Source organism: Anaerophaga thermohalophila DSM 12881, from assembly GCF_000191885.1.
Taxonomy (GTDB): domain Bacteria; phylum Bacteroidota; class Bacteroidia; order Bacteroidales; family Marinilabiliaceae; genus Anaerophaga; species Anaerophaga thermohalophila.
In genome coordinates this window covers 1-52,550 of sequence record NZ_AEWI01000144.1, presented here as the reverse complement: position 1 = coordinate 52,550, position 52,550 = coordinate 1, and the positions used below count along the sequence as shown (strand labels likewise).

The 52,550-nt window shown below is 42.2% G+C and carries 39 protein-coding genes and 1 tRNA gene; 21 read left to right on the top strand and 19 right to left on the bottom strand.

All coding sequences use genetic code 11. The features are described from left to right. The first annotated feature begins 210 nt into the window (after positions 1 to 210). From era to ATH1_RS0117065, 5 genes are all read left to right on the top strand, one after another. Entirely contained in the window at positions 211 to 1,092 is an 882-nt protein-coding gene (gene era / locus ATH1_RS0117085) for a GTPase Era (protein ID WP_010424633.1), read from the top strand. A 165-nt stretch (positions 1,093 to 1,257) separates the two neighbouring features. Further along, positions 1,258 to 2,562, top strand: coding sequence for a ribosome biogenesis GTPase Der (gene der / locus ATH1_RS0117080; RefSeq protein ID WP_010424632.1), 1,305 nt, complete (start codon positions 1,258 to 1,260; stop codon positions 2,560 to 2,562). A gap of 229 nt (positions 2,563 to 2,791) precedes the next feature. Further along, the gene (locus tag ATH1_RS0117075; protein ID WP_010424631.1) at positions 2,792 to 3,529 is read left to right on the top strand and encodes a hemerythrin domain-containing protein; all 738 of its coding nucleotides are present in this window, start codon (positions 2,792 to 2,794) and stop codon (positions 3,527 to 3,529) included. 7 nt (positions 3,530 to 3,536) lie between these two features. After that, entirely contained in the window at positions 3,537 to 4,115 is a 579-nt protein-coding gene (locus tag ATH1_RS0117070) for a response regulator transcription factor (RefSeq protein WP_010424630.1), read from the top strand. Positions 4,116 to 4,160: 45 nt separating this feature from the next. Next, positions 4,161 to 4,556 (top strand): RDD family protein, encoded by a 396-nt coding sequence (locus ATH1_RS0117065; RefSeq protein ID WP_010424629.1) that lies wholly within the window; start codon positions 4,161 to 4,163, stop codon positions 4,554 to 4,556. Here ATH1_RS0117065 and ATH1_RS0117060 read toward each other — a convergent pair. From ATH1_RS0117060 to rlmH, 3 genes are all read right to left on the bottom strand, one after another. Further along, entirely contained in the window at positions 4,529 to 7,753 is a 3,225-nt protein-coding gene (locus tag ATH1_RS0117060) for a sensor histidine kinase (RefSeq protein ID WP_010424624.1), read from the bottom strand. The genes ATH1_RS0117065 and ATH1_RS0117060 overlap by 28 nt on opposite strands. A gap of 19 nt (positions 7,754 to 7,772) precedes the next feature. After that, entirely contained in the window at positions 7,773 to 8,219 is a 447-nt protein-coding gene (locus tag ATH1_RS22375) for a hypothetical protein (RefSeq protein WP_010424623.1), read from the bottom strand. A 314-nt stretch (positions 8,220 to 8,533) separates the two neighbouring features. Continuing rightward, positions 8,534 to 9,007, bottom strand: coding sequence for a 23S rRNA (pseudouridine(1915)-N(3))-methyltransferase RlmH (gene rlmH, locus ATH1_RS0117050; RefSeq protein ID WP_010424621.1), 474 nt, complete (start codon positions 9,005 to 9,007; stop codon positions 8,534 to 8,536). 923 nt (positions 9,008 to 9,930) lie between these two features. Between rlmH and ATH1_RS0117045 the strand changes: the two genes are divergently transcribed. The 10 genes from ATH1_RS0117045 to ATH1_RS0117000 all read left to right on the top strand — a co-directional run bounded on the left by ATH1_RS0117045 (position 9,931) and on the right by ATH1_RS0117000 (position 23,970). After that, a complete protein-coding gene (locus ATH1_RS0117045; protein WP_010424619.1) occupies positions 9,931 to 11,532 on the top strand; it encodes a capsule assembly Wzi family protein in 1,602 nt (533 codons plus the stop codon). A gap of 79 nt (positions 11,533 to 11,611) precedes the next feature. Beyond that, a complete protein-coding gene (locus ATH1_RS0117040; protein ID WP_010424618.1) occupies positions 11,612 to 13,006 on the top strand; it encodes a sugar transferase in 1,395 nt (464 codons plus the stop codon). A gap of 12 nt (positions 13,007 to 13,018) precedes the next feature. Continuing rightward, positions 13,019 to 14,113 (top strand): non-hydrolyzing UDP-N-acetylglucosamine 2-epimerase, encoded by a 1,095-nt coding sequence (wecB, locus tag ATH1_RS0117035; protein WP_010424616.1) that lies wholly within the window; start codon positions 13,019 to 13,021, stop codon positions 14,111 to 14,113. Positions 14,114 to 14,161: 48 nt separating this feature from the next. Next, positions 14,162 to 14,992, top strand: a complete 831-nt coding sequence (locus ATH1_RS0117030) for a DUF4296 domain-containing protein (protein WP_010424614.1) — start codon at positions 14,162 to 14,164, stop codon at positions 14,990 to 14,992. Further along, positions 14,979 to 15,599 carry a hypothetical protein gene (locus ATH1_RS0117025; protein ID WP_010424613.1) on the top strand — a complete coding sequence of 207 codons (621 nt, stop codon included), beginning with the start codon at positions 14,979 to 14,981 and terminating at the stop codon, positions 15,597 to 15,599. Before ATH1_RS0117030 ends, ATH1_RS0117025 begins: the two co-directional genes overlap by 14 nt. A 270-nt stretch (positions 15,600 to 15,869) precedes the next feature. Beyond that, complete coding sequence (locus ATH1_RS0117020; RefSeq protein WP_010424612.1) at positions 15,870 to 17,129, top strand: phosphoglycerate kinase; 1,260 nt, start codon at positions 15,870 to 15,872, stop codon at positions 17,127 to 17,129. Positions 17,130 to 17,274: 145 nt separating this feature from the next. Next, on the top strand, positions 17,275 to 18,519 hold the full coding sequence (locus tag ATH1_RS0117015; RefSeq protein ID WP_010424611.1) for a 3-deoxy-D-manno-octulosonic acid transferase: 1,245 nt from the start codon (positions 17,275 to 17,277) through the stop codon (positions 18,517 to 18,519). Between the two features lie 639 nt (positions 18,520 to 19,158). Then, positions 19,159 to 21,720 carry an adenosylcobalamin-dependent ribonucleoside-diphosphate reductase gene (locus ATH1_RS0117010; RefSeq protein WP_010424609.1) on the top strand — a complete coding sequence of 854 codons (2,562 nt, stop codon included), beginning with the start codon at positions 19,159 to 19,161 and terminating at the stop codon, positions 21,718 to 21,720. An 86-nt stretch (positions 21,721 to 21,806) separates the two neighbouring features. Further along, positions 21,807 to 23,342 carry a glutamate--tRNA ligase gene (gene gltX, locus ATH1_RS0117005; RefSeq protein WP_010424608.1) on the top strand — a complete coding sequence of 512 codons (1,536 nt, stop codon included), beginning with the start codon at positions 21,807 to 21,809 and terminating at the stop codon, positions 23,340 to 23,342. Between the two features lie 10 nt (positions 23,343 to 23,352). After that, positions 23,353 to 23,970: an NUDIX hydrolase gene (locus ATH1_RS0117000; protein WP_010424606.1), complete on the top strand. Its 618-nt coding sequence runs from the start codon at positions 23,353 to 23,355 to the stop codon at positions 23,968 to 23,970. A gap of 3 nt (positions 23,971 to 23,973) precedes the next feature. Here the strand turns inward: ATH1_RS0117000 and ATH1_RS0116995 are convergent, their stop codons facing one another. Further along, positions 23,974 to 25,485 carry an MltF family protein gene (locus tag ATH1_RS0116995; RefSeq protein ID WP_010424605.1) on the bottom strand — a complete coding sequence of 504 codons (1,512 nt, stop codon included), beginning with the start codon at positions 25,483 to 25,485 and terminating at the stop codon, positions 23,974 to 23,976. Positions 25,486 to 25,541: 56 nt separating this feature from the next. Next, a complete protein-coding gene (locus tag ATH1_RS0116990; protein ID WP_010424603.1) occupies positions 25,542 to 27,611 on the bottom strand; it encodes a putative porin in 2,070 nt (689 codons plus the stop codon). An 80-nt stretch (positions 27,612 to 27,691) separates the two neighbouring features. On the opposite strand from ATH1_RS0116990, the gene ATH1_RS21535 reads away from it, so the two are divergent. From ATH1_RS21535 to ATH1_RS0116975, 3 genes are all read left to right on the top strand, one after another. Continuing rightward, positions 27,692 to 27,838, top strand: a complete 147-nt coding sequence (locus ATH1_RS21535; protein WP_010424601.1) for a hypothetical protein — start codon at positions 27,692 to 27,694, stop codon at positions 27,836 to 27,838. A 30-nt stretch (positions 27,839 to 27,868) separates the two neighbouring features. After that, positions 27,869 to 28,258, top strand: coding sequence for a dihydroneopterin aldolase (gene folB / locus ATH1_RS0116980; protein WP_010424599.1), 390 nt, complete (start codon positions 27,869 to 27,871; stop codon positions 28,256 to 28,258). 542 nt (positions 28,259 to 28,800) lie between these two features. Beyond that, positions 28,801 to 28,871 (top strand) — tRNA-Cys (locus tag ATH1_RS0116975). A 24-nt stretch (positions 28,872 to 28,895) separates the two neighbouring features. Here the strand turns inward: ATH1_RS0116975 and ATH1_RS0116970 are convergent. Then, positions 28,896 to 29,726 carry a lamin tail domain-containing protein gene (locus tag ATH1_RS0116970; RefSeq protein ID WP_010424597.1) on the bottom strand — a complete coding sequence of 277 codons (831 nt, stop codon included), beginning with the start codon at positions 29,724 to 29,726 and terminating at the stop codon, positions 28,896 to 28,898. Between the two features lie 689 nt (positions 29,727 to 30,415). Here ATH1_RS0116970 and ATH1_RS0116965 point away from each other — a divergent pair. Further along, positions 30,416 to 32,125: a glutamine--tRNA ligase/YqeY domain fusion protein gene (locus tag ATH1_RS0116965; protein WP_010424595.1), complete on the top strand. Its 1,710-nt coding sequence runs from the start codon at positions 30,416 to 30,418 to the stop codon at positions 32,123 to 32,125. 6 nt (positions 32,126 to 32,131) lie between these two features. On the opposite strand, the gene ATH1_RS0116960 is transcribed toward ATH1_RS0116965, so the two are convergent. The 11 genes from ATH1_RS0116960 to ATH1_RS0116910 all read right to left on the bottom strand — a co-directional run bounded on the left by ATH1_RS0116960 (position 32,132) and on the right by ATH1_RS0116910 (position 46,606). Then, on the bottom strand, positions 32,132 to 32,914 hold the full coding sequence (locus tag ATH1_RS0116960; RefSeq protein ID WP_044115592.1) for a lipopolysaccharide kinase InaA family protein: 783 nt from the start codon (positions 32,912 to 32,914) through the stop codon (positions 32,132 to 32,134). A 222-nt stretch (positions 32,915 to 33,136) separates the two neighbouring features. Continuing rightward, positions 33,137 to 34,195: a VOC family protein gene (locus ATH1_RS0116955; RefSeq protein ID WP_010424592.1), complete on the bottom strand. Its 1,059-nt coding sequence runs from the start codon at positions 34,193 to 34,195 to the stop codon at positions 33,137 to 33,139. Between the two features lie 171 nt (positions 34,196 to 34,366). Further along, the gene (locus ATH1_RS0116950; RefSeq protein ID WP_029164195.1) at positions 34,367 to 35,164 is read right to left on the bottom strand and encodes an SDR family oxidoreductase; all 798 of its coding nucleotides are present in this window, start codon (positions 35,162 to 35,164) and stop codon (positions 34,367 to 34,369) included. Positions 35,165 to 35,340: 176 nt separating this feature from the next. Then, positions 35,341 to 37,791, bottom strand: a complete 2,451-nt coding sequence (locus ATH1_RS0116945) for a DUF5686 and carboxypeptidase-like regulatory domain-containing protein (RefSeq protein ID WP_010424588.1) — start codon at positions 37,789 to 37,791, stop codon at positions 35,341 to 35,343. An 8-nt stretch (positions 37,792 to 37,799) separates the two neighbouring features. Then, positions 37,800 to 38,393 carry a CDP-alcohol phosphatidyltransferase family protein gene (locus tag ATH1_RS0116940; protein ID WP_010424586.1) on the bottom strand — a complete coding sequence of 198 codons (594 nt, stop codon included), beginning with the start codon at positions 38,391 to 38,393 and terminating at the stop codon, positions 37,800 to 37,802. 356 nt (positions 38,394 to 38,749) lie between these two features. Next, positions 38,750 to 39,868, bottom strand: a complete 1,119-nt coding sequence (locus ATH1_RS0116935) for an SDR family oxidoreductase (protein ID WP_010424584.1) — start codon at positions 39,866 to 39,868, stop codon at positions 38,750 to 38,752. A 268-nt stretch (positions 39,869 to 40,136) separates the two neighbouring features. Then, a complete protein-coding gene (locus ATH1_RS0116930) occupies positions 40,137 to 40,844 on the bottom strand; it encodes a diacylglycerol/polyprenol kinase family protein (protein ID WP_010424582.1) in 708 nt (235 codons plus the stop codon). A 238-nt stretch (positions 40,845 to 41,082) separates the two neighbouring features. Beyond that, entirely contained in the window at positions 41,083 to 41,811 is a 729-nt protein-coding gene (locus ATH1_RS0116925; RefSeq protein ID WP_010424580.1) for a phosphatidate cytidylyltransferase, read from the bottom strand. A gap of 69 nt (positions 41,812 to 41,880) precedes the next feature. Further along, positions 41,881 to 42,630: an outer membrane lipoprotein-sorting protein gene (locus tag ATH1_RS0116920; RefSeq protein ID WP_010424578.1), complete on the bottom strand. Its 750-nt coding sequence runs from the start codon at positions 42,628 to 42,630 to the stop codon at positions 41,881 to 41,883. Next, the gene (locus tag ATH1_RS0116915) at positions 42,627 to 44,894 is read right to left on the bottom strand and encodes an efflux RND transporter permease subunit (RefSeq protein WP_029164193.1); all 2,268 of its coding nucleotides are present in this window, start codon (positions 44,892 to 44,894) and stop codon (positions 42,627 to 42,629) included. Before ATH1_RS0116915 ends, ATH1_RS0116920 begins: the two co-directional genes overlap by 4 nt. A gap of 512 nt (positions 44,895 to 45,406) precedes the next feature. Then, positions 45,407 to 46,606, bottom strand: coding sequence for a pyridoxal phosphate-dependent aminotransferase (locus tag ATH1_RS0116910; protein WP_010424575.1), 1,200 nt, complete (start codon positions 46,604 to 46,606; stop codon positions 45,407 to 45,409). Between the two features lie 683 nt (positions 46,607 to 47,289). On the opposite strand from ATH1_RS0116910, the gene ATH1_RS0116900 reads away from it, so the two are divergent. Together ATH1_RS0116900 and ATH1_RS0116895 are read left to right on the top strand one after the other, a co-directional pair. Next, positions 47,290 to 47,571, top strand: coding sequence for an RNA recognition motif domain-containing protein (locus tag ATH1_RS0116900; protein WP_010424573.1), 282 nt, complete (start codon positions 47,290 to 47,292; stop codon positions 47,569 to 47,571). Positions 47,572 to 47,877: 306 nt separating this feature from the next. After that, positions 47,878 to 50,508 (top strand): valine--tRNA ligase, encoded by a 2,631-nt coding sequence (locus tag ATH1_RS0116895; RefSeq protein ID WP_010424571.1) that lies wholly within the window; start codon positions 47,878 to 47,880, stop codon positions 50,506 to 50,508. Positions 50,509 to 51,135: 627 nt separating this feature from the next. Here ATH1_RS0116895 and nadC read toward each other — a convergent pair. Together nadC and ATH1_RS0116880 are read right to left on the bottom strand one after the other, a co-directional pair. Then, positions 51,136 to 51,978, bottom strand: coding sequence for a carboxylating nicotinate-nucleotide diphosphorylase (gene nadC, locus ATH1_RS0116885; protein WP_010424569.1), 843 nt, complete (start codon positions 51,976 to 51,978; stop codon positions 51,136 to 51,138). Further along, the gene (locus tag ATH1_RS0116880) at positions 51,975 to 52,385 is read right to left on the bottom strand and encodes a DUF4783 domain-containing protein (RefSeq protein WP_010424566.1); all 411 of its coding nucleotides are present in this window, start codon (positions 52,383 to 52,385) and stop codon (positions 51,975 to 51,977) included. Before ATH1_RS0116880 ends, nadC begins: the two co-directional genes overlap by 4 nt. Positions 52,386 to 52,550: the final 165 nt, after the last annotated feature.

Here is a 52,550-nt window from a genome sequence, read left to right as displayed (position 1 = left end):
AAATTCAATGACTGAAAATTTTTGGGCCGGAAGAATAAAATAATAAATGTCAATTTTCACAGGTGAAACGAGCATGACAAGGTTTGTCACAAAAGAACATGTATAAGTTCTTGCATGCGAGTTCCATCCGACCTTAATAAATAAATTATATACGGATGAAAATTCGTACAGTTGTTGTACCTTCGCAAAAAAATTACACGCAAAAAAATTATGACACACAAAGCCGGTTTTGTAAATATTATTGGAAATCCCAATGTCGGAAAATCAACATTATCCAACCACCTGACAGGGGAACGACTATCAATAATAACCTCTAAGGCTCAAACCACAAGACACCGGATTTTCGGAATTGTTAACACGGATGATTATCAAATTATTTTTTCTGACACCCCTGGGGTGCTGAAACCGAAATACAAACTACAGGCATCGATGTTACACTTTTCCAAATCGGCCCTTTCCGATGCGGATATATTGTTGTATATCACTGATACTGTTGAAAGTCCTGACAAAAACGACGAATTCCTCCAATTGGTTAAAAAAACAGAAGTTCCGGTGCTTCTGGTCATCAATAAGATAGACCTTATTGATCAGCAAAAACTGGAAGAATTGGTTGATTACTGGAAGAATGAACTTCCTGGTGCCGAAATCTTTCCCATATCAGCCTTACATGACTTCAACATTCGTAATTTATATGACCGAATCGTGGAATTATTGCCGGTTTCTCCACCCTATTTCGACAAAGATGCGTTAACAGACAAGCCTGAAAGGTTCTTTATTTCCGAAATTATTCGGGAAAAAATATTGCTTAATTATCAAAAGGAAATACCCTATTCGGTGGAAGTTGAAGTAGATGAATACAAAGAAGGAGCAACGAGGAACGACATCCGCTGTATAATCCATGTTGCCAGAGACTCTCAAAAAGGCATAATCATTGGACACCAGGGAAAAGCCCTGAAAAAACTGGGCATCGATGCACGCCACGAAATTGAAACCTTTCTGGGAAAGAAAGTCTTCCTCGAATTATACGTTAAAGTTTCGAAAGACTGGCGTGACAAAGACAATTTTCTGAAAAATTTCGGCTACGAACAATGAATTCCCCTTTGAAAAGTTCTTTCAGGAATGGTATCAACAATCGTTTTGTCAACAACACCACATTTTGATTCCAGCCCTGAGGTGCAACTGTAAATCAATCATTTTTGCTATCTTTGCACCCATTTTTCAAGCATCAGGCACAAACTAACTAACCAGTAAAAGCACATGGGTAACATAGTAGCCATAGTAGGACGTCCGAACGTAGGAAAATCGACCCTTTTCAACCGACTGACAGAATCTCGTCAGGCAATTGTTGATGAGACCAGCGGCGTCACACGTGACCGGATTTACGGAAAAGCGGAGTGGAACGGCGTAGGTTTTTCGGTGGTAGATACCGGTGGTTATGCCATCAATTCCGAAGATCAATTTGAAGAAGCCATACGCCAACAAGTGCTTATTGCAATTGAAGAGGCTGACGTTATTCTTTTCGTTGTTGATGTTTCGACAGGCGTCACTGATTATGATGAAGCGGTCGCCGAAATTCTGAGGAAAAAAGCAAAAAACGTTATTATTGCCGTAAACAAAGTAGACAACCATTCATTAATCCCTGAAGCCTCCTATTTTTACTCAATGGGGCTCAATAATCTTTACCCCATCTCGGCCATTAACGGTTCCGGAACGGGTGATATGCTCGACCATCTCGTAACTCTCCTTCCGGGAAAAAACAGAGAAGAAGACACAGAACTTCCAAAATTTACCGTCGTAGGTCGCCCGAATGCCGGGAAGTCATCCCTGATAAACACCCTTATCGGAGAAGAGAGAAATATTGTAACGCCGGTTTCGGGCACAACACGAGATAGCATCTTCACTCAATACAATAAATACGGACACCATTTCCTTCTGGTTGACACAGCCGGCATCAGAAAAAAGTCAAAGGTTCATGAAGACCTTGAGTTTTATTCCGTAATGAGAGCCATCAGGGCCATCGAAAACTCGGATGTGTGTCTGTTGATGATTGATGCTACACGAGGTTTCGAAGGCCAGGATCATAAAATATTCAGTCTGATTGAACGCAACCGGAAAGGGGTTGTCGTGCTGGTCAATAAATGGGATCTTATCGAAAAAGACAACAACACTGCCAGGCAATTTGAGGCTATGCTGAAAACACAAACGGCTCCATATACCGACTATCCGGTTATTTTCACTTCGGCAACGGAGAAAAAGCGCATCTTCAAAGCTATGGAAAAAGCTCTTCAGGTTTATGAGAACAAATCGAGACGCATCAGCACAGCAAAACTCAACGAATACCTGCTGCCGTTGATTGAAAACTATCCGCCACCCGCCAATAAAGGAAAATACATTAAGGTAAAATATATTACACAATTGCCTGCCTCAGTCCCTTCTTTCGCATTCTTCTGCAACCTCCCGCAATACGTTAAAGAGCCATATAAGCGATTTGTAGAAAACAAATTGCGGCAGAAGTGGAATTTCTCGGGAGTTCCGATTAATGTGTTTTTCAGAAAGAAGTAATGAGTGCAGTATAAAAAGCATATTTTTGTCAAAATCAAGGCGTTTTAAATTTTTATACCGGAGTTAACTTGTTGTTAATGAGGATGTAAAAAATTTAAAACAACAACGAGTTTGGCAACAAAGATACTTTTTAGACCGGGCTCAGTAATAAAGAAAGACCATCCGTTAGTAACAAGGGCCAGCCAATTTTTACTATCTTTGTCTGTAATAAATCTAAATAAACACAGCGATGCATATAAGTCCCTCGATGAAAATGTCCGACCTGGTACAGTTGAACTTCGAACTTCTGGCTGTTTTGCAGAGATTAAAGATACCTTTTGGATTTAAAGACAAAAGTGTACAAACCGTATGCAGGGAAGAAGGCATTGATCTGGATTTTTTTCTCAGTCTGTCACGTTGGTACCACGAACGAGATTTTTTCCCGGGTGAGACCCTTATGAATCATCCCGTGAAATGGCTGGTAAAATATTTGCGCAGCACACATTCGTGCTATATACAATATCATATTCCCCGAATTGAGAATGAGATTGTCCGCATGGAATCAATGGATCAATCAGGAGGAAAAAACATGCAGTTGATGCTGAAATTCTTCAGGGAATACATCACCGAATTTACTACGCACATTGGATTGGAAGAAGAAAAAATATTTCCATACATACTTGAGCTGGAAGAGAATCTGGACAAAGAGCATCCCGATCCGGATTTTCTGAAAAAGGCACGCGGTTACACCATTAAAGACTTTCTGAACGAACACAGCGACATAGAAGAGAAACTTGTGGATTTGCGCAACATTCTTCTGAAATACCTCGCTCCTCCTTCGGACAACTGTGGCTTTACAAACATCCTCATAGAAATATTCAGGCTTGGAAATGATCTGAGCGACCATACCATTCTGGAAGAAAATGTTCTCATTCCCCAGGTCGTAAAACTGGAAGAGCAATTTCACAAAAAATTCCCGCACGGATAATCTGAAAATGGCAAAAGTATTAATCGCTGAAACATCCTATCTGGTTCGCAAAGGGCTTATCAGCCTTTTAGAGCAAACCGACGGCATTACCGAAGTTAAGGCAGCCGGTCATCCCGACACCATCATGTTGACGCTGAAAGAGTTCAGTCCAGATATACTTCTGCTTAATTCGGCCATCACATTACCTGTCAGCCATGAAAAATTAGTATCAAAACTACCCGACAGCGCCAGAATTATTTATATTATAAACACTCCGCTTCCCGAAGACAGCCCCTCCCACCAGATTTCAGTGTTCGACTCAAAAAGTAAGCTTTCCGAAAAACTCTCATTTCATCTTCAAAAATACCGCGATGTCCCTCCCGGGAAGGAGGAAACAGAGGAACTCACACCACGCGAAAAATTAATACTGAAACACGTTGCTCTCGGCCTAACCAATAAAGAAATAGCTGCAAAATTGTTTATCAGTACGCATACGGTCATCTCTCATCGTAAAAATATTACCCGTAAGCTGGATATAAAAACTGTATCGGGACTCACCGTCTATGCTATCCTGAATGGCATTATCAGAATGGAAGATATCGGCTGATTCTTATTTCCCGACGGTTTTCTATCTTTGCAAAAAACAACAGACGTGGAAGATCAAAAATTACTTTGGGAGAAAGTGCCGGTTTCAGAAAGATTGCTTGCCGGTTTTGTTGATATAATGATTGCAGTATTGGTATCGCTGTTCCCAAAAATCGGGTGGATATTTGGACTTATTTATTTATTGGCCAAAGACTCGTTTTCATTCCTGGATGGACAAAGTTTTGGAAAAAAATTGTTCCACTTACGCGCCATTACATTACCACATTATGCCTCCATGTCGGGATGGCCCGAGAAATCTGTTATTCGGGGGCTTGTACTACTAATTCCCATTCTGAATCTTTTTGATCTTTATCATTTGATAAAATATAAAGTAAGAATTGCCGACCGGTGGGCCGAAACGAGGGTCATAAGGAATCAGGACTGGGAGACAACCGGAAGCTGAATAAAAAATATTGTACCTTTTCCGGTCTCTGTTTCAAACCAAATTTCACCTCCTGCACTTTCCACGGCACCCTTTACAATGGCAAGGCCAAGTCCCATGCCACTTGTTTTGGTAGTGAAATTCGGGACAAACATCTTCTCGCGAATCTCTTCCGGGATACCTTTTCCGTTATCCTGTATTTTGACCAGCACTTTCCCTGCCGAAACGGAAGCCGAAATATCAATTTTCCCGATATAATCTTTAGGCATAGCCTGTATTGCATTATTGATTAAATTATTAAACACACCCAAAATTTGCTCGCTGTCGGCATTGATAATAATGCTTTCATAACCACCAAAATCGGTATTAATCTCTACATTATGGATGCCGGAGAACAGAGTCACCGAACTTCTTATTTTTTCAAGAAGATCAATATTTTCTCTTTTAGCAGCAGGCATTTTGGCAAAGTGACTGAATTCTGTAGCAATAGATGACAATTTTTCAATTTGCTCAATCAAAGTATCCGATACCCGTTGCAGAAAGACGCCAAAGTCGGGCACATTATCTTTCCATGCGCGCTGAAGGTATTGAATATTCAACTTCATCGGGGTAAGCGGGTTTTTGATTTCATGCGCTATTTGACGGGCCATTTCGCGCCAGGCAAGTTCACGCTCTGTTCTGGCGAGCTTAGCGGCACTCTCTGCCAACTCATCTACCATTCTGTTGTATTCACCAACAAGACTTCCAATCTCGTCATCGCCTTCATAATCGATCTTCTCATTATGTTTGTCAATTTTCACGTCGGCCAGCTTATTTTGCAAAACCTTCAAAGGCCTGGTAATTTGACGCGAAAGGAATACTGCAATACCAATAACAATAAAAGAAAACAGAAGATAAAAGTTTATTACCGTCATGACCACCGATGAGACCTCTTCACGCAACTCACTATTGGCCACAAAGTAGGGAACATTAACATATCCCATCAACATTTCATCCCGGTTATAGAACGGCACATAATAAGAGGTATATTTCAAGTCTCCAATAGATTCCTGCTCCAGGAAACGATTTTTTCCTTCAATAGCAAGCCGGTAATATGCAGAAGGATTCATCTGTGCGCCGACAAAACCCTGCTCGAAAAGTTCAGGACGGGATGATGCCAGCAACATACCGTCTATCCCGAAAAGGTTGATATCACAGAAAAACACATTGGATATGGTCTGTAACTGGTAAGTAAGATAATCTCTGCTGCTTTTATCCAATGGGCCTTCAAGACCGATTTTCGATTCCAGTTCGAGTAAGACAGACTGCACCTTATCATTCAACAGCTCTTCGTGTTTGTTTCTGAACTGATTAACCGTATAGATTACCGTCCCAACGGCAACAACAAGCAAAATAAAAAGCATTAATCCGACAAACGAGAGTTGTATCCGCTTTTGAACCGAGAGCCTGAAAGAAAAAGAAAGAGTCTGAGCCTGTATCAGTCCAACGAGTAAAAGTCCGAAAACAAAAAAGAAAATAAAGAATATAGAAAAAGCAATGAAAATATCTGAAACAGTACGATCCTGAAGACTTAAAATCACGATTGTACCCGGCTCAGGTCTGAAAACAAGATGTGAATACCCCCCTTCTTTGACAAAGACTTTCGACTCATTACTAAAATCCATCTGGCTCAAGGTGCCACGGTAATCGTAATCGCCCGACCGCCTAACCAGTCTTCCGTCTACATATTTCGCATACGAATACTCTTCAAAAAGCTTCAGTCGCTCATGTTCTTTCTGGCTGACAAGCAACTCCGGATATCCCAGTCCTTCGAAATAAGGTTTCGATTGTAACTCAATAAAAAGAGTGGTTTCGAGCGGATGACCTTCGAAAAAGCGAAACGCACCTAAAAATGAAACTCGTCCGTTATCGTTGTTTAAATAATAAAAATGCTTACTTCCTTCAATAGGATGACCATTCTGCCCAAGAAGTGAGAAAAAGTAGTGATAACAATTGGTGACATCACCGGTCTCTTCAAACACAACATTCCCTCCCGGCCAGCAGGGCACAATTTGTAAATCGTAACGTCCCCAGTAACCATAAAAATAATATTTAAGCAAATGATTACGGACCGCCGGCTGATTAATGTTGTTTTGTGCCAAAAGCTGACGCAATGGAGCATCCCGCATTATTTGTTCTTCAATATCATGGAGATACATTTCGGCAATTGGATCTTCCTCCCGCAATAATTGATAAGATAAATTTTCGACCAATAATTCACGATCCGATTGCTCCTTTGCTATGGTAATATCTATTAATACTGTTCCGGCATATAATGCAAATAAAGCCACCAGCCACAAAAAAGTATTATATGAATGATGCAACCGGTAATCGCGCTTTACCAGTACCAGCATAATGCCAATCAATCCGGCAAACAATATGCCCCAGTCGCTTTGTCCATATCCGAGGCCTCCCCATGCAACAGCTAAGATAAGTGTGGACACCAGCATCAAAATACACAGTTGTACCCGTCGCATTCGAAATAAAAATAATCGCACAACCTTTTCAGCGAGGAGGAGGAATGAAAAAAACAGAAATGCCAGAATGGCAATTTTAATAATTGCTATTTCATTGATTTCTATAACTTTAAAAAATACAGACCGGCCTGGTGAATGTTCCACCAAGTCGTAAACATGCCTCATCAGGTAAAGCATCCAGCCCTGAGTTGCTAAAAAAAGAAGTAAAAATGTGATGTTTAGCCAGAACCTGTTTTCTTTGTTTCTTAAAAAAGACGGAAATCGGAAAAACCGGAAAAACAAAAACGAAAGAAGAAGCACATTAACCGCAAAGAGCAGAAGTGCTCCCAGAGACGGCAGAAAGTTTGAGGCCGCGAAATGGATGGGGGAGAACAATTCCAGCTGATTGAATGCCGACATACCGCAATGCCAAAACAATCCATAATAAACCAGAAGGTAAATACCCATCAGCAGGAAAAGCCGGTGATTCTGCCACTTCGAATCACGCCAACGCTGAAGCCACATCAAAAAAGCACCCCATAAAGCAAAAACGGCAAGAAGATAGGCAGCAAGAACATATCCACCAGTTACATCATCCCCTCTTCGGCGTTTTAGGTTACTCAGCGAAAACAGATATTCGCCTTCAAGACCGTAAACAGGAGCGTAGAGCGGACTTTTCTGTCTGACAATTTGCACCGAAGGAGACAATCCTGCCGGTAGCATAAACCTGTCTTTCAAATATTTATTCTGATAAGGATACGACTGCTTTATTCTGAAAAGCCCAACCAGCAAAAAAAGGACCTCTGCGAATCTGCTGAACCAGATAGTATCCGTTTTCAAGTTTGATGAAAGGCTGCATCAAAAAAACAGGGTGTAATTCCTGAACAGGTATCGCCTGATTCGACCATGCAATCAGTTGGTTGTTTCGGAAAACCAGAACATCATTCCCGGTTTGTGAAACCGAATCCATTTTGCGCCACAAAAGTTCAGTGTCCTCCAGCGTTTGTCCTGAAAAGTCTCTCAACATATTATTAAGCGCCAATTGACGCTCCTGCACCAATTGCTCAATCTGCCGGAGATCAACATCCTCCTTTTCAGCACCGGCAAAGAAGAATTCGAGGAACAAACCGGTTGCTGTTCCTGCAAAAAAGAGTATTATGAGTATCCACCACCAACGTTTGCCGGACATAAGATTTCATTTTCGTGAAATTTCCAATACCATTCTGACACGATCTTTAACCTGACCAGATCAAAAAATCCTTTCGATGAAGAACCTATCCTAAGTCTCCGACTTTGTTACAAACTATTCATATCGACTTAGCAATGCATGAAAATAACAATAACCGTGCAAAAAACAATTAATAAGCCATATCCCCAAAAAGCTGTTTTTGTCAATACCAAGGCACAGGGAATTCCTGAATCGAAGTTAACTATCTGTTAATAAGTGCTTAAAATTTCCGGCAACAACGAGATTGGTAAAAAGAACTTTTAGAAGCAGACACATTAATCATGATGATAAGGTTCGTTGTTCAATATCGACAATGCACGATAGAGCTGCTCTGCAAAGATCAAACGTACCAACTGATGTGAAAAAGTCATTGGCGAAAGTGATATCTTCAAATCTGCACGTTCATAAACAGCATCAGAAAATCCCCATGCACCCCCTATTACAAACACCAGTCGATGTACCCCGCCAATCATCTGATTTTCAATAAAACCGGCAAATTCCCGCGATGAAAAGAGTTTCCCTTTCTCATCCAGCAAAACCAGGCGATCCCGTTTTTCAACAGCCTTCAGAATGAGCTCTCCTTCCATTTGTTTCAGTATCTCCGGCGTTATTTTACCAGCATTCCTGATATCAGGAATTATTTTTGTTTCGAAAGGTAAGTAGTGCTTTATCCGCCGATAGTAACGCCCGACACCTTCGCGAAGCCATTCGTCAGATGTTTTTCCTACTTTTAATAAAAGAATCTTCATCCGTATAAAATTTATAAGGTCAAATGGAACACAAAATACTTTTATACCAGCTCTTTTGCGGCAGATTTCTTTGTAAACAAAGCGGTAAACCTAACCTAGACAAGCCAGAGCCAAAAATAACTAAAAAGCTAAAGTCATAATTTGTCGGTTTAGCTAATGGCTACGCAATTATTTTATCGGCAATGATACGACTGGAAGAAATTCGAGAACACCTTAAAAAATCAATTATGATGTTGTCAATGATACGAATTTAGTCGCATCAAAGATGCGACTAAATTCGCGTTAATTCGCTCAAATTCGGTGATCCAAAGTACAAATGGCGCAGCCATTTTTTTATAAATATTTTGCCAAAAAATACAACAAAATTAAAGATAAGGTACTAAGGAAGAAATCAAAGCTCCATGCTCATTTCATCCGTATAAAATTAGTCTAAGTTATTGGTATGATGGAACTTATTATGCTTTAATTGGTGTTGAATTCTTTGCTGTGCTCAGAATGACAGAGTGCTCAGTGTCATTCTGAGGAGGCACGACGAAGAATCTTTCTCTGTTTTTGGTTTCTTAGATGATTAGAGGTTAATTATACACGTTCTTTTGTGGCAAAACGTTGCCATGCTCGTTTCTTTCACTTCGAATTCGAACACTGTCTGTTCATAATCGTACACTTGCCTGATTTAAAAATTCATGAATTGAATCAGCCATCGTCCTTTATACCAGCATATTACATTTATGAAAATTTAAAAATTCTTAAATTCTATCCCTGTTTCATCTTTTGGCATACTTTTCCCACACATAATTATTGGTTTAAAATTAAAAAATAGGACAATAAAGGGTCATTTGTTCAAACGTAAACAAGTGGCCCTTTTTTTATGGGAATCTCATAAATTAAAAGTATCTTTGCAAAAAATTTAACCCCCTTACTACATGACCGGTCAACAAACGAAAAGATTAATTCTGGTTTTTTTCCTGATCGCTCATTTTTTTCTGATCAAAATATCTGCGCAGCAAGATTCCCTGCACATTGAAGGAAAAACATCAGCCGAAACGATAGTACACAACGGAGAATTGCCCCCGCTATGGATGGTAGCACTTAACAGCGGACGCTGGCGTAACGATGCAGGTAGTCAATCTTTGGTAACCGCTTATGCCGGAATAAACTGGCATTTGAATAATAACTGGCGATTGACAGCAAAAGCAGAAGGTAATCACACGACCGGCTATAGTGACACATACCTGCACACAGGAATGATTGGGATACAATGGCACAACTGGCGCCTCTCAGCCGGAAAACACGTTTTCGATCCAATATTTACCGTCCCCAATCAGGGGTCGGGAAGTTATATTTACGGCAACAATTATCGGCCCGTACCCCGTATTACTTTTGAGCTTTCCGAATTCACGCCTGTTCCCTTCGCAAATACTCTTTTTGAAGTACGTGGCGGAATTTCCCATGGCTGGCTCCCGGATCAACAGTATGGCAGTGATGTTCTGCTCCATGAAAAATATGCTTACCTGCGAATTAATCTCGGAAAGTGGCAACTCTACGGTGGATTGAATCACTCAGCCCTGATGGGAGGAAAACGTAGTAACGGAACCGATATTCCCGTCGATTTCTGGGCTACCTTTTTCGGAAAAGGAAGTGAAAAAATCGGCGGAGGCGATGCTACAAACGCTGCAGGAGCACATATGGGGCTTTATGACTTTGGTGTATATCTGAAAACCTCAAATTCAGCATTTCATTTTTATTACCAGATCCCTTTTTCTGATGGTTCGGGAAGTCTTTTCTGGCAAGGAAATTCCGACCATATACTGGGTGTCGATTGGAAGCCGGAGAAGGTTTCATGGCTAAGCAACCTGACTATCGAATGGGTTCAAACCACTTATCAGAGCGGCAACGGAATGCCTGATCCAGGAATTCCGCAAAACATGAATGACGGAACCTTTCTTCATTATAGTAATCTCAGTAGTGAAGATATGCTTGAATTATTTGGCATAGAAAAAGAAAACTGGACAGAAGAAGAAATAAAGGATGTACTAAAAAGAGAGGTTAATCATGGCAATGACTTCGGCGGTCGCGACGGTTACATGAACAACGGGATGTATCCTTCGGGATGGAGCTACAAAGGCCATATTATGGGAAGTCCGTTCAACTTAACCAGGCAACAATTGGAAGCCGTCCGTCCCGATATGGAATTCCATAGCATCGTGAATATAAAAAACGACAGATACAAGGGACTTCACCTTGGAGTCAAAGGAAATGCCGGAACTCAACTGACCTGGAAAACAAAAATCACCTGGATACGTAATTTCGGCACTTATTTTGAGCAATATCCCGGAAGGTACACATGGGAAGAAACAGAAAATTACTGGTTTAAGGACGGAAGAGACCAATGGTATACCATGCTGCAATTCAGCTGGATACCAAAAAATGCAGACAACCTGAATATAAATTTAGCCGTTGCCTATGATGGCGGTGAGATTTATCATTCAGCCGGACTCAAAGCAGGACTAAGTTACAATTTCTAAAGATGCTTTATATCATCCTCCGGAAGTTGTGAAAAAATACAAAAAAACATAAATTTGGTTCGCTTCATAAAGGGAGAACATGTTAAGAGAAAAAGCCAAAGTAGTCAACCGATTTCTGGCCATTGTTGACGTACTGATCGCGATAATCAGTTACAACCTGGCGGTGTATATTGAACAAGGGTATCTTGAACCTCTGACCAATAAGGATTCCATAATCATTCATTTTCTCCTCATTTTCTTCTGGTACACTTTTGCCCGGGCTTTCCGGCTAAATCAACTGTACAGGTCGCGTCCCTACTCGGTGGTATTGTTTGGATGTTTGAGTCTCGCGGTAGTTGGTACCTCTGTTTTAATGCTTTTTGTCTGGATTTTAGACCTTTATTCCATTGGTTTTTCACGGCTGCTGATGTTTGGAGGGATCAATCTGACACTCACTTTTGGCATTAAAGTGTTCAACTATTCCTTTATGAAAAGGGCGCGTTCCAAAGGGTTTAACACACTCAACGTGGTTATTATTGGTGACAACTCAGCCAGGTCCTTTTTACGGCAAATGGTAAAAATGAAAGAATGGGGATACCATGTATCAGCCATTATAGGCAATGAAGAACTGGAACAGGAATTTGGAGCCATCGCCCCATTTCTTCCTGAAGACACCGATATTGAGCAGTTGCTCAGAGATAAAACCATCGATGAGATCATTTATTGCAAAGAAACTCCCGCCATTAGAGATATCGAAAGGCTGTTGCAGCTCACATCCGAAGTGGGTGTCGTTTTCAGAATGTACTCTTCATTTTTCAATATGCTTACCAACAAAACCCAGCTTCATTATTTCGGAACAACTCCGATGCTGACCATATCCAATACACCGCTCAATTATCTCGAATTACGTGTAAAAGATGCATTCGACTTCCTGTTTTCGGCATTTGTTGTTATCGTATTATCTCCCGTCTATGTTTTAGTGGCATTGGCCATTAAAATCGATTCCAAAGGCCCGGTATTCTTCAAGCAGAAAAGAGTAGGCCGACGTGGCAGAAAATTTATCGTTTATAAGTTCCGCACAATGGTAACCAATGCAGAAGAACTGAAAGAAAAACTGATGCACCAAAATGAAATGGACGGACCGGTCTTCAAGATGACCAACGATCCACGTATTACAAGGGTAGGACGATTTCTGAGAAAAACAAGTCTGGATGAACTGCCACAGTTTTTTAATGTTCTCATCGGCGATATGTCGGTCATCGGGCCAAGACCCCCCCTCCCGGACGAAGTGCGCCAATACGAGCGATGGCAGCTTAGGCGCCTTTCCATGAAACCCGGCATCACCTGCATCTGGCAGGTTTCCGGACGCAACAATATTCCGTTTGACGAATGGATGAAAATGGACCTTGAGTACATCGACAACTGGTCTCTTAAACTTGATTTTATCATTTTTCTGAAAACCATCCGGACTATGATCCGCTGCGACGGGAAATAAAATACTCTGTTTATGCAAAAAATTTTTCTTGTTGCCGGTGCCCGTCCCAATTTTGTAAAAATTGCACCACTCTGGCATGAACTCTCCAGGCATCAAAATGTTGATGTGAAGATTGTACACACAGGACAACATTTTGATGAAGCCATGAGCCGCTTCTTTTTTGACGACCTGGAACTTCCGGTCCCACATTACAATCTTAACATCAACGGAGGTTCTCACGCCGTACAAACCGGGAAGATAATGGAACATTTCGATAAAGTGCTGGAACAGGAAATGCCTCATGATGTAATTGTTACTGGTGATGTCAATTCAACCATGGCCTGTGCGTTAGTGGCTGTCAAAAGAGGCATACGCACTTCCCATGTAGAGGCGGGTCTGCGGAGCTTTGACCGTTCAATGCCGGAAGAGATCAACAGGATTGTAACCGACTCTGTCTCCGACCTTCTGTTTGTTTCAGAACCTTCAGGATTAACCAATCTCGAACATGAAGGCATTGACGGGGAGAAAATACATTTCTCCGGCAATGTAATGATAGACAGCCTGATAAGCATCAACAACCGCATCCATCATTCAAGAATACTGGAAACCATTGGAGTACAGGAGCATAAGTTCGGACTTGTTACTTTGCACCGTCCATCCAATGTGGATTCTACTTCAAGATTAAAGGAACTGATAAGCTGGCTCAAGGAAACAGCCAATAAAATACCTGTTGTATTTCCTGTTCATCCACGAACCGGTAAGCGGTTAGAGCAGATATTCTCAGAAAATACAGCCATTCAAAATATTCATCCTAATTTAAAAATGATAACACCTCTTCGTTATATCGATTTTCAGAAACTATTAAAATCCGCACAATTTGTGATAACAGACAGTGGAGGCGTTCAGGAAGAAACTACATGGCGGGGAGTTCCCTGCATTACACTCCGCAACAACACGGAGCGACCGATAACCCTGGAAACCGGTACCAATTACCTGGCAGGAAATGATCTGAGACTGGCCGGATCAATCATTAACGATTGTATCGCCGGCAGGACCAAGCAGGGAAGAATTCCCGAACTTTGGGATGGAAAAGCCGCATCACGTATAGCTGAAATTATTGTCAGATGATTGTCCCAATAACAATTAAAAAATAACATTCTGAAAATACAAACCAAAATGCGAAATAAACTTATTCATATTATTCTTTTATTTGTTGTTATATCCTGCAGCCCACGGGAAAAAGTTCCGAAGGAATTTCCCAACGAGGATGAGATGGCCCAAATTCTGGCCGAGTTGTATGTAGTTGAGAGCATTATCACACATGGCAGAAGTAGCGTAAACGATCAAATGGCGGACGACGAAATTCCGGGATACTATCGTAAGGTGCTCTCTGAGTATGATCTATCGACCGAAGAATTTGATACCATTCGTGATTGGTACGCTGCTCATCCCTATCATTTTCAGAAAGTATATGACAAAGTCATTGTATTGCTGAGCGAACGCGAAGCCGACCTTAACCGGCAAATCCAGGCAGAAGAGGAAAAAAAGGACACCACCCCGGTTATCCGCGATTTATGGGATGATGAACGAATCATGACTGTAACACCTGCTGACACTGTAAATCACCGGTTGCCTTTTAAAATGCAGGTCGATTCAATAACCGGTGGACAAATCCGGTTATCGGCTGTTTACAAATTCCTCAGAGAGGACCTTTCACGCGAAGGAAAGACATTATTAATTGCACAATATGCCGACTCTACTGCCGATACAGTGTCACATGATATTACGAAGACTTTTAAGAACAACCCGCTAACACTTCAGTTGAATATTGATTCTGTAACACCACTGGTTGAAATATCGGGCTTTTTGTTTGATCATGACACATCGTTCGTCCCTTCGGTTGAATTCAGCAACATCAGGCTGGAACATTTGGTGAAAAAAAACAAAATCAAATCTCCTGAAATGAAAGCAATAAAACCATCACCCGAAAGACATGACCTGCGATAAATTTGCCGCACATTATATGCTTTCACCCGAAGGCGAACTGCTCAAATGGCCGGTGATAACCATCAGAAGAGACGGAGTGATCCTGAAAACCGAATGGCATAAAGACCGTTTTAAAGAACAACACGGTGTACGATTCTATTCGGGGATATTACTGCCCGCCTTCGTAGATATATGGTGGGAATATCCGTCGGCCCAACCCCGGGAAACTTTGAAAAATATTCATTTTCATTTTCGTAACGGGACCATTCTTTTAGGCATTCCGGGAGCTACAGCAACCCCGTTTTCAAAATCCAGGGAATACCCGATTATAGTTTCCGAACGATTAAAATACCTGCAGCCGCAAATATTTCCCGACCTGGGCAACGATAACCGCCTTTCACAATTTGAAAAAATCAAAAAGGTACTATTACACAATAAGAATATTTCTTTGTGCGAAATCCTGTCAGCAGCAACAGATGAAGCTGCCCGGACAGCCCGGAGGCCTGAACTGGGACGCCTGGAACCGGGATGTTCACCAGGCCTGTTATTACTGCAAAACGCTGACCTTGTTCATCTGAAAATTGCCTCCCATTCCACCATAAAGTGGCTGAATGTTCCCGAAAACTGATTCATGAGTCTGCCCCAAAAGAGCTGGTTTTGCCAGATTTGAAGTAAAAAGAGACTTTAGATTTTTAGGTTTAGGTTTAGGTTTAGGCTTAGGCTTAGGCTTAGGCTTAGGCTTAGGCTTAGGCTTAGGTTTAGATTTAGGTTTTTTAAACGGACTAATGCTCGTTTAATAATAAACTTTTTTCATACCCGTTTCATTCTCATTTCTTTCTCATTTTTGTATCTTTGTGCTTCACTGCGAAATAAGTAAAACCCATATAATTTATATACTATGTCAAAAATTGAATCTTACAATTTCTCAGGTAAAAAGGCCATTGTCCGTGTTGACTTCAATGTGCCTTTGAACGAAAAGTTTGAAATTACCGATGATACCCGCATTAAGGCAGCATTACCAACTTTGAAAAAAATTATTTCCGACGGCGGGTCGGTAATTGTTATGTCGCACCTTGGGCGGCCAAATGGGAAAGCCAATCCCGATTTATCCATGAAGCATGTGCAGGGACGGCTTGCTGAACTTTTAGACACTGAGGTGCTTTTTGCCAAAGATTGTGTAGGCCCCGATGCCAAAGAAAAAGCTGCGGCTTTGCAACCCGGCCAGGTTCTTATGCTCGAAAACCTCCGGTTCCATCTTGAAGAAGAAGGCAAACCCAAATTGGCTGAGGATGCTTCGGAAGAGGAAAAGAAAGCGGCCAAAGCAGAAATGAAAGAAAAGCAGCAAACATTCTCAAAAGAACTTGCATCACTGGCTGATGTCTATGTTAACGATGCATTCGGTACTGCTCACCGGGCACACGCCTCAACCGCTGTAATCGCCGACTTCTTTGACAGTGATAAAAAGATGTTCGGTTTTCTTATTGAGCAGGAACTGCAAAGCCTCGATAAAGTTCTCAAGTCACCCGATCGCCCGTTTACCGCTATCATGGGAGGGGCAAAAGTATCCACAAAGATCACCATTATTGAAAACCTGCTCGACAAGGTGAACAATCTGATCCTCGGCGGTGGAATGACCTATACATTTATTAAAGCACGAGGCGGACAAATCGGGGACTCCATTTGTGAAGATGAATATCTGGAACTGGCCCGCAAAATCGAAAAAATGGCCAAAGAAAAAGGTGTCAATCTCTATCTCCCCGTTGATGTTGTTGCCGCCGACGCATTTGAAAACAATGCAAATACCAGGATCGTTCCCGTTGATCAAATCCCTGACGGATGGCAGGGACTCGATGCCGGACCTGAAACGATAAAAATCTATCAGGATGTCATCGAAAACTCCAAAACCATCCTCTGGAACGGTCCGGTTGGCGTCTTCGAGCTGGATACTTTTGCCAAAGGTTCCCGGGCGGTAGCTGATGCCATTGCAGCCGCTACCAAAAAAGGTGCCTTCTCGCTCATCGGCGGAGGTGATTCGGTCGCTTGTATCAATAAATTCGGTCTGGCCGATGAAGTATCCTATATCTCAACGGCCGGAGGTGCACTTCTGGAATACCTTGAGGGCAAAGAATTGCCAGGCATAAAAGCTATCAGAGGATAATTCTGAATTTATTTTCTTATATAATACCTGACACCACAGATATTCACCTGCTTGCAGAGTATTTCTGTTCTCAGTCGTGAAAATCTGTGGTGTTTCAGTTAACCCGTTCGGGATTGATATCCTTACATCAATAACTCCAAGGCAGATGCGAACATTGTACATCACCGGCATTCGATTTTTTTCTCTCCTTCTTTTCATTGCATCATCATTCAATGAAAAGGCCCGACTTCTGAGAAACGGCCGTAAAAAAATATGGCAACAACTCGGGGAAATGAAACAACAGGGCCCGGTCGTCTGGGTACATTGTGCCTCACTGGGAGAATTTGAACAGGGACGGCCGGTGATTGAAGCCATCAGAAAAAAGCATCCGGAGAAGAAGGTGCTGCTTACTTTCTTTTCTCCATCGGGTTATGAGATACGAAAAAATTATGAAATGGCCGATCAGGTGGTTTATCTCCCGGCCGATACCCCGGAAAACGCACGCAGGTTTGTTGAATTGGTAAATCCTGAATCGGCTCTTTTTATTAAATATGAATTCTGGCCCTGTTTTTTTGAGGCGCTTCAGCAAAGAAACATCCCCATATACAGCATCTCTTCCATCTTCAGAAAGAACCAGATTTTTTTCAAATGGTATGGAAGGTGGTTCCGTAAAACACTAAAAACTGTCAGGAAATTTTACGTACAGGACAATGAGTCGGGTCGCCTGCTCAAGGAAACCGGAATCAATAATTTTTCGGTTGTCGGGGACACACGTTTCGATCGTGTCACTGCCATAGTAAAAGCTTCCACCGATGTTCCCATAGCGGCTTCCTTCTCAGAAGGCGCCCCGTTTATTATCGTGGCTGGCAGTACCTGGCCACCCGACGAAGACATCCTTATAAGATACATCAACGGTGCACCGGGTGACGTAAAACTAATTATTGCCCCGCACGAAGTGCACCAAAGCCACATTGAGCAGGTGGAACAAAAGCTGAGAGTTCCATACATCAAATATACTGCAACAGACGATAAAATTGATGACGATGCCAAAGTACTCATCGTGGATACCATTGGCCTTTTGTCTGCTATTTACCGATACGGACAGGTGGCATATATAGGCGGCGGTTTTGGCAAAGGCATCCACAACACGCTCGAAGCTGCCACCTACGGCATGCCTGTTGTCTTCGGTCCGCGTTATCAAAAATTCAAAGAAGCACGTGACCTGATCAACAGGGGCGGCGGATTTTCGATCAGAAATTATGAAACCTTCTTCACCATGATGGAAAAATTACACAATGATCCTGAGTGCCTAAAACAGACAGGTAATGCGTCGGCCGCTTATGTCAAATCCATGTGTGGCGCTACAGAGGTCATTATGAAAGAAGTCTTCCCCCTTTCTGAAGGTTCCTGACTTTGCAGGATTTTAACCTGATTAGTGTTTGTTCATAAAGTACCATTTGCCCGTCTTTAATCTGCTGATAAAATTCACCCCTGTTCTCTTCGTACCACGGACAAAGGAGTTCCAGCACTTATCAACAGAAAATTCACAATTTTCCAAAATTTGGAAATCCTTCTAATTTATATATTCGCTATCGTTAAATATCGGTTGTTTTTATTGGATTACCCGGTTGGCACCAGAGAGTTCAAAAATTCCAATTTTTGGAGACAAAAAAATATATAATTCTGATTAAATTTTCTTTTTGGAAAACTTTTCACAAATTTCGTTGTTGTTTTTATATTGTAAATGAAATATTTAATGTTTCAAAATGGAAAACTTTTTAGCCTGTTCATAAAAAAATGTTGCCACAAATAAAAACCTTTCCTAAATTGCAGTCACATTTTTGTAACAATTAATGAGTGCAGTATAATAAGTCTTCAAACTGCTGATTTTTACCATTTTTACTCCTGACCCCTAAAGGGGAACTGCTAAAAATCAGCAGTTTAAAAAAGTCCCCTTTAGGGGATTTAGGGGTCAAAAGGCTTTTTAGACTGCACTCATTAATAAATATTTAAAATACATTCATTCATATCATTAAAAAAGCAGATCATCATGGCAGAAGCAGAAGTTGACCTTCAAACCACGGTGCATGGTGAAAAAACCTACACCCACGAGGAAGCCTTTCAATCAGCGTTTAAGTATTTCCAGGGCGATGAGCTGGCGGCCAGAGTATGGGTAAACAAGTATGCGCTTAAAGATTCAAAAGGAAATCTTTACGAGTTGACGCCCGACGATATGCACTGGCGACTGGCAAGAGAAATAGCGAGGATAGAAAAAAAATATCCGAACCCGATGTCAGAAGAGGAACTATACGGGCTCTTCAAACGATTCCAATACATTGTTCCTCAGGGAGGTCCCATGGCCGGCATTGGAAATGTTCATCAGGTAGCATCCTTGTCCAACTGCTTTGTAATTGGAGATGAAGGTCCATCCGACTCCTATGGCGGTATTATGAAAGTAGACCAGGAACAGGTGCAACTGATGAAGCGTCGGGGAGGTGTAGGACATGATCTTTCGCACATTCGGCCGAAAGGTTCGCCGGTAAAAAATTCCGCACTGACTTCTACCGGCATCGTTCCTTTTATGGAGAGATTTTCCAACTCCACTCGTGAGGTCGCTCAGGACGGTCGTCGTGGGGCTTTAATGCTGAGTGTCTCCATTAAACACCCCGATTCTGAAAAATTTATTGATGCCAAGCTGGAACAGGGGAAAGTAACCGGTGCCAATGTATCTGTAAAAATTGATGATGAATTTATGAAAGCTGTTGTTGAGGGAATCGATTATCAGCAGCAATACCCCGTCGACAGCTCCAATCCCAAAATGGTAAAAACCATTAATGCCCGCGACCTGTGGGAAAAGATTGTTCACAATGCCTGGCAATCGGCCGAACCCGGAATACTTTTCTGGGATACCATTATCCGGGAATCGGTACCTGACAGTTATGCCGATTTGGGATATCGCACCGTGAGCACCAATCCCTGCGGGGAGATTCCGCTTTGCCCCTATGACAGTTGTCGCCTGATTGCCATCAACCTTTACTCTTATGTTGATGAGCCCTTTACCGACCATGCAAATTTCAATTTTGATTTGTTTAAAAAACATGCAGGCTATGCTCAGCGCATAATGGATGACATCATCGACCTTGAACTGGAAAAAATTGACGGAATTCTTAATAAAATCGAAGCCGATCCGGAAGACGAGGAAATCAAACGCGTTGAAAAAAATCTTTGGCTCAATATCAGGAAAAAAGCGGAAGAAGGACGCAGAACAGGCATCGGAATAACCGGCGAAGGAGACATGCTGGCGGCTTTAAATCTTCGCTATGGCAGCGATATTGCGACCGATTTCGCGGTTGAAGTTCATAAAACCCTTGCTCTGGCAACATACAGAGCATCCGTAAATCTTGCCAAAGAACGCGGACCATTTCCGATTTTCAACAGTGAGAAAGAAAAGAAAAACCCTTTCATTCAGCGACTTGCAAAGGCCGATCCTGACATGTACGAAGAGATGAAGAAACATGGTCGCCGTAATATTGCGCTGCTGACCATTGCTCCCACGGGTACTACCAGCTTGATGACTCAGACTTCGAGCGGTATTGAACCCGTATTTCTTCCTGTTTACAAACGCCGGCGGAAAGTAAACCCCAACGATCCTCAGGTCAGAGTAGATTTTGTTGATGAAGTAGGCGACAGCTGGGAAGAATATACTGTCTTTCATCATAAATTTGTGACCTGGATGCAGGCCAACAATCTTGACACTACAAAAAACTATTCCCAGGAAGAAATCAATGAACTGATAGAAAAATCGCCTTACTATAAAGCCACCTCCAACGATGTGGACTGGATGAGCAAAGTCCGCATGCAGGGACAGGTACAAAAATGGGTCGACCATTCTATAAGTGTGACCATCAACCTGCCTTCCTCTGCAACCGAAGAGCTTGTCGGACAGCTATATGTGGAGGCATGGAAAAGCGGATGTAAAGGCGTGACCGTTTATCGCGATGGTTCACGGGCCGGCGTATTGCTCAACAACTCGGAGAAGAAAGATGACGACACATCATCCAAATTCCCCAAAAAACGACCGGAAATTCTTGAGGCCGATGTGGTTCGTTTTCAGAATAACAAAGAAAAATGGATTGCTTTTGTGGGACTTATTGACGGCAAACCTTATGAAATATTCACCGGGCTTGCAGACGATGAGGATGGTATTCTTCTGCCAAAATCGGTCCAGAAAGGATTTATTATTAAGAGCCGTGACAGTGACGGAACTTCACGCTACGACTTCCAGTATGTAAACAAACGCGGCTATAAGACCACCATCGAAGGACTGTCATTTAAGTTCAACAAAGAATACTGGAACTACGCGAAGCTTATTTCAGGCGTATTGAGGCACGGGATGCCCATCGAAGATGTCCTGCATCTGGTCGCCGGTCTGCAGTTAGATAACGAAAACATTAACAACTGGAAAAACGGCGTTGAACGTGCCCTAAAAAAATATGTTCCCAATGGCACCAAAGTTAAAAAAGGACATTGCGAAAATTGCGGATCCGACGAACTGATTTATCAGGAAGGATGCCTGATTTGCCAGAATTGCGGTTCCTCTAAATGCGGTTAATTTGATTTTGCCAATTTGTAACCTGAGCCTGTCGAACAAAATCGGCAGGCTTTTCTTATCTTTGCAGCAGAAAAAACTCGTCAATCATGCATAATCAGAATACAGTCCGTGTCAGATTTGCCCCCAGCCCCACCGGCCCGTTGCACATGGGTGGTGTAAGAACTGCTTTGTTCAACTATTTGTTTGCCAGAAAACAGAAAGGGACTTTCATCCTTCGAATTGAGGATACAGATCAGACCCGTTATGTTAAAGGTGCCGAAGATTATATTATTGAAGCGCTAAAATGGAGCGGACTGGAATTTGATGAAGGCCCGCTTCAGGGAGGTGAATTCGGCCCCTACCGGCAAAGCGAACGAAAAAATATATACAGAAAATTTGCCGACCAGCTGGTTGAATCCGGACATGCCTATTATGCTTTCGATACATCAGAAGAGTTGGATGCAGCAAGAAAAGCGGCAGAAGCAAAAGGACAAACCTTCTCTTACAATAGCAAGAACCGGCTTTCCATGCAAAACGCTCTCGCTTTGCCAAAGAGTGATGTTAAACAACTGATGGGAAAAGAGGCTCCATACGTCATCAGGTTTAAAATGCCCGAAGATGATGTTCTGGTTGAAGATGAAGATATGATCCGGGGAAAAGTATCTTTCCGGACTTCCGAACTTGATGACAAGGTGCTTTTCAAAGCCGACGGTATGCCTACCTATCATCTGGCCAACGTCGTTGACGACCACCTGATGAAAATTACGCATGTGATTCGCGGAGAAGAATGGCTGCCATCCATGCCATTACATGTTTTACTTTATCGGGCATTTGACTGGGATAAGCCGGTATTTGCCCATTTGCCATTAATACTGAAACCTCAGGGAAAAGGCAAACTGAGCAAACGAGACGGCGACAAGCTCGGATTTCCGGTCTTCCCGCTAAAGTGGACAGACCCCGAAACCGGCGAAGTTTCGGCAGGATATCGCGAAGACGGATATTTCCCCGAAGCATTCCTGAACATGTTGGCATTTTTGGGATGGAATCCCGGAACCGACCAGGAAATATTTATGCCGGAACAATTAGTCGAAGCCTTTTCCTTCGACAAAGTCAACAGGGCGGGTGCCCGCTTCGACCCCGAAAAAGCCAGATGGTTCAACCATCAGCATCTTCTCAGGAAAACAGATGAAGAACTGGCCTCACTTTTCGGGCCAGTACTGGTTGAAAAAGGCATTATTCCACCCCCCGTTGATAAGTTAGCCCGAATAGTAGGACTGGTTAAGGAAAGAGTGAGCTTTGTCCATGAATTGTGGGATCAATCATCGTTCTTCTTTGTTGCACCGGAATCATACGATGAAAAAGTGGTCAGAAAACGATGGAAAGGAGATATCCCGTCTTTCATACAAGAACTCACCGAACTATTTGATAGTTATGATGGTGAATGGGAGGCAGCAGCATTGAAAGAAAAAATTTCCGGACTGATCAATCAGAAACAGTTAAACTTTGGAGGTGTTATGAATTGCCTGCGTCTTGCAATAGTGGGAGGCAGTTTTGGTCCCGACCTTTTCACAATCATCGAAATTCTGGGCAGGGACGAAGTAACAGACCGACTTACAAAAGCCGTAAATACATTGGGGGTGTAACCTTCCTGCTATGTTTGATATCACTGAAATAAAGAAAATATTTGAAGCTCCCCTTCCGGGAGTTGATGCCCAGAACATTATGTCGCCCACCTTCAGGCAGGGCGGACTAAAGGACGATTCTTTTACTGAGCCCAGGGCAAGCGGTGTTCTTATTTTGTTGTACCCGCTAAAAAATGAATGGTACATCCCGTTTATTCAAAGACCGGTTTATGAAGGTGTTCACAGCGGGCAAATCAGTTTCCCCGGGGGTAAAGCCGAAGACGGTGATAAGAGTCTGCTGCATACCGCCCTTCGCGAAACGCATGAAGAAATCGGCATTTCACCCACAGAGGTGAACATCTTTGGCCAGCTCACCCCCCTCTATATTCCCAAAAGTAATTTTAATGTTTATCCTTATGCCGGATGGCTCGAATCAACGCCTAACTTCATTCCCGACCCTCTCGAAGTGGCCGAAGTCATTGAAGTTCCCCTCAAAGAACTTCTCAAGCCTTCGTGTATAAAGAATTTCTCCTACCAGGCAGGCGATCTCATTATCACCGCCCCCTATTACGATGCCGGCGGCAAAAAGATATGGGGAGCTACTGCCATGATACTTAGCGAAATGATTGAAATAATAAAAAAGTTATGATACTTATTGCATAACATTCTTATAGTGTTCATATCTCTCCAGTATTTCGGTAACATAATGATAAGGTTCTTCTCCCCTGCAATAACCGTGTTTTACTACGGGATCGTTAAAATATTTAGGCTCTGACTTATGTAAAAGATAGTAATCTACATTGTTTTCCCATTTGTGCGGATCTTTCCCATACTTTTCGGCCAGCTTCATAGCATCAAAAACATGGCCGATGCCCACATTGTAAGATGCCAGAACAAACTTAATCCGTTCACGGGGGTCAGCAATATGGTTTTTCAAACGCTCATCAAGCCACCTCAGGAATTCCACTCCTCCACGGATATTCTGGCGGGGATTTTCAATATCCGAAACTCCAAAATTGCCGGCAGTTTCCGGCATTAACTGCATCAGTCCTCTGGCTCCGGCCCAGCTCTCTGCCCTGGGTAAAAATCTGGACTCCTGATAGATAATTGATGCTATCAACCGCCAGTCCCAGTCAAACTTCTTACTCTCTTCTTTAATGATCTCGTCATAATCCGAAACCTGCCCCCCTTTAATCGAATGAAATCCTTTATCAACTAGATGAACAGATCGTTTGTTGAGGTAATATTTTTGATAGATACCGGCGTATCGTGTTGTTTTCTTGAAATTGATTAACCAGTTATTAATTACATTCAGAAGGTCGGGTGAATTACTACGAACAGCCCATGATAATTTCTGAGGAAAGCTGATGGCTGTTTCCACATCCAGGTTGGGATAGTAATTAAGATTAACCCTGGCCAGATTCTCATCACAAACGGTATATTCTATTTCTCCTTGTGCCACAAGAACAATCAGCTGCTCAACCTCGTAATCGGCTATTTCCACAATATTAATACTATCTCCTATCTCCTGAGAAAGATTTCTCAGACGCATGGCATAGGCCGACTCCTTCTGAACATAAATTGTTTTCCCTGCCAGTTCCAGCTGATTTCGAATAAGCGGTTTATATTCCAGGCTTTCCCCGGCATCCGGTTGTTGCTGTTGCAAAGAATACCGTTGCTGAACAAGCACTTGCCGGCTGTAACAGTTAGGCTCGGTAAAAGCGATTCCATCAGGCCTGTTTAAGGTTGCCGCCAGATTGCTGGCTATAAGGTCCACTTTACCCGCCCGTAAGTCCTGATAATTGGTGCTCAAATCGTTATTAACTGATATATCCAGTTTAAGTCCGGTATAATTGGCAAATTCCTGAAGCAGCTCAAGCTGATACCCCATGGGCGTTCCTTTATAGACAAAGTAATTGGTAGAGTTGTAGTTGGTAACGACTCTTACAATGCCTTCCTCTTCGATTTCGGCAAGGTCTCTTTCGAAAAGTTTTACACCATCGTCTGTTCCGGAATCCTCCTTTGGGGTGAAGCAGCCGGATAAAAAAAGAAGCAGAACCAAAACAAGAAACGTAAAAGTCTTATTCATAGAATCTTTTTTCAGACCCCATTCAATAATTATGCCCGAATGACAAACAGGCACACCGGGATCATTCCAGAACACAAAGATATCATTTTATTGATTTGCAGGCAAAAATCGGTTCCACAGAGCTGTTCATGCTAATCGTAGAAATTCCAGGAAACACCATAGCGAAGACCTCCCGGATTAATAGGATAACCTATGGTATGAAAATAATTGTTATCGGGCCATCCCTGATTGATGTGATCGTATTTCACAAATATATTGGCCCGTTTAAGATGAAAATTGGCAAAAAGATCAATAACGGGATAATTTCCTGCCTTTCGCTCTCTTTGTATAAAAAACTGCCCTGTAGCAGGCATATAATCAGGCGCATAATAGGCTGTATGATAACGAAGGTCGAATCCGAGTTGAAAATGGAGAACGCCAAAAAGGATATTCTCATAATAATTGGAACTAAAGAGAGCTATTTCCGGCAGAGGTGCAACCCTGTCATTAGTGGTAATCTGGTAAGCTACCTCATTGCGACTGTGCAGATTCCAAAATTCAAAATGTTTTTTGAGCTTTATCTCAACAAGATTTAAAACTTCATTGGTCTGTTCGGGAAGGGCATCCTCGTTCCAGTATATGTAATCATTAATCAGCCGTACTTCTCCTGACAGTTGTAAGCGTCTTGTGGGGATATTAATGCCGCCTCTTATTTTGACGGTTTTCTCCGGATCAAAGTTTTGGTCCCATTCAAAATGGTTGGAGTAATAGTGCTCTGTATAAAATCCCGGGGATGAAAGATAAATCCCGCCCCTGGCAAAAAATCCTGCAGTATCTTTCCGTATCCGGAACAAGCTGTTGAAACCACCTGTTATTTCACTATCGCCCGATTTGTGTCCCTGAAACCAGACTTTCATCCCGGCATCATAGAAAAAATTCTCTCCCTGATTCTTAAAAAGCTGTCCCCCTATAGCTGTGGCTGTTCGCCTTTCCGAATTGTGATGATAAATAACCTCATCGGTTTCGTCATTCACCCCGGAAGGAGCGGGCCATTGAAGGTTCTCGATTTCATTAACCAGCAAAACACGCATCCCGAAACGAAGAAAGGGATTGGCTTCTTCATTAAACTGAAGCTGAACAATATTTCTAAGGGTATTGTGATACACGGAATCTCTGGTACGTGTGTCATCGATCAGGTTAACAGGATAAAATTCCGAAACCTCTTCTTCGCCGGTACCTGTTCCCGATAAATCATCTATATGATAGGTGCGTCGATAACGATCCAACTCGAAAGTATGTCCCAGTGTTGCCAAAGGTTCGGTTCGACTAACAGAATCGTTGACCGCTATGGAAATTTTTCCAATATCCAGTTTTTGGTTCAGAAAAACTTTGTAATTATCGATACGCGAAGAGGCATCCATAAATATAACGGGAATATTCTCGGGTTGCCCGTAATCGTATTTTTCGGGATTAAAAACAGGATCGTCATCCAAAAGTCCGCCGTTCTCTAACTGATCGGTTTTACCGTAGAAGAAAGAACCGTGAACAGAATATTTTTCTCCGGAATAGGAGGAGAAAAATCGGAAAAAGCGATTGTCTGCCTTCTGAGCTTCATACTTCCCAACAGAAGAGATCAGTTTATAGTTGAACCCGAAATTCCAATCTTCATTAATATTCTGTGTAAAGAGCACCGCCACATTTTCTTCACTTCTCCGTTTGGGACCACTATGCTGATAATAGATATTTGTATAGGGTGTTCTGGTATTGTAATATTTCCATTCTTCCGGGTTGCTCAGCCAATAGTTGAGATGACGGGAAAAAAGAAAAGTATTGTATACCGGCATGTCCTCCACCAACATGGATTTTGCCGGAGCGCCCAAATTTCCGGTGGTAAGATTCACTATTGAACGCTGATAAATGGGGTTGTATATTTGAAAACCGGTGTAGGTGGTATCTACGGCGACCGTATCGGACCGGCCGTAATCATCAACCAACCGCCAGTTCTTCACCTCCCTGGGTATTGTCGGTTGCTGGCTGCCCCTTTCCGGGTCCTCGCCCATCCTGGGGTCTTCATTGCCGCGTGAAGACTGTCCTGTTTGAAACGGGTTTTGTCCAAAACCATCGGGACTACCTCCTCCCTGACGCCCAATCTGACGAATCTGTCCATTCGTCAGCATCTGAAAAAATATCAGAAATATATTTATTAGTAATAATTTCTTCATTCCGTCGCAAAGATATTGAAAAATAGAATGTACAAAACATCTTTATCTTTGTATTCCAAATCACATCAAATTATTTTGCTATGCAGATATTGCTTTCGCTTGCCGACAATCTTGTACCCCCGTTCGATGCTGTTGACACCGCCGGGAGCACTCCACTCTTTGTTTCCGGTGATCCGCCCGGACTTAAGGCGGACACGCTTTTGAAGAGAACTACAGTCACTCAATAATAACTTCAAGATCATAAGCATAACAGACAGATGGATGCACAAATACCCAACGGCATTATTGAACTGGAAGAAATGGAATTCTATGCTTACCACGGCTGCTTCAGAGAAGAAAACGTGGTAGGAAACCGTTTCATTGTTAATATTGCCTTAAAAACAGACATGACCCTACCCATGAAAAGTGATAAAATAAATGATGCGCTCAATTACATGAAGGTATACAAACTTGTACGCCAGGAGATGCAACAAACGTCAAACCTGCTGGAAAACGTCACTGCCCGCATTATTGATTCGCTTTACCGAAACTTTCCGCAAATAAAATGGACACGGGTAAAAGTTTCCAAAATGAATCCTCCCATGGGAGGACAGATGAAAAAAGTAAGTGTTACACTCGAAAAAAGCTTTAACGCGGAAATGAAATAATGCAAGGTTGTGATTACAAATTGGTTATAATTCAAACTAATTACGCGACCATTGAAAAAGTTCCCCGGAATAGTAGTTTAATGCAACCTCATTGGCTAAATATTATTTTGAGGTGCTAAGCGTTTTGTCTGTTTCTATTCCGCGCCGGAAACGCGCACAATTAAAGGAACGCAAAAATCACTAAGAAACGAGCATGGAAAGGTTTTATGTATAAAAACCTCTAATCATCAAAGAACCCAAAAACAGGTAACAGATTCTTCGTCGTTACCTCCTCAGAATGACATTAGACAGTCTGTTATTCCGGGCGAATTATGATCTTTTGTGCCTTTGCGTGCTAACATTTTGCGGCCTTTGCGTGGAAAATTCTACCAACACTCAACAATTACCCCGGAATTAAATCGGAACATTTTTGGGCAGAATGGAAATTTATCTCTATTTTTGCAACCGCTGTTTTGGAGAGTAAAAAGGCCGGTTGGCAGGATGGATAAGCAACGAAGCATCGGGCAAAAGCCAAAACGGCGATTCCGGAAAATTGTAAATATGGTCGGTTGGCCGAGTGGCTAGGCAGCGGTCTGCAAAACCGCGTACGGCGGTTCGAATCCGCCACCGACCTCTATCTCTTCTCAACAGATTCTTTTTATTCCTTTGTGAATTTCAAAATCCTGAATTCATTGCCGGTCAAGCGTATTTTGGCAATATATATTCCCGATCTCAAAGCGGAAACATTGATCCGGCCATCAAAATGACGGGAAACGCGTGCCGGCTGACCGGTCATATCGAAAATACGAACTTCCTCAACTTTTTTGTCCGAACGGATAGAAATAAAATCACGGGCCGGGTTGGGAAATAATATTACCTCGTCCGCCGTTCCGGCCAAAATGCTGAACGTTGCGGTTCCATGCACGCCCAGTCCCGACACATCATCCATGTCAGAAGCAATCCATTCAGTACCAAGGGTATTAAAATCCGTTTCATTGTCACTGCGACTTGCACCTGAAGTAACATTGGTTTTCCGCCGCAAAGTTACATCCAAAGTTGTTAACGTACCGCTGATCCAGGCTGAACCAGGATCAACACCAATGCAACCGAAAACATCGATATAATCATCCAAGGATATTTTGTAAAGGGCTACGGCATCATCACCATTAAAATTGAGAGACCCCGTTGAAATATCCGGAGTACTATATAATTCAGCACTTCCGTTTGCAATAACAAAAACCTCTCCATGATTCAGGGTTCCTTCCAGGGAAATTCCATAATTAGGTTCCACGTTTCCATTAGAAAAAACATGAACCTCATAGTCCGACAAGTCCACCGATTGCCCGGTTCCGTTGTATATCTCAAGATATTTATTATAACTACTTCCCTCGACATATTCAGAAATAATCAGGTCGTTGGTCGAAGGTTGTGCCGTCAGGAGAAAAGGGACAAAAAAAGCAATTAAGATTAGGTTAAGTTGTTTCTTCATGATTCTAAAGATTAGGGAATACAATTAAAATAAGAGTAAAAATAGAAATAAATTAATTAATACCCAAAATCCGCAAGGAACTGCAGGATATTGTGATGTGATGTATGGCTAAATTTTCGGATAAAAAGGATTGAGCCCGGACTAAAAAGCATCTTTGTTGCCAAACTCGTTGTTGTTTTAAATTTTTGCATCCTCATTAACAACAAGTTAACTCCGGTACAAAAATTTAAAACGCCTTGATTTTGACAAAAATATGCTTTTTATACTGCATTCAGGATTTGTACGTTTGTTTCAATAACTATATAAAAGCGTTATTTTTGTATGTTTGTATTTATTTGAATTGGCGACGGCATCAGGAAAACAGGAACAATGAGAGGTACTAAATAGTGGCTGTCTATAAAGACGGGAAAAGTTGTAACAAATCATGTGTCTGTTCAGAAAGTGTTATTTACAAGGCTTGCGAAGTCCGAAAAAACGGAGTTTACTTTTCGTTAATGAGTAATTTTCGGACAAGCGTAACACAGTAAATGGCACTTTATGGACAGACACGAAATATTTCTGATGCCGAAGAAACAGTCGTTCGTTAAACCTTTGTAATCGCCTTGTGAATCTGTCAGGAAAGAATAAAGTTTCTGTTTTTTTGCGGAGTAAAAAAAAATAAAGTAACAGGTTTTAAAGTCTGATCGTTTATGAGCAAAACTGAAGAAGTATCTACACCAGCCCCAAAAGGTAATTTTATCCATCAGGAGATAGAGAAAGACCTGAAAGAAGGGAAAAACGGCGGTGCCGTGCTAACACGTTTCCCCCCGGAGCCCAACGGCTATCTTCATATCGGTCATGCCAAATCCATCTGCCTGAATTTCGGAATCGCAGAAAAATACAATGGCGGCTGCAATCTCCGCTTTGATGACACCAATCCGACCAAAGAAGAGGTTGAATATGTAGAGTCCATTAAACAGGATGTTCGCTGGCTGGGATTTGAATGGGAAGGTCAGGAGAAATATGCTTCCGACTATTTCGATCAGCTTTTTGAGTGGGCCGTAAAGCTGATAAAAAACGGCAAGGCTTATGTAGACGATCAGAGTGCCGAAGCCATAGCTGCACAAAAAGGGACGCCTACCGAACCCGGCGTGGAGAGTGAATTCCGCAACCGTAGCGTGGAAGAAAATCTGGACCTTTTCATGCGCATGAGAAACGGCGAATTCAAAGAAGGAGAGCGTGTTCTGCGTGCCAAAATAGACATGGCCTCGCCCAATATGCACATGCGCGATCCGATTATGTATCGCATCATTCATAAAAGTCACCATCGCACGGGCAATAAGTGGTGCATTTATCCCATGTACGATTTCACACACGGACAGAGCGACTTCATTGAAGGGATCACGCACTCAATCTGCACACTTGAATTTGAAGTGCACCGACCGTTGTATAACTGGTTTCTCGACCAGATACTGGAAGGAGAACCCGAACCGGAACGGCGCCCTCGTCAGATTGAGTTCGCACGTCTGAATCTTAACTATACCGTAATGAGCAAACGGCGCCTTCTGGAACTGGTGCAAAAAGGTATCGTGAATGGATGGGACGATCCGCGGATGCCGACCATTTCAGGTCTTCGCCGTCGTGGTTACACGCCCGCCTCTATCCGCATGTTTGCCGAAAGAGTAGGCGTGGCAAAACGTGATAATATTATTGATGTGGCTCTTCTTGAACACTGTGTCCGTGAAGACCTGAACAAGCGGGCTCCCCGCGTCAATGCAGTCATTGATCCGGTAAAACTTGTATTGATCAATTATCCTGAAGACAAGGTAGAGTGGATGGAGGCTGTCAACAATCCCGAGGATGAAAGTCAGGGAACCCGCCAAATACCGTTTACCCGTGAATTATACATCGAACGCAACGATTTCATGGAAAATCCGCCTAAAAAATTCTTCCGCTTAGGACCGGGACGTGAAGTCCGCCTGAAAAACGGATACATCATCAAATGCGAGGACTACAAAAAGAACGAAAACGGAGAGGTGGAAGAAATCTATTGTACCTATGATCCGGAAACGCGCAGTGGCAATGATACCACTGGCAAAAAAGTAAAGGGAACCCTTCACTGGGTCAGTGCTTCACACAGCCTTCCGGCAGAAGTACGCCTGTATGACCGCCTGTTTATGGATGAAGACCCGGCAGGCCATAAAGACAAAGATTTCAAAGAGTTTCTCAACCCCGACTCTTTGAATATACTCACCAATTGCCGGGTTGAACCGTCGCTAAAGGATGTTAAAGCATTGGATTTCTTTCAGTTTCAGCGGCTGGGATACTTTTGCGTTGATCCGGACAGCACCCCCGGACACCTTGTATTTAACCGGACTGTTCCCCTTAAAGATACCTGGGCTAAAATGACGAAAAAATAATTTCACCTATGCCACTGCCTTCTTCTTTGGTTTAAAAATACGAAGGAATCGCTTCACGCGCCTGCGTCTCAATGAAGTGGCAATATGACTGCCTATCAGAGAGTATGCAAACATGAGGGGGTCGTTCTTCGATGCCAGCGCATACTCTTCACCCATAATGGACAGATAGACCGGGCGATTCGTTAATTTCTGAAGATTCCGAATCCCCTTACGGGGCGTAATTCGTTTTTTTACTTTTATTCTGTTTAAGTCAATCATTGAAAAAGAGTAATTCTTCAACGAATTTTTATTAATAAGGACGTTTCCCGGACTCAGGTCGCCGTGCCAGATGCCGGCAGGATGAACTTTGACAGCCATAAAGCGGGCAAATCCGCTCAATATTTCTTTGGCTTCAGGATGTTCCCCCTTTAAAATATCTGACAACATGAAATCGTATCTCTGGTATAAGGAGACATAGAAACTGGTTTTCAGGATACCCCATCTCCCTTTAACTTCAACATATCCCAATGGACAGGGCGTATCAATTCCTTTTTCCAAAAGAAGCTTTGCCAGATTATACGACCTCTCAGCTTTTGTAGAGCGGAACCACGAATACATGAAACGATTGAAAACAGTAACTTTGTTAAATGCTTTCACACACATATCGACGCCACCGTAGTTTATGATCTTAATCTCATTGCGAGCGTTTTTTATGGTTGTTCCTTCCTCACGAAAAGTGTACGGAAGGTTTTCCATAAAATGTATCAGATCGCTTCTATCGGTATGAAATTTTACTTTCTGATCAGGCATACTAAGTGGCTTTGAGTTAAAATTTTCTCCCATTTCTCTGCATAAAATGATTTATGAGCCCTAACAATCTAACAGTGCTAACAATTTTATAACAATTTTTTACTAATATATAATTTATTTAAGTTATTGGTCTGATGGAACTCGCATGATTGAGATTTATACATGTTCTGTTGTGACAAAACCTTATCATGCTCGTTTCATCAGCACCTTAAAATGGTAATGTCAATCTTTAACCCTACTGAAAGTAAGTGTTTTTACCATCCAGTCGGGCAAAGATTTTTGCGGATCCCGCTTTTTAAGATTGATATACAGTCGCAACTTTTCGACAACCGGAAGTTTATGGGTTTCCACAAACTCAATGGGTGTCCCGTCCGGGTCGGAAATATAAGAGAAATGACCTGCAGCACTTCCCATATCAAAGCTGTCGGCACTATTTACAGTAAACGGAAAACCTTTTGCCTCGCACTCCTTTTGTAAAGCTTCCATTCCGCTAACATCGAAACAAATGTGAATAAAACCCAGCTCGCCCCAGATGCGATTTTCAAAGATTCGTTTCGGTGTCCGCTCCAAAGCCTGAACCAATTCAATCTGGGTGGGTCCTAATAATTTGCTGAAAGGGCCGGTACGTTGCTTTTTATGACCGAGCAGAACACGGCGATATTTTTGTTCCCCTCCCGGCAGCGGATCGAAATCATCGAATACACCGGTTTTATCAAATATCACCTCATCATATTGCAGAATATCGGAATAGACTTCACGGGCCCTGTCAATGTCCGAAACACCAATAACGGCACCGGCCACTCCCCCCGTAAAAGATTTCTGTTTCATGAAATAATAGTGGTCTTCCACCACCTCGAAAATATTACTATAGGGATCGGCCAGATAATAGTGCAACTGACCTGCCGGATTTTTTACCGGTTCACCAATCAGGTTTACCCCCATCAGTTTATGTTGTTTGTAAGCAGCCGTTACATCACGACATTTCATCTTCGTAATAAATATCCCCGTGTCCCCAGGTTGAACCTCAAAAGCAGGCGGTTTAGGCGTTATCTGAGTGTGCTGCCAGACTTCAAACCCACCGCCGCCTTCCATATTCATAGCTAAAGCAGCATAACGTTCACAATCTTTCCCGTTGGTATAATGATGCATTAGTTTAGCCGTCGCCGTATCTTCAAAAACTTTAATGTCCATTCCAAAATTTTTGCGATACCATCTCCAGGCTTCTTTAGCATCCTTTAATCCTATTCCTATCTGTTGTATTCCACAAATGTTTTTCTGCATGTTATTTGAAATTTAATTCCTGAGCCGGTCTAAAAAGCATCTTTATTGCCAAACTCGTTGTTGTTTTAAATTTTTGCATCCTCATTAACAAAAAGTTAACTCCGGTGCAAAAATTTAAAACGCCTTGATTTTGACAAAAATATGCTTTTTATACTGCACTCATTTTTTATTTTAGACCGCACTCGTTTTTGTTACAATGCGATGATAAAGGGCAGGAAAAAAACGCCGGATGTAAACCATGATAAGTTCGCTGTTTCCCACCAATATGTCTTTTCGTTCTTTCTTTATCGCTTTTACGATTTTTGAAGCACACGTTTCGGGTAACATGCCACCGGCCTGACCGTCATCCATTTTACGGTAAGGTGTTCCGTCACCGGTGACGGCATTCAACGAAATATTTGTCTTCACACGTCCGGGCGATACAATGGTTACTTTAATATTATCGGCCTTCAGTTCTGCCCTTAACGATTCAAAATAGCCCTGGACCGCGTGTTTCGAAGCCGAATAGGCCGTTCGCAAAGGGAATCCGAATTTCCCGGTAATGCTGCTTACCACGACAATATGGCCGGTTCCTTTTTCCAACATGTAAGGCAGAACGAGTTTGGTAAGTTTTATGACCCCGAAAAAGTTGATTTCCATTATACTCCTGTCAACATCGAACGAGGTTTCTTTGGCAAGAGAACGTTGACTCCTGCCTGCATTGTTGATCAGAATATCAATACCGCCAACCTTCTTCATCACATTCTCCACAACGACGTCCAAGCTGCCGGTATCCGACAGGTCAAGCAGTTGCACCATGCAAAAGGAAGTATATTTCAAACAGGCCTCTTTAACCTTCTCAAGCTTTTCCAGGTTGCGTGACGAAAGTATCAGGTCTGCCCCTTCGCGTGCAAGGGCAAGGGCAAGCGCCTCACCAATACCGGATGAAGCTCCCGTTATCCATATTTTTTTATTTTTCAACTTTTTCACTCAGCAAATATAAAACTTCTGTTTAGAAAAATAAGCCTGTTCCTAAAACAGCCGTTTTTGTCAGGATCAAGGCACAGAAAATCCTTCAATCGGATTTACCGATTGTTAATGAGTATCGAAAATTTTACTGCAACAATGAGATTGACAAAAGAGACTTTCAGGAGGGGGCTCAGAAATTAAAAACTCATTTCGGCCCTTATGCGTATTCCATGCTTGTCGGTAAAGGGTTCATCGAGGTAATAATTCCCAAGCAGACGAACATATTCCACACGTAAAAATTTAAGAATATTGGTGAGCCCGATTCCAACTTCGGCATAAGGCACAGCATCTTCGACCGAGTATTGATCAGGAAGATCAAAAACCCCTTTATAGGCATCGGTAAGCGTTCCGTAATGCCCTTTAAAAGACAAGACCTCTCTCAACTTCAGTTTTTTGATCAACGGAACACGGTTTAGGATGATACCCCCTCCATTGAAATGAAAGTGGGTGTTAGTGTATAAATTATGTGCAAACGCGGCGTGGTGCAATAAATTAAACCTGTATTTTGCATATCCCAACGACATGGAGCCAACCGGCTGATCCAGTAAATCGTATGGGGCTTTCCCTGACAGATAGCCTCCGTTAAGCATATACTCCATAAAAATCTGTCCCATGTTTATCCGACCTTTAACGGAGCCGTGAAAATGCCAGTACAGGCCCGATTCGCTCATTTTCTCACCGGGCAACAACGTTTGCCCGATATCGCAGCTCAAATTAATGACAGGAATCGGATCGAGGTAATAAATACGATCGAAATAGAACTTGTCATAATGTTGTCCCGACACAATTCGCAGGTTCATCAGCATTCCATAATTCTCATAGGTATTATATTCGGTATTACCACGAAAGAAGCGAACATCGGGCGTTTCCCTGCTGTGAAGATAATAGGGTGAAAACTCCAGTTGATAGTCGTCGTTAACATTGTATTCAAACCTGATATCGAAACTCTTCTCTTCTTTCAGATAAGGATCTTTCTCCCGCGTTGTAAGAGCTGCAATTAAATTACCATTCCCTTTATTATTGGGATTATTTTTTATGAACCGATAAAATTTATCGTGGGTAATCAGTGAATAATCATCGGAATAATTTAAGCGGAAAATAAACTTATCGGTTTCGAGCGGCTGATAAATAAAGTTCCCTCCGTATTTGAATTCGCGACTACGTGTTCCGGCTCCCAGAAAACCACCTATCGAAAAATGTTTAGACAATTCTTCGCTGGTTCGCAGAGGTATTGTAAAGCGATGCCCTTCAATGGCATTGGTACTGTATATATCGAACACCGGGCCGATATCTATTTTCCCCGCATTCAGATAGCCGGTCAGAGCAAGACCGCCAACGGCATCAACGCCTTTAATCAGATCTTGCTGCCGCAGTTGTTCCACCCGGTAATAATCGTCCCTTTGAATGTTACTTGAGGCAAATTCAGGAAGTTGGCTCCAGCTTTCAGCTTTTACAGTATTTAAACGATCCGACACGGAATACTGTGTCAGTTTGTTCACAATCCAATTGCCTCCGGAGATATCATCTACCCTTTCGGAACTGTAAACTGAAACGGAATCCTCATCAGGTAAGAGGGATAAATTTATTCTCACGTCCTGCTCATTCAAAAACCATTTATCTCCCGGCAATTTTTTGTAAGACACGCTTCCCCGGAAACCTTTCACGAAGTTCAGGTTGGCTTCTTTAGGTATATGGGCTTCAATATTTGTAAGCGCAAAGCTATTATTTTCAATTTCAAAATTTCCGGAAAAGAGTTGATCGTACCTGTTTTTCGGGGCAAAAGAAAACTGAAAATGCTTAATCCCGTCGACCTCAACACTGTCATTGAGATAAAGATTGTAGCGCGACAAGGCATTTTTGCTTATCGGAGAAAGAAATTCCCGGTTAAGAATTTTGATATGTTCCTCATAAAAATCCAGATCTACTACCACCTCACGCAAAACATAGGTTTCGATGGCCTGATTAATCCTGGGGAATATACCCTCTTTCTTATGATGGAGCACGCGTATGCTGTCCCCGGAAATAGCCTCGGCGCTTTCAGCCAGGTAAACCGGAGAAAACCGCAGTTTCTGATTGTCCGTTTCCACGGTTACTTCCTTGAAATCATCGATAAACCGCGAAATATTGGAGGCTGTATCAATGGCAAGGTAAACATTCGTACTCGAAAGCGTTTTATAATGCTTAATACTGTTTATCAGCTCCTTATTTTTCTGTTTGTTCTCCTGAATCTTTTCAAACAAAACAACCGCCCTTTCCACTTCAGGTTTAACAGTGACTTCATCAACCATCGTTACCTCCTGTTTCATGTATACTGTCAATGGTTGAGAAGAAGCAGGATCAACCACAATTTCCTTTGGGAAATAGCCAATTGAAGAAAACATCAGCGTATCGTGCTCCAAGGATTGCAATGAGAAGGTTCCGTCAATATCGCTTTGTGTTCCCTGCAAAGTGCCCTTCACCGATATATTTACAAACGGAATCGGTTCTTTTGTTTCCTCATCCTTAACAACCCCTCTCACCTGCTGGGCGGACAATACACCGCCGGCAATCGAAAACAAAACGACTGCAACCAAAAATCTGTACACCATAGAAAATCCTATCTGTTCCGCTCGTCTTTTAACAACCAATAAAGCCCCTTTACACCTATTTTTATATCATCCAGTTTCAGTAATACAAGAATCTTTTCGATATAGGCAATGGCACCCCATCCTACAGCCAGATAATACAGCCAGGGCCAGAAGCCAAAGACGAACAAAATGAAAAAGAAAATTCCCTGAAGATAACCTGCTGAAACAGCAGAATAAAGGTGAAGACCGGGAATTTTTCCGAAACGTAAAAAAGAAATGATGTAACTGAGAATAAACACACCCAAAAAGAGGTAAAGTATCCAGGCATGCGGCTCTATTTCGTTCCACTTAAAGATAAACAACCCGAGTAGTGCCATAGCATAAGTTACTATATCGGCCAGGTTGTCGAGTGCGGCACCAAAATGGGTTTGCTGATTAAAAAAACGGGCAATATTCCCGTCAAGTATATCGCTGACCAGACTTATGCATAATAGAATCACAAACCAATTTTCGCGACCCGTTAGTGCCATAAAAAGTATTACCGGAAAGACAAGCAACCGGTACAAACTAAGCAAATTGGGTACATTAAGTACTTTCTCTCCTTTTATTGTCAGTGGTTTCATCAGTATAAAATTAATCTAAGTTATTGGTCTGATGGAACTCGCATGCAAGAACTTATACATGTTCTTTAGTGATAAACCTCGTCATGCACGTTTCATCTTAAATCTTAAATCTTAAATCTAAAAATCTAATAATCTATTAAGGCAATCTTTGTCATGCTCGTTTCATCCGTATAAAATATTAGTCTGAGTTATTGGCCTGGTGGAACTTGAATGCAAGGCTTTATACATATTCTTGTTGTGGTAAACCTTTCCATGATCGTTTCTTAGCAATTTTAGCGTTTCTTTAATTTTGCGTTCTCTGCGTGGAACAGGTAACCCGTATTGCTCCGTCCGGCTTTTAAAAAACAGTCAGGCCTTTAATTGCCAACCGACACGGTTTTCTTCTTCCCGGTTTTCTCACAAACATTATGAATAAAATACTCAAGCATTCTGTAAACCGTCTCTTCATCCATGCAATCGTCGACACGCCGCGAAATTACTTCATCGCGCCGTGATGTATCGAACCGGATATGAACATTGCAGTAATTGCCGGTAAACGACATCCCGACAGCCAAAAGCCGCTCCAGAGAATTCATTTGCGAATGTTCCAGCTCAGGAACGGGAACAATTTTTAATGACAAAAGTTTATTCAAACCATTAATAACATAACTGTTTTTGACAGGCGTATCAGCCACAAAATTCATAATTTCCGGAACTTTTGGAACAGCAACTGTTTGCATCAGATAATCCACCACCACGTTTACAGGTATAAGATTTTGTATCCCTTCCGGTACAATTTTGGCTCTCACCGTCTCCCCGGGATATCGTTTTGCCAGACTGTGCACTCTTTTGGCAAAATCGAAAATTCCATAGTCGGTTTTGGTCTCTCCGGTCTGGTTATTTCCGGCTACCTGGGATAACCGAATCACATGACCTTTCAACCCTTTGTTTTCGATATGTTTTCGCACAACATTTTCTGCCAGTCGTTTCGACCATTCGTAATAATTGCGGAAAGCAGAGATGTTTTCATCGGGGTAAAAATTTTCCCCGAAGAGGCCTTTAAAATGACCACAGGAATAGGCTGTTCCCATGAAGAAGAAGCGCGAATTGCCAGTAGCATGCGCCGAAAACACGTCAATTGAGTTTTCAAGACCTTCTACATTGGTAGAATATATTTCTTCTTTCGATTTATAATCGTATTTCAGGCTGGCAGCGAAATGAAAATAATCAGCATCCTGATTAAAAATATTTTTCAATTGCTCATCGGATAAAGAGAAATTCTTTTCCATCAGGGAATAATTGTAAACCGTCAGGTTATCCGGAAGTTTTACAGGTTTATGTTCTATCTGCACCAATGCCTGTTCAACCCGTTCAGTTGCAGAAAATTTACCGTTTCCTCGCACCAGTGCAATGACTTCATAGTTGTTCTTCAGCAATTCGTTTATAAAGTTTGATGCCACATAACCGTTGGCCCCGTTAACAATTATTCTCTTCATATTTTTTAATTTTATACTTTATTACTGAGCCGGGTCTAAAAAGCATCTTTGTTACCAAACTCGTTGTTGTTTTAAATTTTTGAATCCTCATTAACAACACGTTAACTCCGGTACAAAATTTAAAACGCCAGCATTTTGACAAAAATATGCTTTTTTTACTGCACTCATTACTAATGTCTGACAAAAAACATTTTTCCTATTGCGCTCAAGCTGCGCGGGCTTTTTCATTTCAGTCTGTCAATATTGATATCTGTTAATCTTACCTTTATTACAAAAAAATCATTAAAACAACAATAACAGTCAGCGGAATGGACAAATTGTCCGATCCCCGCCAGCTTATCAATTCGCCTGTCGTTCCCGCAAAAGCCACCAGCAATGACAACCATATCGTTTTGAAATCGAATATTTCACGGTGAAAATATAGTGCGATCATCGTGATAATCATGCTGGTAACGAAAAAGGCAGTGGTACCAAGCCATGTTTTATCGATCTTACGTTTCCCTATTTTTATACGTCCGTTATATTTCTTAATGTTGATGCCGAGAATAGCGGCCATGGGGTCGCATATTGCAAGGATCAGCATTGGCAAAATGAAATAAAATTTATTTTCAAGCAGACATGAAACCAGAAATGTGACGTAAATAGATAAGGGCAGAAGATAACTTCCCATCGATTTACGTTTGATGTCATGTATCGACTTGAGTTGTTTGCTGTGTTGAGTTACAGCCAATACAATAAAAAACAGCAAAGCCAGAACCAATACGTACCAGTGCGACGGAAATATGTATGGGAAAGGCACAGTTGCCAGGGTTGCCGTAAAATGAGCAAATTTACGGGTTATCTCCCCTTCTAACTTCAACCTCCGGTAATTTAGTTCATTAAAAGTCAGCAAAACAACGATGCCGACCAAATAAACAAAAGCAATTACAACGATGTTGTCCATATCAATTCCTGTAATGATTGCGTGTCTGTCCATAAAGAGCCATTTACCGCTTTATGCTTGTCCGAAAATTACTCATTTACGATAAGTAAACTCCGTTTTCTCGGACTTCTCAAGCCTTGTAAATGACACTTCCCGAACAGACACATGATTTTGTTACAACTTTTCCCGACTTTAATCGCCGGGTACGAATGAATGTCTATCCATAAAGTACCGCTTGCAAATCATACGAAACAACAAATGGTACTACATGGTCAGACACAAATCAACCCGATCATAAGTTAAACATCCATGCACAAAGACTTATCCATGCTCCGCCTGCAATCAGGCTGTCAAACCTGTCCAGGATTCCTCCGTGTCCCGGTATCAGGTTACTGAAATCTTTGGCGTTGTATCTTCGCTTGTAATACGATGCGGCCATATCGCCTGCAAAGGCAAATACAATGATACCGATTGTCACCAGAATCAACTCTGCCAGCGATCCCCAATACAAATTTCGCAACAATATTGCACTCCCAAGTGCTACGAGGGCTCCTCCGGTCAATCCGCCCAGGGTTTTATTCGGACTGATTTCCGGAAATATTTTCTTAGTTCCCCACAATTGACCTGTTATCTGACTAAAACTGTCAAAAATAGAAACGACCAGGAATGAGAAGAGGATGAGTTCTTTGCTTTGCCTGCTAAAGAAATAAAGCCCGATCGCCAACACGACAAATGCCAGCAACGAAAGCAAAAAGAATCCTCTATGCCGATAGCCGGATTTTTGATGCAGGGAAAACAGCTCAATGAGTCCTCCGCCAATAATCACAAAAGCGATGTATTTAAACATCACCGGATTGATGATTATGCTGAAAAACAGAATATTAATAATAATAAAATAGACGCCGAACTTGGTATAGCTTTTCCTTGCTACTACACGATCCTTATTCCTGTTAATGAAATAGAAGCCGATACCACCGGCCAGAAAATAAATCAAGATAATAATATATATCAGTTTTATCATGCGACTATCATTAAAATGTAACAGATGGTGTTGGATATCATATCTGTCTTTCCATCGGTTATTTTTTTCTCAAAGTTCAAAATCCGTTTTCCTTATCTCTTTCAGGGGAACAATTTTTATTATTTCCATATTTGATGCTTTCCCGTTTTTCAGGTTCTTTACGCTCACCAGCCGGGGATAAAAATCGCCTGCGCCGGGAATATCAATTCGGAAATAATCCGATAATTCAGTTACACCGGTGAGATCACCAAGACTATCATAAGATTCAATGCGAAACAATTGTTCACCCTCATAGCTGATATAAACAATCAAAACTTCAGTTTCATCCGGTGAATTCAGTTTTATTTTATAGCATTTGTCGCCGTCAACTATCACAGTTTCTGCTACTGATATTTCGTAACCGGCATAAGCTGTACCGCTAAAATGGTTTATAGGAATCTCGCTTCCGATTATTTTCAGTTTTCTGTTATTGGACCTGAATTTCCTGGTTTTACCTGTAGAAGGCATATAAACCTCTATAATTCCCTTTTTATCAGGATAGTCGGTTGCTAAAATTCTGGTACCGCGAATATTTTCCGGGGCTGTAATTTCAACCAGTACTTTTTTAAGATCATCAAACATAGCAAACGAAACCTCCATTGTCCGCGATTTGCTGTTACCTTTCCCGTCGGTCGTCTTCACCTCCAGATTCAGCTGAATATCCTTCAGTGCCAGTTTTTTCACGGCATTTTCCAGGACATCTCTTGCGTTATCCTCCGGTACATCAACCCCGGTCGCGATTAATCCCGACAAACAAAAAAGCAATATGGTGATTCTCATGGTCTTCGATTTTGTTTTGGCTCTAAAAATTTTGGTTTTGTCAGGGTTACTATGGCCGGAACAAGCAATAAAGCACTAATCAGACAGGAAAAAATAGAAACCACCACCAGAACGCCGAAAAAACGGAGGGGAGAAAAACCCGAAAATATCAGTACTGCGAAGCCTAAAATCACCGAAACAGCATTAAATATAATCCCCCTTCCTGCGGTAACCAATGTTACCGAAACAGCTTCTTTTATGTCATTGCTAACAGCATATTCAGTCCTGTAACGCCACAAAAAATGGATGGTATAATCAACCCCGACACCAATCATGACGGATGACAAAAGTGCTGTTACTATATCCAGCGAAATACCCAAAAAACCCATAAGTCCAAACAGAAAAAGGGTGGCCACCAGAAGCGGCAGACTTCCTTTTATTCCTGCGGACGTTGATCTGAAAATGAATGACAAAAGGACAAAAATAATAAAAAGTGCTAAAACTAAAGAGCTTATTTGTCCTTTAATGACCATGTCGGCAATCTGTATCTTCGACAATCCCGGCCCTGCAATACAATTCAGCATTGGATCGCCGTTGGTTATCTCACCAAGTGCCTTCAGCATTTCCTTTCCTGTTTGGTTGCTCCCGTCTGTCAGACTCACGAGGATTCGTGCATTTTCATTGTTGTAGTCAATCAACTGTGCGGCCTGATCGTCAAACCCGGCCAGGGATGCCATTTCCAGATATTGGGCCGCTTCGGCCTCACTCCGGGGCAAAGTACCATATTCCGGTTCACCGGGCAAAAAAATACCTTTGCTCAGTTCTTTGAAAAAAGTAACAGGCGACAAGATGTTACCGGCTTGTGGTAATTCTTCTATCTCACGGGTGTACCCTTCCATTCGTTGCAGAAGTTCCGGAGAAAGTACGTTACCACTAAAAAGAACCGATACATATTGTGACCCCCCGAATTTCTCATTGGTCAGGTCGATGCTTTCGCGAATCTCCGTATTTTTTCCAAAATAACCTTCAATATTGGTATCAACTTTTAACAGGAATATTCCCCCTATGCTGATGATCGCCACAAAAATAAATGATGCCACAACAGTCCTGGGATAATGATTCACCCACCACGCGAATAAACGAAGCACTTTATAGAGAAACCCGTTCCTTTCTGTCAGAAGTAAATGAGTTGTTTTGGGCTTTTTATAAAACGTAAGAAGAGCCGGGATAAAATACAAACTCAACAGCAATGCCAGGCCGATGCCAAACGATGCCAAAACGCCAAGCTGTGCAGCCGGGGCCATCTGATGCGACAACAACCCGAGCATCCCTCCGATGGTTGTCAGTCCTGTAATCACTATCGGCTGGCGAAGTTCCCGGTGAACACTGTAAGCAATATCTTTCACCCGGGTAAATTTGCCATGAGCCATCTTCTCCTGATACAAATTGATGAGATGAATCCCATAATCATTGGCAATGGCAATCAGCATAACAGGTAAAAGCACTGTAACGATGGAAATTTCCCATCCCAAAAGAGCCATCAGACCAAAAGAAAACACAATGGAAAGCACCACCACGATAAAAGGCAACACAACTCCTTTCCATTCCCTGAAAAAGAGATAAAGCATCACGATCATCAATAAAAGCGCACCGGGCAATAAGGTAACCAGGTCTTTCCTGATGTACGATTTAACGGAATTGCGTATATAAGCCAGGCCTCCAATGTGAATCTCATCTTCACCGGGTGTCTCTTCTATAACCTGCTCTATCGCTGAAATAACAGAATCGTCACCGGCATCAACCGCTTTTGTCAATAAAATAGCGGTAGCTGAAAAATCCGCACTTATCAGCCGTCGCGCCATTTCGTTGGCTACGATCTTTTGTTTTAAGGAATCAAGTGCCTTTTGCCCAACCGGAATCTCTGAAACAAGCGGATCAATATTAGTAAAACCGTCTTCCTGACTGATTTCAATAACATCATGCAACGAGAAAGTATGCTCGATTCCTTTTTGCTTTTTCAGCTTATCAGCCAGTATCCTCAATCGTTCAAAGCTTTGCGGGTTGAGGACGCCTTCATCGTTTTTAAGTATGAGAAGTATCTTTTCGTTGCCTCCGAATATGCTGTCAAGTCTGTTCAGATAAGCACGGTTACCTGTATTCTCAGGGATATAATCGTCGAACCCGGGATTGATGGACAGCTTTGGGACTTGAAGAATAGAAAGAATAACAAAAACAACAACGACAATAATCAAAATGTTCCGGTATTTTTTGTTAAGTATCTTCACGCTGTTGCTGTTACTGTTAAAATCCTGTTGTCAGTGTCTGAAAGACATTATAAATCCGGTAAATAAAAAATATTGAGTACAGTCTTAAAAGCTTTTTGACCCCTAAATCCCCTAAAGGGGACTTTTTCAAACTGCTGATTTTTAGCAATTTCCCTTAAGGGGTCAGGGGTAAAAATGGTAAAAATCAGCAGTTTGAAGGCCTTTTATACCGCACTCAATATTGTCGCTGCAATTTCTATAAACGAGCGCACAAAGTTAAACGATTGGCAATGAAAATGAAAAAAAACATTAATAAATCATCAAATCGGAGGGTTGAAAAGACAATTATCGGGGATGAATTGCAAACAGGACGATAAAAGTAACCGACACGACAGACAAAAGTTCGATTGTCAGACGTTCGATTGTCAGAAGGAAGAAGCAAAAGTTAGCTGAGATGAACATGGCACTTTGACTCGAGAACCAGAATACCCGAACCGAACTCAGAACTCAGAACCCCGAACTCAAAACTCCTGTCACTCCCTTCTTCCCGGGTAAACTTCGAGCGCTTTTCTCAAAACTTTGACTGCCTTTGTCAGTTCATCTCTGTTCAGCACATAAGCAATGCGCACCTCGTTTTTGCCTCTGCCCGGAGTACTGTAGAACCCGGTTCCGGGTGCCATCATTAGCGTGCTTCCTTCATATTCAAAGTCACTAAGCATCCATTGACAGAACTTGTCGGAATCGTCGACCGGCAACTTAACCATAGTATAGAAGGCCCCTTTGGGCAAAGGACATACGACACCGGGAATTTTGTTGAGTTCTGACACCAAATAGTCACGGCGCTGAATGTACTCATTATACACATCCACGAAATATTGCGCGGGTGTATCGAGCGAAGCTTCGCCAACAATTTGTCCCAAAGCGGGCGGACTCAAACGGGCCTGACCAAATTTCAAAGCCGTTTCAATCACTTTTTTATTTTTTGTTACCAACGATCCTATCCGTACACCGCATTCACTGAAACGCTTGGATACCGAGTCGAACATCACGGCATGCTCATCCAGCCCTTCCAGGTGCATCACCGAAAGATGCCGGTGATCGTCGTAACAAAACTCCCGGTAAACCTCATCAGAAAAGAAATAGAGATCGTGCTTCAGTACCAGGTCACGTACCTCCATCAACTCATCATCAGTATAGAGGTATCCGGTGGGATTGTTCGGGTTGCAGATTACAACCCCCTTTGTACGGGATGTTATCTGTTTTTCGAAATCACTGACCGATGGAAGTGCAAATCCGTTTTCGATGGTCGATGTTACAGGCACAATCTTAATACCCGCCATAGTGGCAAACCCGTTGTAATTGGCATAAAACGGTTCGGGGATAATCACCTCATCACCGGGATTAAGACAACTCAAAAAGGCAAAAGTCAGCGCTTCCGACCCTCCGGTTGTAATCAGTATTTGGGTATGGTCAACGCTTATCCCGATTGACCGGTAATACGCAGCCAGCTTACGGCGATAGGATTCATTCCCGGCCGAATGACTGTATTCAAGCACCTTATGAGTAATATTGCGCAGCGCATTCAACCCCACGTCGGGTGTAAAAATATCGGGTTGACCAATATTCAACTGAATCACATGAGTTCCTTTTGAAATAGCCTTTTCAGCAAAAGGAACCAGCTTTCGGATAGGAGAAGCAGGCATATTGCTGCCGCGTTGAGAGATGTCTGGCATTGGTATTGATTTATTTTTTATACAAAATTACACCCGAAAGAGCACAAAGATAATGACAGTTAGCATAGTTTTATAAGGATTAGGGGGAAATTGAATATCATGATATTCTTTGGGGCTAAATATTACATTAGCATATCGGTTAGTCAGTTGATCAAATATTTATGAGTTCGGTCTAAAAGCATCTTTGTTACCAAACTCGTTGTTGTTTTAAATTTTTGCATCCTCATTAACAACGAGTTAACTCCGGTACAAAAATTTAAAACGCCTTGATTTTTACAAAAATATGCTTTTTATACCGCACTCATTTATGATGGGAAGCATTGGGGTCTTTGCAGGTTTCGAAGACGGTCATCACCAACGCCTGGAAATCAGCGTTTTACTGTCGTTTTAAAAAAACATCCGTTTTTCGTGCAATTGATAATCAAATATATTAACTTGCATTTTGGTCGTTTTTTAATACTGAGCCCGGTCTAAAAAGCATTTTTGTTGCCAGACTCATTGTTGTTTTAATTTTTTAAGCCCTTATTAACAAGGAGTTGACTCCGTCACAAAAATTTAAAGCGCCTTGATTTTGACAAAAATATGCTTCTTATACTGCACTCAATACTGTAATGCCCTGTAAAAAGTGAGCTTTGCTGTATTGTATCTGATTACCATTATTTATTAATTATTTTCTTTTTATTATGAACATTTTTGTAGCAAAGCTCAGCTCCCGCACCAAAAGTGAGGACCTTGAGCAAATGTTTAGCGAATTTGGTGAAGTCATCTCCGCCAAAGTAATTATGGATCGTGAAACCGGTTATTCAAAGCGCTACGGCTTTGTGGAAATGGCAAACGACGATGAAGCCACAGCGGCCATCGAAAATCTCGACGACAAAGAAGTCGACGGGAGTCGTATTGTTGTAAAAAAAGCCCACCCGCGTGAAGAAACGGGCGGCAGAGGCGGACACCGGAATCGCCATTAGCGATAGAAAAAAACAAAGGGGCTGTCTGAAAAGACAGTCCCTTTTGCTTTACTAATCGATATCTGATGCTGTCGGGTAAAAGTTGGTCTCTTTCGGGGCCAAAACATCTTCTGCTGACTGTTTCCAGATTCGATCCGTATCCCAGGATAGATTTGTAAAACGACTTGGTGGAATATTGTACCAACACCTCAAAATAATATTTATCCTCATCACGACTTATTCCAACAACATTTGCTGCGCATAACAACAGGTCGGCGAGTTTTTTATATTTTTGCACTCTCTATTGAAAAGAAAGTTAATCGTATTATGGAAATTGCAAGCAAGTACAGTCCGGCCGAAACAGAAGAGAAATGGTACAGTTACTGGATGGAACAGAAATTTTTCAGGTCTGTTCCCGATGAACGTGAGCCATACACCATAGTGATACCACCACCCAACGTAACGGGTGTTTTGCACATGGGGCACATGCTCAACAACACCATCCAGGATATACTGGTACGGCGCGCGCGCATGCAGGGCAAGAACGCCTGCTGGGTACCCGGTACCGACCATGCATCCATTGCCACCGAGGCCAAAGTGGTCAACAAACTTCAGGAAGAAGGCATCTCCAAAAATTCACTGACTCGGGAAGAATTCCTGAAACATGCATGGGAGTGGACCGAAAAACATGGAGGAATCATTCTGGAACAGTTGAAAAAACTGGGTGCATCATGCGACTGGGACCGTACTTGTTTTACCATGGATGAAATACGCAGCGCGGGTGTTATCAAAGTCTTCGTTGATCTCTACCGCAAAGGCCACATCTATCGAGGCATCCGCATGGTTAACTGGGACCCCGCTGCTAAAACTGCTCTGTCAGACGAAGAGGTGATCTACCGCGAAGTGCAGTCCAAACTCTATTATATCCGTTACCAGGTTGAGGGAGAACCTGATCAGTATGTAACTGTTGCAACGACCCGTCCCGAAACAATCCTGGGAGATACGGCTGTATGTGTCAATCCCGGCGATGAACGATTCAAACATCTTGTAGGAAAAAAGGTATTGGTACCCCTCATCAACAGACCAATTCCCGTATTGGAAGACGAATATGTTGACATGGAATTCGGTACCGGCTGCCTGAAAATTACCCCGGCACACGACATCAACGACTACGAAATAGGAATGCGACACAACCTGGAATCGATAGATATTCTTAACGACGACGGGACACTTAGTGACGCTGCTCAGTTGTATATAGGCGAAGACCGATTTGATGTACGTGAGAAAATCGCCGTCGATCTGGAAAAATCAGGGAATCTTGTAAAAGTTGAAGATTACACCAATAAAGTGGGTTACTCCGAGCGCACCGATGCCGTAATAGAACCAAAATTAAGTACCCAGTGGTTCCTGAAGATGTCGGAGCTGGCCAAACCCGCGCTAAAAGCCGTGATAGAAGATGAAATTCGTTTCCATCCGCCAAAATTCAAAAATTTGTATCGTCACTGGATGGAAAATGTGAAAGACTGGTGTATCTCACGGCAGCTTTGGTGGGGACACCGCATTCCCGTTTACTATCTGGAAGACGGCAGCTATGTTGTGGCTGAAACCGAAGATGAAGCAGTCCGCTTAGCCAGGGAAAAAACCGGCAATAACTCGCTCACGATAAATGATCTGAAACAAGATGAAGATGTACTCGACACCTGGGCGTCGTCATGGTTGTGGCCGATTACTGTATTCGACGGTTTTAATCCCGACAACAAAGAAATCGATTACTACTATCCTACCAACGATTTAGTGACTGCACCGGAGATCATCTTTTTCTGGGTAGCACGAATGATCATGGCTGGGTATGAATATCGCGGAACCTACCCGTTTAAAAATGTATACTTCACGGGAATTGTTCGCGACAGCCAGCGACGCAAGATGTCGAAATCGCTGGGGAACTCACCAGAGCCGCTTGAACTGATCAAAAAATACGGTGCCGATGGTGTAAGAATGGGCATACTTCTTTGCTCACCGGCCGGTAATGATATTCTCTTTGATGAAAGCCTTACCGAACAGGGACGCAACTTTGCCAACAAAATATGGAATGCTTTTCGTCTGGTGAAAAGCCAGGAAGTAGCTGCCGGCATGGAGCAACCCGAGAGCTCAGCGCTTGCAGTGGAGTGGTTTAGCAACAAGCTGAATCAATCCATCGAAACCATCGACAGCTATTTTGAAAAATACAGAATATCTGATGCCCTGATGGAAATTTACCATCTTTTCCGGGACGAATTTTCCTCATGGTATCTCGAACTGATCAAACCTGCTTATCAACAGCCGATTGACGAAAAGACCCATCAGGCAACACTGAAATTCTTTGATGACCTGATGCGTTTGTTGCACCCTTTTATGCCTTTTATTACCGAAGAGATATGGCATCACCTGGAACCCAGGAAAGAAGGGGAAAGTATAATGGTTAGTCTCCAACCCGAGGCAAAACCGTATGATGCTGAACTTCTCCGGCAATTTGAGCATGTGAAAGAAGCCATAACAGCCATTCGCAACCTGCGTCAGGAAAAAAACCTGTCGCCCCGCGAAGCGCTTAAAGCGATGGTGATGAAAGGGAAGGACGGTTACTTCGAACGTCTTGATCCTGTTCTTAAGAAAATGGCCAACCTCGGGTCGGTGGAAAGCGTCGGCGAAAAAGTTAAAGGTGCTGTTTCGTTCCTGGTTAAATCATCGGAATATTTCATTCCTTTGGAGGGATTGATCAACGTCGACGAAGAAATCGGTAAGCTCGAAGAGGAACTGAAGCGCATGAAGGGATTCCTGAATGGTGTTATGAAAAAGCTCGGCAATGAAAAGTTCGTGTCGAATGCTCCTGCAAAGGTTGTGGAGTTGGAGAAAAAGAAAAAAGCCGATGCCGAAGCAAAAATTCAGGTACTGACCGAGAGTCTTGAGAATTTGAAGAAGTAACTTGGATAATTGGGTTCCTTCTCAGAATGACATTTGGCTGTTTGTCATTCTGAGGAGGTAACGACGAAGAATCTGTTCCCTGCTTCTGGTTTCTTTGATGATTAAAGGTTAGATGGTGTTTATACATGTTCTTATTGTGACAATCTTTGCCATGCTCGTTTAAGACAATCTTAGTCATGCTCGTTTCCATTGTTCTTTTTGGCATTGCCCCAAAAAGAACCAAAAAGGTCTAGTCCGCTTAAACCTATCTGCCCGCGAAAGCCAAAATTTCCGGCCATTGCGCAAGGCCATGAACGTCGCCCATTTTGGCTTCCCGCCATCCGCCGGCCCGGAAAGCGGACAGGCCACCGCGTCTTTTTAATAGTTAAAATTGTTCATTATTGTGACATTCTTCTTAAAAGTGATATGTTGACAATTAACATTTACAGGTACAAACATTTTTGAAGGTTTGCATGAAACAAGCATGACAAAGATTGTTACAAAAGTTGATGTATAAAATCAATCATGCGAGTTCCATCAGACCAATAACTTAGACTTATTTTATACTGATGAAAAACCTTGCACCTTAAATGGAATTATGCGATGTAAATAATTTATTATTAATCAATTAAGTGTTATTCAGCAGACCTAAATAGCTTTCAGACTCATATCGAGGCTACGTATCTGATGTGTAAGTGCCCCTACAGAAATATAATCCACGCCGCACCCGGCATAACTACGAATGGTCTCTTTGGTAATTCCGCCCGATGATTCGGTTTCATATTTACCGTCAATGAGCTTAACAGCTTCTTTGGTAGTCGGGGTATCGAAATTATCGAGCATAATGCGGTCCACACCTCCTGTTTCAAGCACCTGACGAAGTTCATTCAGATTTCGAACCTCGATCTCGATTTTCAAATCTTTTCCAATATTATCGAGATATTTATGCGTATTTTTAATGGCATTTTCGATACCGCCGGCAAAATCGATATGATTATCTTTGAGCATGATCATATCAAACAACCCCATCCTGTGGTTTTCACCTCCGCCAATCTTTACGGCTTGTTTTTCAAGGAAACGCATTCCCGGTGTGGTCTTTCGGGTATCGAGTATTTTTGTATGCGTACCCTCCAGCAATTGCACATACTCCCTGGTATGAGTAGCAATTCCGCTCATGCGCTGCATAATATTGAGCACAAGACGTTCTGCTTTCAACAAAGTTCTTACTTTTCCTTCAACAGTAAAAGCCACATCGCCGGGTTGTACTAAAGAACCATCTCCCAAGAGCGGGCTAATCACAATATCGGCCTGCAGATGACGAAACACTGCAAAAGCCACGTCAACTCCGGCAAGCACGCCGGGTTCCTTTACCAATAGCTGCACCTTCCCCTCTGCTTCTTCCGGGATACATGCCTGAGATGAGTGATCGCCATCCCCGATATCTTCTTTCAGGGCATTCGCTATAAATTCCTGTAAGTATTCGTTCTTCATTCCTGTTTTTCTATTCTTATTTGATGAATTAATGATTTGCCATCCTCTGTTGTTTTTACCAGAAAATACATGCGAAACTGTTCATTGGCACATTTGTATTCTCCAATGGCAAAGGTAGCATTCTGGCGGGTACCATGATGCAAAATCTGAAAAGATGTTACTTTATTGTCTTTAAAAAAGTTCCTGAGAATAAAGTGCGCCTGTTCCTTGCTGAAAATACCCGACTCACCGGGAAGAACCAGTTCAATTTTGTCGTTCAGAAAAGGAGAAAGCCTGGATATATCTCCCTGTTTCACGGCCTCAACCACTTTCGCGGGTAGAGGATCTTTTTCCCCGCTTTGGGCATGACTAAGCCCAAAAACGAGTAAAAAGACAAAAAACGGCAGAAGTTGTTTTAGTGTTTTCATCAGTATAAAATTAGTCTAAGTTATTGGTCTGATGGAACTCGCATGATTGAATTTTATACATGTTCTTTTGTGACAATCTTTGTCATGCTCGTTTCATCCGTATAAAATTTATTTATTAAAGTCGGATGGAACTCGCATGCAAGAACTTATACATATTCTGATTGT

Excerpts from the sequence above, each read along its gene's own strand:
- ATH1_RS0116965 (WP_010424595.1), top strand. The coding sequence starts at position 30,416 with ATGAGCAAAACTGAAGAAGTATCTACACCAGCCCCAAAAGGTAATTTT.
- ATH1_RS0116935 (WP_010424584.1), bottom strand. The coding sequence starts at position 39,868 with ATGAAGAGAATAATTGTTAACGGGGCCAACGGTTATGTGGCATCAAAC.
- ATH1_RS0116945 (WP_010424588.1), bottom strand. The coding sequence starts at position 37,791 with ATGGTGTACAGATTTTTGGTTGCAGTCGTTTTGTTTTCGATTGCCGGC.
- ATH1_RS0116910 (WP_010424575.1), bottom strand. The coding sequence starts at position 46,606 with ATGCCAGACATCTCTCAACGCGGCAGCAATATGCCTGCTTCTCCTATC.
- rlmH (WP_010424621.1), bottom strand. The coding sequence starts at position 9,007 with ATGAAGATTCTTTTATTAAAAGTAGGAAAAACATCTGACGAATGGCTT.
- ATH1_RS0117060 (WP_010424624.1), bottom strand. The coding sequence starts at position 7,753 with ATGCTACCGGCAGGATTGTCTCCTTCGGTGCAAATTGTCAGACAGAAA.
- ATH1_RS0117075 (WP_010424631.1), top strand. The coding sequence starts at position 2,792 with ATGCATATAAGTCCCTCGATGAAAATGTCCGACCTGGTACAGTTGAAC.
- era (WP_010424633.1), top strand. The coding sequence starts at position 211 with ATGACACACAAAGCCGGTTTTGTAAATATTATTGGAAATCCCAATGTC.
- ATH1_RS0116900 (WP_010424573.1), top strand. The coding sequence starts at position 47,290 with ATGAACATTTTTGTAGCAAAGCTCAGCTCCCGCACCAAAAGTGAGGAC.
- ATH1_RS0117040 (WP_010424618.1), top strand. The coding sequence starts at position 11,612 with ATGTTAAGAGAAAAAGCCAAAGTAGTCAACCGATTTCTGGCCATTGTT.
- ATH1_RS0116920 (WP_010424578.1), bottom strand. The coding sequence starts at position 42,630 with ATGAGAATCACCATATTGCTTTTTTGTTTGTCGGGATTAATCGCGACC.
- ATH1_RS0116970 (WP_010424597.1), bottom strand. The coding sequence starts at position 29,726 with ATGAAGAAACAACTTAACCTAATCTTAATTGCTTTTTTTGTCCCTTTT.
- ATH1_RS0116990 (WP_010424603.1), bottom strand. The coding sequence starts at position 27,611 with ATGAAGAAATTATTACTAATAAATATATTTCTGATATTTTTTCAGATG.
- ATH1_RS0116940 (WP_010424586.1), bottom strand. The coding sequence starts at position 38,393 with ATGAAACCACTGACAATAAAAGGAGAGAAAGTACTTAATGTACCCAAT.
- ATH1_RS0117000 (WP_010424606.1), top strand. The coding sequence starts at position 23,353 with ATGTTTGATATCACTGAAATAAAGAAAATATTTGAAGCTCCCCTTCCG.
- ATH1_RS0117070 (WP_010424630.1), top strand. The coding sequence starts at position 3,537 with ATGGCAAAAGTATTAATCGCTGAAACATCCTATCTGGTTCGCAAAGGG.
- ATH1_RS0116880 (WP_010424566.1), bottom strand. The coding sequence starts at position 52,385 with ATGAAAACACTAAAACAACTTCTGCCGTTTTTTGTCTTTTTACTCGTT.
- ATH1_RS0117030 (WP_010424614.1), top strand. The coding sequence starts at position 14,162 with ATGCGAAATAAACTTATTCATATTATTCTTTTATTTGTTGTTATATCC.
- wecB (WP_010424616.1), top strand. The coding sequence starts at position 13,019 with ATGCAAAAAATTTTTCTTGTTGCCGGTGCCCGTCCCAATTTTGTAAAA.
- ATH1_RS0117020 (WP_010424612.1), top strand. The coding sequence starts at position 15,870 with ATGTCAAAAATTGAATCTTACAATTTCTCAGGTAAAAAGGCCATTGTC.
- folB (WP_010424599.1), top strand. The coding sequence starts at position 27,869 with ATGGATGCACAAATACCCAACGGCATTATTGAACTGGAAGAAATGGAA.
- ATH1_RS0116895 (WP_010424571.1), top strand. The coding sequence starts at position 47,878 with ATGGAAATTGCAAGCAAGTACAGTCCGGCCGAAACAGAAGAGAAATGG.
- ATH1_RS0117045 (WP_010424619.1), top strand. The coding sequence starts at position 9,931 with ATGACCGGTCAACAAACGAAAAGATTAATTCTGGTTTTTTTCCTGATC.
- nadC (WP_010424569.1), bottom strand. The coding sequence starts at position 51,978 with ATGAAGAACGAATACTTACAGGAATTTATAGCGAATGCCCTGAAAGAA.
- gltX (WP_010424608.1), top strand. The coding sequence starts at position 21,807 with ATGCATAATCAGAATACAGTCCGTGTCAGATTTGCCCCCAGCCCCACC.
- ATH1_RS21535 (WP_010424601.1), top strand. The coding sequence starts at position 27,692 with ATGCAGATATTGCTTTCGCTTGCCGACAATCTTGTACCCCCGTTCGAT.
- der (WP_010424632.1), top strand. The coding sequence starts at position 1,258 with ATGGGTAACATAGTAGCCATAGTAGGACGTCCGAACGTAGGAAAATCG.
- ATH1_RS0117015 (WP_010424611.1), top strand. The coding sequence starts at position 17,275 with ATGCGAACATTGTACATCACCGGCATTCGATTTTTTTCTCTCCTTCTT.
- ATH1_RS0117010 (WP_010424609.1), top strand. The coding sequence starts at position 19,159 with ATGGCAGAAGCAGAAGTTGACCTTCAAACCACGGTGCATGGTGAAAAA.
- ATH1_RS0117025 (WP_010424613.1), top strand. The coding sequence starts at position 14,979 with ATGACCTGCGATAAATTTGCCGCACATTATATGCTTTCACCCGAAGGC.
- ATH1_RS22375 (WP_010424623.1), bottom strand. The coding sequence starts at position 8,219 with ATGTCCGGCAAACGTTGGTGGTGGATACTCATAATACTCTTTTTTGCA.
- ATH1_RS0116930 (WP_010424582.1), bottom strand. The coding sequence starts at position 40,844 with ATGGACAGACACGCAATCATTACAGGAATTGATATGGACAACATCGTT.
- ATH1_RS0116955 (WP_010424592.1), bottom strand. The coding sequence starts at position 34,195 with ATGCAGAAAAACATTTGTGGAATACAACAGATAGGAATAGGATTAAAG.
- ATH1_RS0116960 (WP_044115592.1), bottom strand. The coding sequence starts at position 32,914 with ATGCCTGATCAGAAAGTAAAATTTCATACCGATAGAAGCGATCTGATA.
- ATH1_RS0116925 (WP_010424580.1), bottom strand. The coding sequence starts at position 41,811 with ATGATAAAACTGATATATATTATTATCTTGATTTATTTTCTGGCCGGT.